Here is a 54,128-nt window from a genome sequence, read left to right on the forward strand (position 1 = left end):
ACCCTCGGCTACCTCGTAGGCCGAGCGTGGCAACAACAGCCGGCGCACGCCGCTGGACGAGAGCATGGTCTGGATATGTCCGCTGGTCAGCGGCCAGGGGGGACGGAAATCCTTTCCGCGCGGCAACTCGCTCATGCGTGGGCGTCGTCCAGCGCGGCGGCGATGCGCTCGCGCGACAGCTCGGCCATGCGCCGGCGCGCGTCGGGCATCGCCGGCACGGGTTGCAGAAAATGCACCTCGGCGTCCAGCGGCGCCTCGCCCAGCATGCGCAGCAGATTGCCCATGAAGTTCTCGTGCTCGCGGAAGCCCGCGTCGATCACCCGCTTGCCGTTGCGGGCGAAGCGCAGCGCCACCGGCTGCACCGGCACCGGCGCATCCAGCGCAGCCTGAAAGATGCGCGCGTGGAACACCTTGAGCACGCCGTTGTGGCCCGTGCCGCCCTCGGGAAACACCGCCACCGAGCGGCCGCCGCGCAGGCGCTCGACCATGGTTTGCATCACCGAGGCGAGCGAATGGTTGCTGCCGCGACGATGGAAGATCGTGCCGCCGCTGGCGGCCAGCCAGCCCACCAGCGGCCAGCGCGCGATCTCGGCCTTGGCCACGAAGCAGGCGGCGCGCTGGCTGTGCAGCAGCTCGATGTCGATCCACGAGGTGTGGTTGGCCACGAACAGCACCGGGTCGCGCAGCGGCTGGCCGATGCGCACCGAGCGCAGGCCGAAGATGCGCATCAGCACGGTCGACCACCAGCGGATCATGCGGTGGGCGAACGGCTCGCGGCCGTCGACCATCACGCGATGCTTGTTCCAGCTCAGGATGAAGGCGCACAGCACGATGCCCAGCACGATGTGCAGCAGCAGCAGCGGCACCCGCCACAGGTAGCGCACGGGTCGCCAGGGATCGCGGGCGGGGGTGGGAGCGGTGTCCATGAGCCGGCAAGTTTAGCGTTTTCGTTCGTGCGGGCGCGCCTTCCTGCCATTCGGCTCGACCGGACCGGCCTTTCCCCCGTTCCATGGGAAGGTGCCCGAGGACGGATAGGAGCGATCTGGCCCTTAGCCCTCCAGCTGGCCCAGCGGCAGCGAAGGCGAGCGCTTCACCGTCCGCAGCACGAAGCTCGAGTTGGCGTCGGCCACGCCGGCGTCGTTGAGCAGCCGGTCCAGCAGGAAGCGCGAGAAATGGGGCAGGTCCGCCACGTAGACGTGCAGCAGGTAGTCCATGTCGCCGGTCAGCGCATGGCAGGCGACCACCTCTTCCCAGCCGGCGACCTTCTCCACGAAGCGTTCGATCGCCCCGGCCTCGTGCCGTGCCAGCTGCACCCGCACGAAGGCCTGCAGGCCCAGCCCGACCGCCTGCGGATCGATCTGCGCGGCGTAGCCGGTGACGATGCCCTCGCCCTCCAGCCGCTGCAGCCGGCGCAGGCAGGCCGAGGGCGACAGGCTGACCCGCTCGGCCAGCTCCGCGTTGGTGATGCGACCCTCGCCCTGCAGTACGGCGAGCAGGCGCAGGTCGATGCGGTCCAGCTTGGGCATGGCACTTTGCTCCACGTTCGGGCGTCCGAGCGCAAGAATACTGCGTGGTATCACGGACACGTCACAACAAACGCAACCTTCGTGCGGCATCGGCGGCGTATTCTTCGGGTTCAGGGTGTCACCCCGCCCCGCGCCACCGGAGCCGCCATGCAGACCGCCGCCACGCCACGCAAAGTCGAACATCAGCAGACCGACCGCGGCTACGTGCCGGTCTACGCCACCGGCGTGGTGGAGCAGCCCTGGTCCGCCTACAGCCGCACCGACCACGAGGTCTGGGACATGCTGTTCAAGCGCCAGCGCGAGCTGCTGCCGGGGCGCGCCTGCCAGGAATTCCTGGACGGTGTGGCCAAGTTCGGCCTGGGCGAGGGCGGCATCCCGAAGTTTTCCGAGATCAACCTGGTGCTGGCCAAGGCCACCGGCTGGGAGCTGGTGGCGGTCGAGGGCCTGCTGCCGGACGAGGTGTTCTTCGACCACCTGGCGCACCGCCGCTTCCCGGTGAGCTGGTGGATCCGCAAGCCCGACCAGCTGGACTACCTGTCCGAGCCGGACCTGTTCCACGACCTGTTCGGCCACGTGCCGTTGCTGCTCAACCCGGTCTTCGCCGACTACATGCAGGCCTACGGCCGCGGCGGCATGAAGGCGCACGCGATCGGCCCCGAGGCATTGATGAACCTCACCCGCCTGTACTGGTACACGGTGGAGTTCGGCCTGATCGATACGCATGAAGGCATGCGCATCTACGGCGCAGGCATCGTCAGCTCCAAGGGCGAGTCGATCTACAGCCTCGACTCGGACGCGCCCAACCGCATCGGTTTCGACCTTGCGCGCGTGATGAACACCCGCTACCGCATCGACACCTACCAGCAGACCTACTTCGTGATCGACAGCTTCGAGCAGCTGTTCGAGGCGACCACCCCGGACTTCACGCCGATCTACGCGAGCCTGCGCGAGAAGCCCCCGCACGCGGCGGCCGACGTGCTGGACGCCTCCGACCGCGTCTTCCACTACGGCAGCCGCGAAGGTTTCGCCGCCAACGCCGATACCTGAGCGGTCCCCTGCCGCCGCGCCGCCATGCGTTGCGGCAGCAGGCCGCCTTGCTTGAGCCAGTCGCACACCACGCCGGTCCACAGTGCGTAGCCCTGCGCGTTCAGGTGCAGCCCGTCCACATCGAACCAGCGCGGGTCGGCTTGCCCGTCCACGCCCAGCATCGGACCGTGGATGTCCAGGAACGCGACTGCGCGTTCGCGCGCGCAGGCGCGGATCAAGGCATTGGCTTGCCTGATCAACGGCAGTTGGGCTCGGCGCGAAAGGTTGGGCTTGATCGAGATATAGGCGAACGGTACCTCGCCCGCCCAATGGCGCGCGCAGGTGACGAACGCGCCGAAGTCGTCGCGCACCTGTTCGGGCGGCTTGCCGGCCGCCAGGTCGTTGCCGCCGGCGTACATCACGATGGCCGCCGGGTGATACGGCGCTACCAGTTGCCGGGCGAAGTACAGGCTGTCGGCGATCTGCGAGCCACCGAAACCGCGGTTGATGGTCGGCACCTGCGGGAAGTCGGCGGCCAGGGTGCGCCACAGCCGGATCGAGGAACTGCCCACGAACAGCACGGCGCCCGGGGGCGGCGGCTGGAGCCGGTCGATCGCCCCGAACGCCGCGATCTCGCTTTGCCATTCGATGAAATCGGCCGCCTCGCCGCCGGAGGGAGAAGGCGATCCTTCAAGCATGGCCCCAAGCTAGGCGAACGGCGGTCAAAGCCGCGTGGGCAGGCTGGGGCGTAGGCGCCGCCTAGGGCCGCTTAAGTTCGCTTACCTGGAGCACCTGCGCGATGCGGGTCCCGTCCCAGCGGTAGATGAAGTGCTGCGCCTGCATGCAGGGCGCCACCACGTCCGGATAGAACGCCGCCACGCACTCGCCGCCGGCATGGCGCGCACTGTCGTAGACGATGCCGTTGGATCCGGCCTCGTGCAGCGTCCGGGCCAGCGCGATGCTGGCCGCGTAGCTGTCCGCGGCGTGCGCCGCGGGCCAGCCGCCACGGATGTCGTGCAGCTTGCAGTCGATGCTGGTGCGATAGCAGCGCATCTCGATGTCGCAGGCCGGCTCAGCCGTCGCCGCCAGGAAACGCTCGCGGTGGTAGACGGTTTCCTCCACCGCCGTGACCGTGCCGTGCGCCGCGTAGAACACGCCCCAGCGGCCGTCGGAGAACCGGCTGCCCTCGGGGTTCAGATGAGTGAAGGCGGCCATCACCGGCGTGCTGCCCGGCCCGCTGATGCGCCGCTGCGGCGGCACCAGTTTCAACGCGCCGGCCTCCTCGCGCAGGCGCGGATTGGTCAGCGCCTCGACCGCGAACAGCGCGTCGAGATCGCGTGGATCGGCGATGCGGTCGAACACGCCCACCGGCGGAAAGCGGCTGGGCACGATGCGGTAGGCGTGGGTCCAGCGGATGCGTCGGAGCGGCGGCAGGTCGAGGGGCATCGGTGTGTCCGGTGGGCATCCCCACGCGGGCGCGGGAGGAGCCGAGCATGCAGCGGGCCGGTGTCGCCGGCTGCGACGCACGGCTCAGCCGCGTTGCGCGTCCAGGTACTGGCGCACCACGTAGAGGTCGCCGACGTTGCCCGAAAGCATGCGCTCCAGCGCCGAATGGCCACCGAACAAGGGCGACTGGTTGGGCTTGCGCAGCCAGGCGTCGGCCTGGGCCGGATCGGGAAACAGGATCTGCAGCGATTTCCAGATGCCCAGCAGGTAGCTGATCCGCTCGACCACGTCGCGGCCGGGGTTGCCGTCCTGGTCGCGCTTCCACTTGAAGAAAGTCGATTCGGCCGGGTCGCCGAGCAGGCGGCGCTGCTCGGCGATGCGCAGTTGCCAGTACTCGGCGATCCGGAAGAAGGAGCGCAGCGCCGGACCGCCAAGCTCGCTTGCGGGGGCCTGTTCGTGGCGCGGGTGGGCCAGCATGCGGACTCTCCTTATGGAGTTCGCGATCAGTTTACTGCATTTGTGAAGCCATGCGCAAAAACATGGCGGGACTCGCCGAACGAGCTCAGGGGCGCGCCACGATGTCCAGCCAGGTCCGCACCAGTCGCACCCACACGGCGTAGCCCTGCCGGTTCATGTGCAGGCCGTCCTGGACGAACCAGCGCCGTTGCGGTTGCCCGTCCGGCCCCAGCATGGGCGTGAAGGCGTCCAGATAGTCCACGCCGTGCTGCTGCCTTGCGTAGTCGCGCACCAGCGCGTTCGCCTGGCGGATCTGCGGCAGCAGCTGCCTGCGCGCCATGCTCGGCTTGATCGCGATGAAGGCGATCGGCACCCCCGGATCGAGCGCCCGCGCGCGCCCTACGAAAGCCGCGAAGGCGTCGCGCACCTGCGCGGGCGTGCAACCCTCGGCCAGGTCGTTGTCGCCGGCGTAGAACACGATGGCGCGCGGGTGGTAGGGCGCCACCAGGCGTCCGGCGTAATAGGTGGCGTCGGGAATGCGCGACCCGCCGAAGCCGCGGTCGAGTACCGCGCGCCCGGGAAAATCCTGCGCCAGCGTGCTCCACAGGCGGATCGAGGAACTGCCGACGAACAGCACCGGGTGCGGCGGCGGCGCGTGCGCGCGATCGGCGGCGGCGAAGGCGGCGATGTCCGCGCGCCATTGCTCCGGCTGCCCGGCGCACGCCTGCGCCCGTCCGGGCAGCAGCGCGAAGGCCAGCGACAGCCAGGCGGCCCCCGCCCACAGCGGGCTGAGGTGGATGCGCAGCTTACGGAGCATGCTTGCAGTCACAGCCATAGTCGGGCTCCGGGCCGCCTTCGGCGATGAAACGGTCGATGCGCTTCTGCAATACCGGCAGCGGCACCGAGCCCAGTTGCAGCACGGTGTCGTGAAAACGGCGCAGGTCGAACTTGCCGCCCAGCGCCTTCTCGGCGCGCGCGCGCAGCTCGCGGAGCTTCAGATAACCCAGTTCGTAGGACAGCGCCTGCCCCGGCCAGCTGATGTAGCGGTCGACCTCGTTGGCGATCTCGCGCTCCGACAGCGCGGTGTTGTCGGTCAGATAGTCGATGGCCTGGCTGCGGCTCCAGCCCAGGTGGTGGATGCCGGTATCGACCACCAGCCGGCAGGCGCGCCACATCTGGTAGGTGAGGTAGCCGAAGCGCTGGTAGGGCGTCCGGTAGATGCCCATCTCGTTGCCGAGGTATTCGGAGTACAGGCCCCAGCCTTCGCCGAAAGCGGAGATGTAGCCCTGGCGGCGGAACTCCGGCTGGCCTTGCTGCTCGGCGGCCAGTTCGAGCTGCAGCGCATGGCCAGGATAGGACTCGTGCAGGGTCAGCGCCGGCATGTTGAACAGCGGGCGCGAAGGCAGGTCGTAGGTGTTGACCAGGTACGCATCCGCGCCGCCGCGGCCGGAGGTGTAGTAAGGCGCGATGTCCGCCGGCACCGGCACGATAGCGAAGCGCGCGCGCGGCAGATGGCCGAAATAGCGGCCCAGCTGGCCGTCCACCTGCTTGGCCACCCAGGCGGTGCGCATCAGCAGTTCCTCGGGCGTCTTGGCGTAGAACTGCGGGTCGGTGCGCAGGAAGCGCAGGAACGCGGGAAAGTCGCCCTTGAAGCCGCTTTCCTTCATCGCCTCGAGCATCTGCGCGTGGATCTGCGCCACCTGTTCCAGGCCGATCCCGTGGATGGCGTCGGGGTCCAGGTCCAGCGTGGTGTACTCGCGGATCTGCTGGCGGTAGAACGCCTTGCCGTCGGGCAGCGCCTCGGCCGCGAGCGTGGTGCGTGCGTGCGGCACGTAGTCCTGGCGGAAGAAAGTCAGCAGCTTGGCGTAGGCCGGGATCACCTGATCGCGGATGCGCCGCAGCGCCTCGCCCTGCAGGGCCTGCGCCTGGTCCGGCGGGATCGCTGCGTCCATGTGCTTGAACGGCTCGTAGAAGCTGCTGGCGGTCGGGTCCTTGAGCTCGGCCACCGCGGCGATCGACACGTCGCGCCCGTCCAGCACCGCGCGCGGCACCGAGAAGCCGCGCTCCAGGCCCAACCGCATGTTGGCGATCTGCTGGTCGAAGTAGGCCGGGACCTGGCCCAGCCGGTCGAGGTAACGGCGATAGTCGGCCGGCGTGCGCAGATGGTCGCCGTCGAGCTCGTAGCCCAGATCGCTCCAGAACGCCGAATCGCTGTTGAAAGGCATCTGCCAGGTCTTGAAGCGCTGGTCGGCCAGCAGGTTGGCGATCTGCGCGCGGTAGACCGCGTAGTTCACCTGCTCGGCGGGCGACAGCGCATGGAAGTCCAGCGCATCGAGCTGCGCCAGCACTTCCTGCCAGCGCTGCAGCCGCTGCTGCTGGCTGGCCGCATCGACGTTGTCCAAGCGGCCGTTGTTCGGCTGCGGCTCGCCCGAGGCGCTGATGTCGCCCTGCCCGGTGCGCCAGGCCCATTCGTGCGTATAGATCGCACGGAAGCGGTCGTCGGCGTCGGTGGCATGCGCAAGCGGGGCCAGCGTCAGGCCCGCGGCCAGCAGTGCGCCCAGCAGGTGTTTCATCGTGGACTCCTTGCGCGGGGAAGATGCCGATCATCGCAAAGAAGGGGCGCGGATGCCGACGATGGACACCTCTTGCATCGGCTCCCGGTGGGCATCTGGCGGCCAGGCGTTGCCACCGCCTTCCGAGCCTAGACGCCGCCGTAATACCCGCGCATGGCATCGAGGTAGGCGTCCAGGTTGCGCCCCTCGCCCGCGGCGAAGCATTCGCCGGTCTCATCGAGCTGGTCGATGCGGTCGGGGCGGAAGTTGCGGAAGGCGCTGCGCAGGCGGCACCAGGTGCCGAGCGTCCACTTGCCGCCCCAGAAGGCCAGGCACAACGGCTCGACCTCGCGCGTGCTGGCCTGCCCGCCTTCGTCGCGGTAGACCAGCCGCAGGACCTGTTGCGCCTCGATGGCCGCGTGCAGGCGGTCGATCCGCGCGGCGAAGGCGAGCGCCATCTCGTCGCGGTAGACCGGCGCGTAGATACGCGTGCGCGCGGCGCGCTCGCGCAGTTCCGCCGGCAGCACCGCCTCGATCTTCATCAGCGCCGCCTGCGCGCCATCGGCCAGTCGCCCGCCGGCGAAGGCGCGCACGAAACGCGTGCCGACCACCAGCGATTCGAGTTCCTCGGCGGTGAACATCAGCGGCGGAATGTCCGCGCCCTTGCGCAGCACGTAGCCGACGCCGGCCTCGCCCTCGATCGGCACGCCGGAGAGCTGCAGGTCGGCCACGTCGCGGTAGACCGTGCGCAGCGACACGCCCAGCGTCTCCGCCAGCGAGCGCGCCTGCAGCGCGGTGCGGCGCCCGCGCAAGGCGTGGATGATGAGGAACAGGCGATCGGCGCGGCGCATCCACGCATGATCGCCGAGGCGCGATGCGCGAACCAGTGCAGCACCGCGCGGCCCCGCTCAAGGACGGCTGGCGAGGAACTGCGCATCCTTCGCCTCGGCGCGCTGCATCGCCGGGCGCGCGCGCACGCGGTCGATGTACTGGCGCACCGGCGGCAGCTCGGGCACCAGCTTGAACATCGTGGTCCAGTGCAGCGCGGTGCCCCACAGCACGTCGGCGGCGCTGAAGCGTTCGCCGAGCAGCCAGGGCCCCGGCGTGAGCTGGGCGACGATCGCGTCCAGCACCTCCTGCCAGCTGCCGTAGGGCGACATCATGTGCGGCGGCGGGTCGCGCTGCATCGAGCGGTCCAGCAGCGCCGGCTCGAAGCACGAGCCGTAGAACACCATCCAGCGCAGGTACGGCCCGCGCAGCGGGTCGCCGATGGCAGGCGCCAGCCCCTTCTGCGGGTACAGGTCGGCCAGATACATCATCACGGCCGGCTGCTCGGTGACCATCGCCTCGCCGTGGCGGATCGCCGGCACCTTGCCCAGCGGGTTGAGCGCCAGGTAGGCCGGGTCGCGCTGGGTGCCGGCCTTCAGGTCGAGCAGGTGCAGGTCGTAGTCGACGCCCAGCTCCTCCAGCAGCGCCAGCGTGCCGCGCGAGCGCGACTGCGCGGCGTGGAAGAAGGTCACCTTCGGTACGTTCATGGCATGGCCTCCTAGAGATAGCTGGTGATGGCCGGCGAGTTCATCCAGTGGTCGTGGCGCCCGTCGAAGTAGCGCACCGGCGCGTCGGCCAATTCCTGCGGGGTGGCGTCGTCCAGGCAGGCCAGATTGACGCTGACGAAGTCGCCGCCCAGCTGCTCCAGGTGCCCGGTACCGAACGGCTGGATGCCGCAGTGGCGGCAGAAGCGGTAGTGCATGCTGTGGGTGCCGAACTGGTAGTCGGCCAGCGCCGCCTCGCCTTCCAGCAAGCGGAACGCCTCCGGCCTGACGAGCGCGCCCCAGCGGCGCGTCTTGCCGCAGATCGAGCAGTTGCAGCAGCCGGTGCCGGCCGCCAGGTCGATGTCGGCGGCGAAGCGCACCGCGCCGCAGTGGCAACTGCCGTGGTAGGTCCTGGTCATGCCGGCTCCTTGCGCATGGCGTCGGAAGGGGTGCCGCGCAGCAGCGAGCGCGGCGTGGGCGCCAGACGCAGGATCTCCGGCCTCGCGTCAAGGCGATGGATCCAGGCGGCGACCGCCGGCTCCGCCGCCGCCGCGCCCTGGAACCGCACCTGCGCCGCGGCGTCGGCGAAGGCGGCGAACCAGACGAACACGCACTCGCCCTCGCGCACCGGCAGGCGCGGGTAGGTGTTGCGCGCCGGCTCGGTGATCCATTGCGCCAGCACCGTTGCGCCGAGCCGTTCCAGCGCCGGCCGCACCTCGACGTCGAAGCGGCGCGCGAGCACGGCGGCATCGCCCGGCGGCAGCGGGCAGATCGTGGCGGCAAGCAGGCCGGCGGGGGCGCGTTCGCCCGCCGGCGGCCGGCTCAGCCCGTCGAGCGCAAAGCCGTGGACCGGGCGCAGCAGCAGGACGTCGTCGGAATCGACCATGGTGGCGTTGGCCGCCTCGCGGTGCGCGCGCCAGACCGGGCCGTCATAGAACGCGGCCAGCGCGGCGGCGCGCGATTCCATGTCCTGGAAGCTGCGCAGCCAGACGAAGCGGTTCGCATCGTCCAGATCGCGGAACTGGCCGGGCAGACCGATGCCGAGCGCTTCCTGCGATTCGACGAACTCGCGCTCGAACAGCTCCACCAGACGCTCGCGCTGGCCGGGGCGCAGCGTGTACTGGCGCAGTTCCAGCAGGCCGTGTGCGTTCATGGGCGCCGCCCGAACAGAGCGGCGGCCAGCGCCAGCAGGCTCATGCGCCAGCGTGGCCGCGCCTGCGAGACCGGCGGCAGTGCATGCGGCCCTTCGACCAGCCGGTTGCGCCCGGCCAGCGGACGGTAGGCGTAGGCGACCTGATGGAGGAGCGGATGCATGGTCGCCCTCCTCACGCCGCGGCCGCTTCGCCGACGCACCACGGCGGCAGCTGGGCGTGCTTGAACAGGCGGTACCAATGTTCGCGGTCGGCCGGGCCGTAGAGCTCCAGGGTGCGGATCACCTCGCGCGCGAAGTCCACGCTGCCCAGGTGGCTGGCGGTGATCGTGCCGCCGTCGCTGACCGCCAGCACCGAGGCGTCGTACTGCGTGCTGCCGCCGTAGCCGGGCACCTGGCCGTCGATGTGGCCGGCCCAGTTGCCGGTGTGGCGGCAATGCTCGAGCAGGCCGGCGCGGGCGAGCGCGAGCACGCCCGAGTCGATGCCGGCGGCGACCGCGCCGGCGCCATGCAGCTGGCGGATCGCCGCCACCGCCGCCGCGCCCTCGCCACGCTGCCACAGGTGACCGCCGGGCACGATCACCAGGGCCGCGCGGCCGAAGTCCAGCTCGGCCAGGCTCAGCTGCGGCTGCACCGCCAGGCCGCCCATCGAGACCACCGGCGCGCGGGTGAACCCCACCGTCGCCACCTGCCAGTCGCCCGGCCGGCGCACCTCGCACAGCGCCAGTGCCGCCTGCCAATCCGCAAAGCCGTCGAACACCAGGAAATAGACCGTGTCACGCATCGCCGCTGCCTCCGTTGCAAGGCGTACAGGATGGAACGGGGCTGCTGCCAACGTGATGTCAGCAGTGGGGCAAGGGGAAGACTGCAGAACGAACGGCCTCCCCTACCCACCTCGGCGGGGCCGGGGAGAAAGGACGCAGAAGCACGCCGGGTCGCCATTCACGCGCGCCCCGTAGAATGCGCGTTCCTTCCTGCCACGGACCCGACATGAAGCCTGTCTCGCTGATCCAGTTCCTGATCGAGGAACGCCGTGCCGGCCGCATCAATGCCGAGCTTTCGCTGCTGATCGAGGTGGTCGCGCGCGCCTGCAAGCGCATCGCGGTAGCCACCAGCAAGGGCGCGCTGGGCGGCGTGCTGGGCAACGCCGGCAGTGACAACGTGCAGGGCGAGGCGCAGAAGAAGCTGGACGTGATCTCCAACGAGATCCTGCTGGAAGCCAACGCCTGGGGCGGCCATCTGGCCGCCTGCGCCTCGGAGGAGATGGAGGATCCGCAGCCGATCCCCGACATGTATCCCAAGGGCAACCACCTGCTGCTGTTCGATCCGCTGGACGGGTCCTCCAACATCGACGTCAACATCTCGGTCGGCACCATCTTCTCGGTGCTGCGCTGCCCCGAGCACGTCACCGAACCGAAGGTCGAGGACTTCCTGCAACCGGGCACGCAGCAGCTGGCCGCCGGCTACGTGGTGTACGGGCCGGCCACGCTGCTGGTGCTGACCTTCGGCCACGGCACGCACGAGTTCACGCTGGACCGCGAGGTCGGCAGCTTCATGCTAAGCCGGCGCGACATCCGCATTCCGGCCGAGACCGCCGAGTTCGCCATCAACATGTCCAACCAGCGCCACTGGGAGGCGCCGATGCAGCGCTACGTGGGCGAACTGCTGGCCGGCAAGGAAGGCCCCAGGGCCAAGGACTTCAACATGCGCTGGGTCGCCTCGATGGTGGCCGACGTGCACCGCATCGTGACCCGCGGCGGCGTGTTCTTCTACCCGCTGGACGCCAAGATCAAGGCCAAGGGCGGCAAGCTGCGGCTGATGTACGAGGCCAACCCGATGGCCTTCATCGTCGAGCAGGCCGGCGGCGCGGCCACCACCGGCCGCGAGCGCATCCTGGAGATCCAGCCGGCCGGCCTGCACCAGCGCGTGCCGGTGTTCCTGGGCTCCAGGGCCGAGGTCGAGGTGGCTACGCGCTACCACCGCGAGGCCGACGTCGCCCACGCCTGATCACACGTGGACTGATCACGCATGGCCTGACCGCGCGCGGCCGTTGCCTCGGCCCCGGCCGGGCCCTGCCCCGCCGCTGCCCTCGTCCTGACCCACGCTTGCGTCTGCCCCCGAAAGAAACGCTCCGGCCATGCGCGCCCGCTCCCTGCTCCTGCTGCTCACCCTCGCCCTGGCCGGCTGCGCCCCCTGGCGCAAGCCGCCGCCGGCCCCGGCGCCACCGCCGCCGCGCAAGCTGGTGATCGGCCTGGCGTTGGGCGGCGGGGCGGCCAAGGGTTTCGCGCACATCGGCGTGATAAAGATGCTGGAGGCCAGCGACATCCATCCGGACGTGGTTTCCGGCACCAGCGCCGGCAGCGTGGTCGGCGCGCTCTACGCCAGCGGCATGGACGCCTTCGCGATGCAGCAGGCGGCCATCGCGCTGGACCAAGCCTCGCTGCGCGACGTGCGCCTGTTCGGCGGCGGGCTGGTGCAGGGGCGGAAGCTGCAGGACTACATCGACGCCCAGGTCCGCCAGCGGCCGATCGAACGGCTCAGGCTGCCCTTCGCCGCCGTGGCCACCGACCTGGCCAGCGGCCAGCGCACCGTGTTCACCCGTGGCGACACCGGCCAGGCGGTGCGCGCCTCGTGCAGCGTGCCCGGGGTGTTCGAACCGGCGCTGATCGGCGGCCGGCGCTACGTCGACGGCGGCGTGGTCAGCCCGGTGCCGGTCGACGCCGCGCGCCAGCTGGGCGCGGACTTCGTGATCGCGGTGGACATCTCCGCCCGCTCCGATGGCTCGCTGCCGACCGACATGCTGGGCATCGTCGGCCGCTCGGTGGTGATCATGGGCCAGCACCTGGGCGCGCAGGAGCTGGCGCGGGCCGACGTGGTGGTGCAGCCGCAGGTCAACGCGATCGGCGCTGCCGATTTCGAACAGCGCGACCGCGCCATCATGGAGGGCGAGCGGGCGACGCTAGCGGCGATCCCACTGATTCGCGCGCGCCTGGCCGCCGCGCAACGGATGCCCGCCGCGGTCGCCACGCACTAGCCGACGCCTGGGACGCTCGGCCCGCACGACAGCCTGTGACCGGCTGCACTTGGGCGGACGCGCCGGCGCTGCTAGCGTGGCTGTCCCCTTGCACGAGGCTCTTCCATGCACTCCTGTCCCCGTCTGTTGCCGCTGCTCGCCCTGGCCCTCGCCCCACTCGCGCTGGCCCCGCAGGCCATGGCCGCGCCTTCCCGGGTCGACCCGCGCATCAGCCAGTTGCTCGACCAGCTGGGCAAGGTGCGGGCCATCGACCAGGTGCAGCTTTCGCCCGACGGCCAGCGGCTGGCCTGGGTAGTGCGCGGCCAGGGCAAGCCCGCCATCGAAATCGCGCGCGCCGACGGCAGCGATGCGCATCCGCTGGCGATGGGGAACAAACCCGGCAGCTGCCGGCAGGAAGAGATCGCCTGGTCGCCGGATTCGCGCCGGCTGGCCTTTCTTTCCGACTGCGGCGGTACGCCCGGCCACCTGGACGTCTACACGGCCGATATCGGCACCGGCGGCGCTCCGCGCCGGCTGGCCGACCTCGACGGCTACGCCCACGCGCTGAGCTGGTCGGCCGACGGCCGTACGCTGGCCTTCCTCTACGTGGAAGGCGCCACCCGCCGCGCCAGCGCGGTCGCCGCCGCCAAGCCGGCCGCCGGCGAAGTGGGCGTGGAAGGCCTGGAGATCCAGCGCGTCGCCACCGTCCCGGCCACCGGCGGCGCGCCCACCCTGGCGACGCCCGCCGGCCAGTACGTCTACGAGTTCAGCTGGTCGCCCGACGCGCGCCGCTTTGCCTACGTCGCGGCGCCGGCTCCCGGCGACAACAACTGGTGGATCGCCAGGCTCTACGCGCAGGACGCCCGCGCCGGGGCCGCGCCCCGCGTACTGGTGGACCCGGGCAAGGTCGCCGGCCCGCTGCACGGACTGCAGATCGCGCTGCCGCGCTGGTCGCCGGACGGCAGCCGGCTGGCCTTCATCGGCGGCCTGATGAGCGACCAGGGCTCGACCGGCGGCGATCTGTACGCGGTGCCGGCCGCGGGCGGCGCCCCGGTGGACCTGACACCCGGCATCCACGTCACGCCGGCCTGGTTCGACTGGACCTCGCCGCGCACGCTGCTGGTGAGCCAGGTCAGCAACGGCCAGAGCCAGCTGGCCGACTACGCGGTCGACGCCGTGCGCGCCACGCAGCAGCGCGTGCACTTCACCCTGCCGGCGAGCATCGGCGACGGCGGCGCCTCGATGGCGGTGTCGCTTTCGGCCGACCACCGGCAGGTCGCCTTCGCGCAGAGCTCCTACACGGCGGCGCCCGAAGTGCATGCAGGGGTGCTCGCCCAGGGCGCGCCGGCGGCGGTCACCAGGGTCAACGCGGCGCTACGCCCGAGCTGGGGCAAGGCCGAATCGGTCGAGTGGGACCACGACGGCCGCCACGTGCAGGGCTGGCTGCTGTATCCGGCCGGCTACGATCCGGCCAAGCGCTACCCGATGATCGTCAGCGTGCACGGCGGTCCGGCCGCGGCGGTGATCCCGCGCTGGCCGGGCGTGGGCTACGGCAGCGTGCCGTTCTCCACGCTGGGCTACTTCGTCTTCATGCCCAACCCGCGCGGCAGCTTTGGCCAGGGTGAGGCCTACGTGCAGGCCAACCGCAAGGACTTCGGCCACGGCGACCTGTCGGACATCCTCGCCGGCGTCGACGCGATCGAGAAGAAGCTGCCGGTCGACGACCAGCGCCTGGGATTGACCGGCTGGAGCTACGGCGGCTTCATGAGCATGTTCGTGCCCACCCAGACCCAGCGCTTCCATGCGGTGGTGGCCGGCGCCGGCATCGCCAACTGGCAGAGCTATTACGGCGAAAACCTGATCGACCAGTGGATGATCCCGTACTTCGGCGCCTCGGTTTACGACGACCCGGCGGTGTACGCCAAGAGCTCGGCGATCGACTTCATCAAGCGGGTGAAGACGCCCACGCTGGTGGTGGTCGGCGACCGCGACGCCGAATGCCCGGCGCCGCAGTCGTTCGAGTTCTGGCACGCCCTGCGCGCCCAGGGCGTGCCGACCTCGCTGGTGGTCTATCCGAACGAGGGCCACCACTTCGTCGACCCGGCGCACCAGCGCGACGTGCTGCAGCGCGCGCTCGAGTGGTTCGGCAAGTATCTGCCGGCCGGCTGACGCGGTTCGCTAGCGCGGCGGCGGATCCCGCCGCTGCGTGTGCTTGACCGCGCCCAGGATGCCCAGTCCGAACACCACGATCACGCCGGCGCCGATCCACTGCAGCGGCACGTGCACCAGCCAGGCCACGTAGGCCAGGCCGCCGATCAGCACGATGACGCCGATCAGGTAGAGCGAGAACGAGGACATGGCGGCCTCCGTGCAAACGTCGCGGAGGCAAAGCAAACCGGCTGCGTGATCAGCGGCGCGTGAACGGCCGGGAAAGCGCGCCTTCCCGGCCTGGACCGACAGTCATGCTTGACGTAGGCCATGTGTATTGATGTACTGATACACATGGACGCATCGCTGCTCGTCATCCAACCCGCCTCGGCCGAGCCGATCTACCGGCAGATCGTCGGGCAGCTGCGCCGGCTGATCGCCAGCGGCCAGCTGGCGGTGGGCGAATTGCTGCCCTCGGTGCGCGAAGTGGCCGGCTTCCACGCGGTCAACCCGATGACCGTGTCGCGCGCCTACAGCCTGGCCGAGACCGAGGGCCTGCTCGAGCGCCTGCGCGGCAAGGGCATGGTGGTGGCGGCCGGCCAGCGCGCCGCGCACAGCCAGAGCCAGCGCCTGGCCCTGCTGGAGCCGCAGCTGCTGGCGCTGGCGCGCCACGCGCAGGAGCTGGAACTGCCCGCCGAGCCGGTCCTGCGCCGGCTCGGCAAGCTGCTGGGGGAACGCTGATGAACCTGGCGCAGATCGCCGCCTTCGTGCTGGTGGCCTGGCTGCTGCTGGGCGAGCCGCTGTTCGGACACCGCTCGCACCGGCGCCTGCTGGCCGCGCTCGATGCCGGCCGGCCCAAGGCCCGGCTGCGCTTCTACCGCCAATGGACCTGGCAGGCCTGGCTGCTCGCCGGCATCACCACGGCGGTGGTGCTGGCCCAAGGCTGGTCGCTGGAGCAGGTCGGCCTGCGCCTGCCGGCAGCGCCCGCCGGCGTGAGCCGGGATTTCATCGACGGCCTGGTCGGCGCGCTGGTCGCAGGCATGGCGCTCGGCGTGGGCTTCGCGCGCCGCCGGCGCAACGCAACGGCGCAGCCATCCACTCCGCGTGTGGCCGGCGGCGACAAGGTGCTGCGCATGCTGCCGCGCACCGGCACCGAACGCTGGGGTTTCGCCGCGCTGGCGGTGACCGCCGGGCTGACCGAGGAATGGATCTGGCGCGGCTTCGGCGCCGCCGCCCTGCACGCGGCCTGGCCGCATGCTCCGCTCGCGGCCAGCGTGCTGGTGCTGGCGTTCGCCTTCGGCTGGGCGCACGTGTACCAAGGTCTCTCGGGCGTGCTGGCCACCGGCGTGCTCGGCGCGCTGCTGGCCTGGCTCTATCTCGGCACCGGCAGCCTGCTGCTGCCGATGCTGCTGCACGTGCTCATCGACCTGCGCGCGCTGCTGGTGCCGGTGGAGGCCGGCACGGTGGCGGACGCGCTTCACGCAACGGACGCAAAGACGTCCATCCAGGATCGGGGAAATCCATGAACGCCCAGCTTCGCGACTTCCATGCGGACACCTCACCGCTGGCCGTGCACGGCCTGGCCCACGGCTACGAGGGCAGCAACGTGCTCACCGGCGTGGACCTGGCGTTGGCGCCGGGCAGCGTGCTCGGGCTGATCGGGCGCAACGGCGCGGGCAAGTCGACGCTGATCCGCGCCATGCTCGGCCTGCTCCGGCCGCTGGCGGGCGAGGCGCGCGTTTTCGGCGAGCCTGCCCATGCGCTCCCCGACGCGGCCAAGGCGCGGCTGGCCTACGTGCCGCAGCAGCCCGAGGCGCTGGCCTGGCTCAGCGCCGCGCAGATGCTGGATTACGTCGGGCGCTTCTACCCGCGCTGGGACGAGGCCTTTGCCCGCAACACGCTGGCGCGCTGGAGCATCCCCGCCAACAAGCTGCTGGCCAAGCTCTCGCCGGGCGAGCGCCAGCGGGTGGACCTGATCCGCGCGCTCGCCTCGCAGCCGGACCTGCTGTTGCTGGACGAGCCGGCCGCCGCGCTGGATCCGGTCGCCCGCCGCGAACTGCTGCGCGAGGTCGCCCTGCGCGCGGGCGAGGCCGGCACCACGGTGTTGTTCTCCACGCACATCGTGTCGGACCTGGAGCGGGTCGCCTCGGAGGTGGCCTTCCTGCACCGGGGTCGCCTGCTGATCCACTGCGGCGTGGACGAAACCAAGGAGCACTACGCGCGGCTGTGGCTGCCGGCGCGGCTCTCCGCGGCGGCGCCGGCGCAGGCGCTCAGCCGGCGCCGCCACGAGGACGGCAGCGTGAGCCTGGTGGTCGAACGCGACGCCTCCGGGCACTGGCCCGAAGCGGCGCACCTGCCCGGCGCACGCCTCGATGCGCTGGGCCTGGAAGACCTGTTCGTGGAGATCGCCGAGTGAACGCCGCGACGGTCCTGCTCTCGCCCTGGCGCGCCTCGCCGGCGTGGACGCGCTGGGGCAGCGTCATCCTCGGCGCCGGCCTGCTGCTCGTCACGTTGCTGCTGGCCATCTTCATGCGCCCGGACAGCTGGGCGATGGCTGCCGGGAGCGTGGTCGGCTTCGGCGAGTTCTTCCTGGGGATGTTCCTGTTGGCGCCTGCCCTGCTGCTGGCGGTCGATGGGCGGCAATTGCGCGTGCCCGGCCTGCAGCGTGCCGCCCTGGCCGGGGTCGCATGGCTGGGGCTGGGCCTGATCATGGTGCCGGCAGCCCTGCTTCGCCTGGCCGGCGGGCATGGCACGGTGATCGCCGGCCTGCTGGCGCTGGCGCTCTGCGGCGGCCTGCTGATGGGTCTGCTGCCACGCATGCTGAGCGCGTTCGTCGGCCTGTTGCCGATGACCTTCAATGCCCTGCGGCCGCATGTGGACCTGCCTGCGCCGGGCCAGCCCGGCTTCCTGACGCTGGTGGCTGCCGCGGTGGCATCGATGCTGCTGCTCTGCGCGCTGTGCTGGTGGCGCCAGCTGCGCGCGGCCGATCCGTACCGGCAAGGCTGGATGCAGCCGATGGTGCTGCAGTTCCGGCGCGCGGGACGCGCCGGCAGCTGGCACGGCTTCGCCGGCGGCCTGCCGGACAGCGCCCAGCAGATCCGCCAGCAGCCGGACTGGATGCGCCCGATGATCGACCTGGGGCCCAGTGGGCCGGAGCGGCCACGCTACAGCCTGCGCGTGGCGATCGGCGGCATGTTCGTGCCCATGACCTTCGCCGGGCGCGCTCGCCAGCTGGCCGTGGCCGTGCTGCCGAGCGTGCTGGTGATCGGCCTGGTGCTGCTCCAGGCCGGTCAACGGCACGGCGGCTTCAGTTGGGCCATGCTCACTCCATGGGCCGGCATGTTCGCCTGGTTCGGCGGCTTCATCGGCCTGCTGATCGTCCTGCTGGCGGTGATGCAGCTGGGCCAGCGCTGGCAGAAGGACAATGCGGAGCTGCCGCTGCTGGCGCTGCTGCCGGGCCTGGGCGCGCCGGCACGGTTGCGGCGCGACCTGCTGGCGGCCAGCCTGCTGCCCGGCGCGGGCGTGCAGTTGCTGCTGCTGGCCGCGTTGGCGGCGCTGGCGTGGTACGCGCACATGGGCTGGCCGGCCGTGCTGGCGGTGCTGCTCGCGCAGGCGATCGGCATCGGCGTGCTGGTGGCCTTCACCCTGGCGATCATCGGCGGCCGGCCCTTGCCGGGCTGGGGCACCGGAACGCTCAGCGTCGCCTGCTTCGTCGTCACCGCATGCGGGCTGTCGTTCGCGCTGTTGGACAGAAGCGCGCACGGCATCCTGCTGCTCGTCGCGGCATCGGCCTGGGCGGTACTCGCGCTGGTGCTGGCGTGGCTCGGCTGGCGGGGCTGGCGCGGCTTGCAGGATCGCCCGCATCCCTTCCTGTCCAACGCTGGATGAGGCGATCGGCTGGAAGTCGCATCCCCAGGCGATGGAGCGCTGGCTGTGGATCGGCTGGTCGGCCACGCGCCCGCTGCGGCCCGGGCAGCCGATGCGCAGCCATGGCCTGGGCTACGCGGAGTCGGAACGGCTGATCCGTCACCACACCCTGTTGCAGGCGCACCGCTGCGGCTGGATCGGGATGGCAGGCCTGGCAGCGCTGGCGGCGCGGCTACTGTGCGCGTTTGCCGATCCGGCGGTGCCCGCATGGCTGGGACGGGTGCTGCCCGGTTGCGCCACGCTCTGCACCGGCCTGCGCCTCATTCAGGTCCAGCGCGCCGCGCGCCCGCGGATCCTGCGCGACGCCGATGCGTTGCGCGACGGCCGGCGTACTGCCGCGCCCCGTTGACGCACTGTTGCCGCCCGCCGCTCCATGCTGTGGCAAAGCGTTGGAGCCGCGAAGGCGTGAACGAAGCCAGCCGTCTGTCCCGCTACGCCCGGATCGGTGCGTTCCTGCTGCGCTACCGCAAGGCGGGATTGTTCAGCGGGCTGGATCTGGACATCCAAGAGGCGGCCCTGGCCGGCGAGACCGAGGCGGCCAAGCCGGGCCAACCCGAACAGTTCGTCGACGAGTTGGAGGCGCTCGGCCCTACCTTCATCAAGGTCGGCCAGGCCCTGTCGACCCGGCCGGACATGGTGCCGGCACCCTACATCGCGGCGCTGGAGCGCATGCAGGACGACGTGGCGCCAGTGCCGGTGGCGCAGGTGCGCGAGATCATCGAGGCGGAGCTGGGCGCGCGCATCGGCACGCTGTTCGCGAGCTTCGACGACGAGCCGCTGGCCGCCGGTTCGGTGGCGCAGGTGCATGCGGCCACGCTGCGCGGCGGGCGCGAGGTGGTGCTCAAGGTGCAGCGCCCGCACATCGCCCAGACCCTGCGCGAGGATTTGGCGATCCTGGAGAAGCTCGCCGGCGCCGCCGACCGCATGACCGACGTGGGCCGCCGTTACGGCTTCGTCGGCCTGGTCAGCGAGCTTCGCCACAGCCTGGCCAGCGAGATCAACTTCGAACTGGAGGCGGAGAACCTGCGCCGCTTCGCCGAGAATCTGCGTGGCTACGACAGGCTCTACGTGCCGCTGCCGCTGGCCGACCTCACCACCACCCGCGTGCTGACCATGCAGCGCGTGCGCGGCATCAAGGTCACCCACATCCCGCCGCTGCGGCGCATCGAGCATCCGCTGCACGAGCAGGCGCGCGAGCTGCTGCGGGCCTACCTCGACCAGGTGTTCGTGCATGGCCTGGTGCACGCCGACCCGCACCCGGGCAACGTGCTGCTGATGGAGGACCACCGCCTGGCGCTGTTCGACCTGGGGATGGTGGTGCGGCTGGTGCCGCGCACGCGCCACCGGCTGCTCAAGCTGATGCTGGGCGCGATCTCCGGCAACGGCGACCAGGTCGGCGAGATCAGCGAGACCATGGGCACCGCGCTGGAGGACTTCCGCCACAGCCAGTACAAGCGCCAGGTCGAACAGCTGGTGGCCAGCTACGTGGGCCTGCACAACTCCAGCCGGCAATTCTCCGAAGGGCGGCTGGTGCTGGAGCTGGCGCGCGTGGGTGCGTCCTGCGGGCTGCGGCCGCCGGCCGAGCTCTCCATCCTGGGCAAGACCCTGCTCAACCTCGAGGCGGTCACCAGCGCGCTCGACCCGACCATCGACACCCGCCGCGTGGTCGAGCAGCACCTGCAGCAGGTGCTGCGGCGGCAGGCGCTGGGCACGCTCTCGCCGGCCAACCTCGCCAGCGAATGGCTGGACGTACAGGAGCTGGCCCGGCACACGCCGCAGCACGTGGCGTCGATCCTGCGCACGCTGGCGCAGAACCGCCTGCGCGTGCGCGTGGACGGGCTGGAAGAATCGCACATGATGGAAAGCCTGCAGAAGATCGCCAACCGCATCAGCACGGGGGTGATCGTCGCCGCGCTGGTGATCGGCTCGGCGCTGACCGCACGCATGACCAGCGGCCCGACGCTGTTCGGCCTGCCGATCCTGTCGATGCTGTTCATCGTCGCGGCCGTGGCGCTGGGTCTGGGCCTGATCCTCAGCGCGCTGCGGCGCGACGGCAAGGTGGAGCGGGCGGCGAACCGGCCGCCGGATTGATGCGGGCGATCGAGGCCATCGCGGATGGAGCAGCCGCGCCTAGAACAGCACCCCTTGCGGCGACGCCTCGCGCGGCGGCACGAAGCGCGAGGCATCGAGCTTGAGGTCGCGCGCGCGGCCGAAACCGTGTTTGCGGCAGGCCACTTCGAAGCGCCGCCTGAGCAGCTGCGCGAACACGCCCTGCCCGCGCATGCGCGTGCGGAAGTCGCTGTCGTAGTCGCGCCCGCCGTTCATCTGCTGGATCAGGCTCATCACGTGGCTCGCCCGCTGCGGCGCGTGCAATGCCAGCCATTCGCGGAACAGCGTCTTCAGTTCGTAGGGCAGCCGCACCACGGTGTAGCCGGCGCAGCGCGCGCCGGCGGCATGGGCCTGCTCGAGCACCGCTTCCAGGTCGGCGTCGTTGAGCGCGGGGATGATCGGCGCGACCAGCACGCCTACCGGGATACCCGCCTCGCTGAGCGCGTGAATCGCCCGGATGCGCCGGTGCGGCGCGCTGGCGCGCGGTTCAAGCTTGGCGGCCAGCTGGTTGTCCAAGGAGTTCACCGAGACGAACACCTGCACCAGGTGCTCGCGCGCCATCGCCGCGAGCAGGTCGATGTCGCGCTCGATGAGCGCGTTCTTGGTGACGATCGTGCACGGATGGCGGCACTCGGCCAGCAGTTCCAGCGCCGCGCGGGTCAGCCGCCAGCGCTTCTCCACCGGCTGGTAGGGATCGGTGTTGCTGCCGATGTTGATCGGGCTGGGCACGTAGCCGCGCCGGGAGAGCTCTGCGCGCAGCACCTGGGCGAGGTTGCTCTTGGCGCGCAGGCGCGTCTCGAAGTCGAGCCCGGGCGAGAGGTTGAGGTAGCTGTGCGAGGGCCGAGCGTAGCAATAGATGCACCCGTGCTCGCATCCGCGATAGGGGTTGATCGCCTGGTCGAAGCCGATGTCGGGCGAGTCGTTGCGGCTGATCACGCTGCGCGCGCGTTCCTCGGTCACTTCCGTGCGCGGGCGTGGTGCGTCCTGGTCCAGCAGCAGGCTCTGCCAGCCGTCGTCCTCGGCCTGGTGGCGCATGGTCTCGAAGCGCCCCTCCGGATTGGAGGCGGCGCCGCGGCCCTTGCGGGCGTAGGGGACGGTCGGATCGGTCGGCTGCATGCGGCAAGCCTACCCCGCGGGCGTCTCACCGCTTGCGGCTGCGGATCGGCGCTTTTTTCCGCTGGGAGAAGGGCAAGGCTAGTCGCGCCAGTGCAGATGCCACCTCTCGGGCGGGCGGACCGCTCCCGCACCGGAATCATCCGCGGCACCGGCATCCGGTCGACCAAAGACGCAGCCCCTGCCGTGCAGGCGCACGCGCGCGGCTACACTCGAACCGATGCCGGCCAGCCCGGCTCCTTCCACGCAGCCGCAGGAGAGCCCTTCCATGTCCAAGCTCCATCCGGTCGACCCCGCGTTCGCCGCCAAGGCGCGCATCGACAAGGACGCCTATGCACGCATGTACGCCGACTCGGTAGGCGACCCGGAGGGCTTCTGGGGCAAGGTCGCCCAGCGGCTGGACTGGACGCGCGCGCCCACTCGCATCAAGGACGTCTCCTTCGATCCGAAGAACCTGCACATCCGCTGGTACGAGGACGGCCAGCTCAACGTCGCGGCCAACTGCCTGGATCGACACCTGGCCGAGCGCGGCGACAAGACCGCGATCATCTTCGAGGGCGACGATCCCGGCGAATCGCGCCGCATCAGCTACCGCGAACTGCATGCCGAGGTGTGCAAGTTCGCCAACACGCTCAAGCACCTGGGCGTGGCCAAGGGCGACCGCGTGGCGATCTACCTGCCGATGATCCCGGAGGCGGCGGTGGCGATGCTCGCCTGCGCGCGCATCGGCGCGATCCACTCGGTAGTGTTCGGCGGTTTCTCGCCCGATTCGCTGGCCGGACGCATCGGCGATTCGCAGTGCAAGCTGGTGGTCACCGCCGACGAAGGCCGGCGCGGCGGCAAGCACATTCCGCTCAAGGCCAACGTCGACGCCGCGCTGGAGCGGCCCGGCACCAACAGTGTGGAGACCGTGGTAGTCGTGCGCCGCACCGGTGCGGCGGTGCCCATGCAGTCCCCGCGCGACCGCTACTGGCATGTGCTGATGGACGGCCAGAGCGCCGACTGCATGCCTGAGCCGCTGGATGCCGAGCACCCGCTGTTCATCCTGTACACCTCCGGTTCCACCGGCAAGCCCAAGGGCGTGCTGCACACCTCCGGCGGCTACCTCGTCTTCGTCAGCTACACCCACGAGTGCGTGTTCGACCTGCGCGAGGAGGACGTGTACTGGTGCACCGCCGACGTCGGCTGGGTCACCGGCCACAGCTACGTGGTGTACGGGCCGCTCGCCAACGGCGCGACCACGGTGATGTTCGACGGCGTGCCGAACTACCCCGATCACAGCCGCTTCTGGCAAGTGATCGACAAGCACCAGGTCACGCTGTTCTACACCGCGCCCACGGCGATCCGCGCGCTGATGCGGGAGGGCGAGGGCCCGGTGAAGAAGACCTCGCGACGGTCGCTGCGGCTGCTCGGCACGGTCGGCGAGCCGATCAATCCGGAGGCATGGGAGTGGTACTGGCGCGTGGTCGGCGACGAGCGCTGCCCGGTGGTCGACACCTGGTGGCAGACCGAGACCGGCGGCATCCTCATTTCACCTTTGCCCGGCGCGATCGACGCCAAGCCCGGCTCGGCCACACTGCCCTTTTTCGGCATCAAGCCGGTGATCGTCGACGCCACCGGCGAAGTGCAGGAGGGCCCGGCCGAGGGCAACCTGCTCCTGACCGACTCCTGGCCTGGGCAGATGCGCACGGTCTACGGCGACCACCAGCGCTTCATCGAGACCTACTTCAGCGCCTACCCGGGCAACTACTTCACCGGCGACGGCGCGCGCCGCGACGAGGACGGCTACTACTGGATCACCGGCCGCGTGGACGATGTGATCAACGTCTCCGGCCACCGTATCGGTACCGCCGAAGTCGAAAGCGCGCTGGTGGCCCACCCGAAAGTGGCCGAGGCGGCGGTGGTCGGCTGCCCGCACGAGATCAAGGGCCAGGGCATCTACGCCTACGTCACCCTGGTCGCCGGCGAGAACGGCACCGACGAGCTGCGCAAGGAACTCGTCGCCTGGGTGCGCAAGGAGATCGGCCCGATCGCCACACCCGACTACCTGCAATGGGCGCCGGGCCTGCCCAAGACGCGCTCGGGCAAGATCATGCGCCGCATCCTGCGCAAGATCGGCGAGAACCAGCCCGACCAGTTGGGCGACATCTCCACGCTGGCCGACCCTTCGGTGGTAAAGAACCTGGTCGAGGAGCGGCTGATCAAGTGACCGCCCGGACACGACGGCAAGGCTGCATGCCAGCGTGACCGACGGACACGCGTTCGGCCCTACCCCGCGGATCCCTCTTGCCTGCGCGGTGCCGGCTTGTGCCGGACGGCGCCGGCCCGGCACCATGCATCGATGAATCTTGCCGACGGGACGCCACTGGCGAAAGTAGCAGAGCACCTGCGCGATGACGAGGTGCACGTCTGGCGGTTGCCCTTCACGCCGGCGCAGGGACGCGCACCGCTGCTCGCGCTGCTCGGCGCCTACCTCGGCCGCGATGCCGGATCGGTGCGGCTGGTCAGTGGGGAATACGGCCGCCCGGCGCTGGCCGAAGCCTCGGCGCTCGACTTCAACTGGTCGCACAGCGGCTCCCTCGCCCTCGCAGCGCTGGCGCGCGGAACGGCACCGGGCATCGACGTCGAACGGGTGCGGCCGCGGCCGCGCGCGTGGGCGCTGGCCCAGCGCTACTTCACGCCGGCCGAGGTCGCGGCGCTTTCCCGGCTCGCGCCGGATGAACGCGAAGCCGCCTTTCTGCGTCTATGGACCGCCAAGGAAGCGGTGCTCAAGGCCATGGGCCGTGGCCTGGCGTTCGGCCTGCATCGGCTGGATATCGAGTGCGACGTCGGCATGCCCCGGCTGCGCGCCCTCGAGGGGGACGATGCGGCCCGATGGCAGTTGCATGCGCTGCCGGCCGGGGAGGATTGCGTGGCCACGCTTGCCTGGCGGGGCGAGGCGCGCCAGGTGCGTCTGTGGTCGCTGGCCGCGGGCTGAAGGCGGCACCCCCAGCCGGCGCACCGAATTCGCGGCCCGCCGGCCACCACGCAACCTTGGGAGGCGCCATGGCCAGCGGCCGACCGGCTCGCGGTCAATGCGACGGGGCTTGTGGCAACGGCGGCATGCGTGCCGGACGCATCCCGCACGCCGGCTCGTCAGCCTCCTGCTTGCCCGCACGTCGCGTTCGTCGCATTGTTGGTGGCCCACTGTGGCGTTCGTCCAAGGACTGCGGCCCATGACCCTGCTCAGCGTCAACCTCAACAAGATCGCGGTGCTGCGCAACTCGCGCGGCGGCAGCGAACCGGACATCCTGCGCGCGGCGCAGACCTGCATCGAAGCCGGCTGCGGCGGCATCACCGTGCATCCGCGGCCGGACCTGCGCCATGTGCGTCCGGACGACGTGCGCGCGCTGGCAGCGATGCTGCGGGGCCGGGTCGAGTACAACATCGAAGGCAATCCGTTCGCGCCGGCGCGTGGCGCATACCCCGGGCTGGTCGCGCTCGCCCGCGAAACGCGCCCGAGCCAGGTTACCCTGGTGCCCGACAGCGATGGCCAGATCACTTCCGACCACGGTTTCGACCTGGCCGCGGACTGCGAGCGGCTGCGTCCACTGGTGGCCGAGCTGCGCGCGCTCGGCTGCCGCGTGAGCCTGTTCGTCGATGCCGGCACGCAGGATTTCGCGCCGGCGGTGGCGATCGGTGCGGAACGCATCGAGATCTACACCGGCCCCTATGCCGAGGCTTTTGCCGAAGGGGATGCGCGCGCCGCGCTGGCCGCCTGTGCCGACACGGCTAGGCGGGCGCAGCAGGCAGGCCTGGCGGTGAACGCGGGCCACGACCTCAACCAGGCCAACCTGGGCGGCTTCAAGGCGGCCATACCGGGGCTGGCGGAAGTATCGATCGGCCACGCGCTGATCGGCGAGGCGCTCTACGACGGGCTGGCGCCTACGGTGCGGCGTTACCTGCAGATCCTGCGCTGAGCATCGGCCGGAAAGCCGGGCCGCCCCGCCTGGGGCCACGCAGGCTCGTGTGCCCGGTTGCGAAGCCGCTTTCTCCATTCCCCACGAGGTCTTTCGGGTCCACAAAGCAAAACCCCCGCTTGCGCGGGGGTTTGCCGGTAGTGTCAAGCGATCCGCCTGAGGATCACTGTCCCTCGGTAAAGCCGATCTTGGTCAGGCCGTAGCTCTTGGCGTCGGCCAGCACGCGTGCGACCGCCTCGTAAGCCACGCCGTCGTCCGCGTTGATCTGCAGCTCCGGCTGGTTGGTCTGCTGGGCGATCACCGCGATCTGGGCCTTCAGGCCCAGTTCGTCCACCGGGGTATCGTTCCAGTACAGCGCGCCGGTGCGGTCGATCTTCAACCGGATCGGTTCCAGCGGGTTTTCGGGTTGGACGATGTTGGGGTTCGGCTGCGGCAGGTCGACCTTCACCTTGTGGGTGAGCATCGGCGCCGTGATCATGAAGATGATCAAGAGCACCAGCATCACGTCGACCAGCGGCGTGACGTTGATGTCGGCCATCGGGCCGCTGGTGTTTCCGGAACTGAAAGCCATCGTCTTACTCCTTGCCGGTCGTCATGAAACCGACATGGACCATGCCTGCCGCCTTCGCGTCGCCGAGGATCTTGCGGACATACCGGTATTCGGTGTCCTTGTCGGCGCGAAGCTGGATTTCCGGCTGCGGCGTCTTGGACGCCGCCACCGCGAACTGTGCCTTCAACTCCGCCTCGGTCACCTCGGCGTCGTTGAGGTACATGCTGCCGTCTTGCTTCAACGCCACGTCCATCGGCTCGACGTATCCGCTGTCAGGCGTCTTGGGGTTGGCATTGGGCAACGGCACGGTGATCCGGTGCGACATCAGGGGTGCCGTAATCATGAAGATGATCAGCAGCACCAGCATCACGTCGACCAGCGGCGTGACGTTGATCTCCGACATCGGTCCGCCGGAATTGCCTCCGGTACTCATCGCCATGGCTCAAGCCCTCACTTCTGGGTCGGCGCCACGCCTTCGACACGCGAACCGGTGGCGAAGAAGTCGTGCAGGTCGTGCGCGAACTCGTCGAACTGCGCATAGGTCATGCGGTTCGAACGGTTGAAGAAGTTGTACGCGAGCACGGCCGGGATCGCGGTGAACAGACCGAACGCGGTCATGATCAGCGCCTCACCCACCGGGCCGGCGACCGCTTCCATCGAGGCGTTGCCGGAAGCGGAGATCTTGATCAGCGCGTGGTAGATGCCCCACACGGTACCGAGCAGACCGATGAACGGCGCCGAGGAACCGACGGTGGCGAGCAAGGTCATGCCGCCTTCCAGGCGCAGGCTCTCGCGGGCCACGGCCTGGCGCAGGGCGCGGTCGATGAACTCCGAGCGGCTCAGCGATTCGGCCAGGCGACCGCCGCCGACGGCAGCAGCCGTGGCCTGCTGGTGGTGGGCCACCGCGGAGGCGGCGTCCAGCGCGATCTTCGAGAAGGGTTCGCCCTTGGGCTGGGCTTCCAGCTCACGGATCGCTTCCTGGGTCGAGGTGGTGCCCCAGAAACCCTGGATCACCTTCTCGGCGCGGGAACGGACCATCGCGTTGCGGATGGCGTTGGCGATGATGAAGTACCAGGAGGCGAACGACATCACCACGAGGGTGATGAAGACGATCCAGCCCAGCGGGTCGAAGTTGTGGATCAGGTCCCCGAAGCCCATGTGCTTCATGGCTTCGGCGTTGGAGGTGCCGCCCTGGGCCGGTGCAGTTTGTAGGAACATCATGACGCTACCTTTTAGAGATGTCAGGCGTGAACTGGTGGACTGTAATGAGGGTTACAGCTGATTGAGATTCCAGGCAACGGGAACGCGAACGTAGCCTTCGGTCTTCTGACCGTTCTTGATTGCCGGATTGAAACGCCATTTCTGAGCCGCTTCAATCGCCGCACGGTCGAGCTCGCGAAAACCGCTGGAGGTCTCGACCTTGATGTCCTTCGGCGCGCCATCCGTGCCAACCAAGATCAACAACGTCGTCGTGCCCTCATGGCGCTGGCGAATCGCCTGCGGCGGATACCTGGGCTGCATACGGCTGTTGTAGCTGATGTCCTGGCTGGCCGTAATGTCCGCCGGCGGCGCAGGCGGAGCCGGCGGCGCCGGGGGCGGAGCCGGAATCGCATTGGTCGACTGCTCTTCCACAGCCGGCGGCGGAGCCGGCGGCGGCGGGGTCGGCGGCGGCGTCACCTGCTGGATGATCTTCGGCGGCGGCTGCTTCGGCGGTTCCGGCGGCGGCGGCGGCGGTGGCGGCGGCGGCGGCGGCGGCTCGATGAAGTTCACCTGGACGATGCGCTCTTTCTTGGCTTCCGCCTGCTTGGGTGGCGCCGGGGGCGCAATCAGCAGGAGGAACGCGAACGAGTGCAGCGCGATGGCGACAGCCAACGCCCAGGTGCGCCTCCAACTGAACGGCTTGGCGCCGGTTTCTTCGTTACTCGAGGCCATCTGTCACTTTACTGGAGCTAGTCAATCGGAATGACGTGGTCGCAGCGTCGATCGGCAAATCTCGCCCGATAGGGTGACATTTGCCACTGGACATGCGCGGGAAAGGGTTCTCAACGGTACAACAGGCCATGGCGTTTGTATAGCACCCGTGAGGCCGGCAGATGGACATCCATCCGACCTCGCGGGCGAGCGCCAGGCCGGCCTACTTGGTTCCTGCCTGCTTCAGCCAGGCCTTGGCCTTGGCCGAGGTTTCCGGGTCCTGCGCCGCCATCTTCATGGCGGCGACGGCGCCGGGCTTGTTCTTCAAGCCGCGCTCGGCTTCGGCCAGCAGCATGTAGGCCGTGCCCTTGTGCTGCACGCCCTTGTCGATGCCCTGCTTGATCAGCGTCTTGGCCTCGCCGTACTTCTGCTGGGAGAGCAGCAGCTGGCCGGCGCGGATGGCGGCCTCGCCATCCTTGCCCATCGGCATGGCCTTCTTGTAGCTCTCGATGGCCTTGCTTTCGTTGCCGGCGATGTACGCCGCGTCGCCCAACAGCTTGAGGTTGTCGTAGCTGGAGGTGACCACGCCCTTGGAGATGCCGTCCTCGAGCACGCCGAGCGCCTTGGTCGCGTTCGGCTTGGGGTCTTCGCTGTTCTGGCCGGTGATCAGGTAGAGCTTGGCCAGGTTGACGTAGTTCTTTTCGTCCTTGAAGCCGCCAGCGGCGCGCGACTTCTCCATCAGCTCGATGGCCTGCGGATATTTCTGCGCCTGCATCAGTACGGCTACGGCGTTGTTGAGCGCCGTGGTGTCGTTGGGGTTGGCGGCCAGCTGCTGCTGGGCGAGCTGCGCGGCCTGGTCGCTCTGGCCGGACTCGGCGTAACTGGCCATCAGGATCTGGTTCCACGATTCCTGCGGCTTGTCGGTGAGCGACTGCGCCTTCTTGATCGCGGCGATCGCCTGCGGGTACTTCTCCAGGCGGTAATAAGCGTTGCCTTCCAGCGCGTAGGACTCGGCGGTTTCCTTCTTGCCTTCGTTGCGCCACTTCTCGACGGTGTCGATGGACTGCTGGTACTGCTCGGAGGCGAGGTAGAACTGGGCCAGTTCGTACTCGAGCTGGAAATAGGTGTCGTTGGGCAGCACGCCGATGTCCAGCGAGCGCTTCAGCGCGTCGATCGCGCCTTTGACGTCGTTCTCGTTGTACTTGATGTTGGCGATGCCCTGCAGCGCCAGCGACTGGGCGTACTTGCTGCTGCTGCTGTCGGCGATCGGCTGCAGCAGCTGCATGGCCTTGTCCTTGTCGCCGGCGTTGACGGCATCCAGGCCGTCGTTGAGCTTCTTCTGCTCGCTGGAGCTGCTGAGGTCGAGCTTGGGCTCCTTGCGGGTGGCGTTCGGGTAGAGCGCCTCTTTCTTGTCCTTGCCGGACTGGTCGCCATGGCGATCACGGGCGATGGCGGGACTGCTCACAAGGGCGAACGCGAGCGCCGCGCCACCCAACAGCTTGAGAAGGGGAGCATGCTTCATGGCAGTCCTCTGTAAGGTTTTTCGCACAAATCGTGCGGGGGATCGCTGAGCGTAACCCGAGCAGGCAGGCGATAACAAGTCGCACTGCCGCATGGAAGGTTAAGCCAAATCAATAAGTTGCAAACAGATTGCCGCGCCCGGTGAAAATTTTTTGGCAAAGCCGCGTCACGACTGCCAATGCAGGTTCCCGTGATGGGCCCGTAGGCAAGCGATGGGTCGTTCGCGCGTAGCGGCGCCGGATACGCTCGGGCAAGGGGGTGGGTCGCCGCCCATGGGCGGCGACCTGCGCTCAGATATCCAGGTTGGCGACTTTGAGCGCGTTGGCTTCGATGAAGTCGCGCCGCGGCTCGACGGCTTCGCCCATCAGCATCGAGAACATCTGGTCGGCGGCGAAGGCATCCTCGATGCCCACTTGCAGCATGCGGCGGGTCTCCGGGTTGACCGTGGTTTCCCAGAGTTGCTCGGGATTCATTTCGCCCAGACCCTTGAAGCGCTGGATGCTGCGGCCCTTCTTGGCCTCCTCCAGCAGCCAGCTGCGCGCTTCGGCGAAGCCGCCGACACCCCGCGAAGCATTGCCGCGGCGGACCACCGCGCCCTGCTGGACCAGTCCAGCCAACTGCTGGCTCGCCTGCTGGATCGGACGGAACTCGGCGCCCGCGAAGAAGGGCTGCGGCAACAACAGCGTGTGGCTGAGGCCGTGCTGCTCGCGTACCACCTCGATCGCCGCCGGTTGCGTTTCGCCCGCCGGGCGCAGCGCCAGCCGGTAGCGCGGCTTGCCCAGGCCGCTGGCGGCCAGGCGGTGCGCCACGCCATCCAGCCAGGCCTGCATGGCCGCGGCATCGCTCCAAAGCTGCGGCGTCATCGGCGGATGCTCCAGCAGGGCGGTGAGCACGCTGGTATCGAAGCGGTGGCCCAGCCGCTCGATCTGGTCGAGCGCCACCTGGTAATCGCGCAGCAGCTTCTCCAGCGCCTGGCCGGTAACCGGCGGCGCGTGCGGGTCGGTGACCAGCTCGGCGTTGTCCACGGCACTGGAAATCAGATAGGCGTTCAGGGCCGCATCGTCCTTCAGGTACAGCTCCTGCTTGCCCTGCTTGAGCTTGTAGAGCGGCGGCAGGCCGATGTAGACGTGGCCGCGCTCGATCAGCTCGGGCATCTGACGGTAGAAGAAGGTCAACAGCAGCGTACGGATGTGCGAACCGTCCACGTCCGCGTCGGTCATGATGATGATGTGGTGGTAGCGCAGCTTGTCGGGGTTGTAATCCTCCTTGCCGATGCCGGTGCCCAGCGCGGTGATCAGCGTGCCGACCTCCGCCGAGGACAGCATCTTGTCGAAGCGCGCCTTTTCCACGTTGAGGATCTTGCCCTTCAGCGGCAACACGGCCTGCGTCTTGCGGTTGCGACCCTGCTTGGCCGAGCCGCCGGCCGAATCACCCTCGACCAGGAACAGTTCGCACAGCGCCGGGTCCTTCTCCTGGCAATCGGCCAGCTTGCCGGGCAACCCGGCGATGTCCAGCGCACCCTTGCGGCGGGTCATCTCGCGCGCCTTGCGCGCGGCCTCGCGGGCGCGCGCCGCGTCGACCACCTTGGAGGCGATCGCCTTGGCTTCGTTGGGGTGCTCCAACAGGAACTCGCCCAACTTTTCGTTGACCGCCTGCTCCACCGCCGTCTTGACCTCGGAGGAAACCAGCTTGTCCTTGGTCTGGGACGAGAACTTGGGATCGGGCACCTTCACCGACAGCACGGCGATCAGGCCTTCGCGCATGTCGTCGCCGGACAGCGCGACCTTGGCGTTTTTGGCCAGGCCTTCCTTCTCGATGTAGTTCTGCAGCGAGCGGGTCAGCGCCGCACGGAAGCCGGTCAGATGGGTGCCGCCGTCGCGCTGGGGGATGTTGTTGGTGAAGCAGAACATCGTCTCGTTGTACGAGTCGGTCCACTGCATCGCCAGTTCCACCGTGATGCCGTCCTGCTCGGCCGACAGGCTGATCACATTGGGATGCAGCGCAGTCTTGAGCTGCGCCAGGTGCTGCACGAAGGAGCGGATGCCGCCCTCATAGGCGTAGGTGTCGTGGCGCCCCTCGCCGCGCTCGTCGACCAAGTCGATGGTGACGCCGGAGTTGAGGAAGGCCAGCTCACGCAGGCGCTTGGCCAGGATGTCGTAATGGAACTCGATGTTGGTGAAGGTTTCCGGGCTCGGCAGGAAGCGAACGGTGGTGCCACGCCGACTGGAAACCCCCGCTTCCTTCAACGGATACAGCGGCTCGCCCAGCGAGTATTCCTGCTGGTATTCCTTGCCATCGCGACAGATGGTCAGCCACAGGTGGGACGACAGTGCGTTCACCACCGAAACGCCTACGCCGTGCAGGCCACCCGACACCTTGTACGAGTTGGCGTCGAACTTGCCGCCGGCATGCAGTACGGTCATCACCACTTCGGCGGTGGAGCGCCCTTCTTCCGGATGGATGTCGACCGGAATGCCGCGGCCGTTGTCGCTGACGCTGACCGAGCCGTCGTCCAGGATGGTGACCGTCACATGGTCGCAGTAACCGGCCAAGGCCTCATCGATCGCATTGTCGACCACCTCGAACACCATGTGGTGCAGGCCGGTGCCGTCATCCGTGTCGCCGATGTACATGCCCGGGCGCTTGCGCACCGCTTCCAGGCCTTTCAAAACCTTGATGTTGCTCGAATCGTAGGATGCGTTCATGCCCTGCCCATTGCGGCGCCGCCCGCGTTCCGGCAGGAGCCGGCGCGGAAAAGCCATCGCGCGATTATAGCAGAGGGCGGATTTGGCCCTGTTCCACGTGGAACAGCCGGTGGGAGCGTGGTTGCAAGGGGAGCGGGCACTCCGTGCCGGTGATCAAGACCTGGGCGCCCACCGAGGTCAGGCGGTCGACCACCGCCGACTGATGGTCCAGATCGAGCTCGGACGCCAGATCATCCAGGCAGACCACGGGCCAATCGCCCCGGCAAGTCGCGTGCAGTTGCGCCTGTGCCAGGACACAGGCGAGTGCGGTCAGCTTCTCCTGCCCCCGCGACAGATGTTCACGCAGGGGCGCCCGTTCGAACGAGAGCGACCAATCAGCCCGATGAGGACCCGCCGTGGTGTGGGTTCGGGCCAGATCCCTCCCCCGCTGCTCTGCCAGCACACTGGACAGCGAAACATCATCGGCCCAGCCTCGGCGGTAACGGAGGCTCAGCGACCCCAGTTCGGGGAGCAGGTTGCTGGCGCTGTCGGCCAGCACGGGAAGCAACCGGTCAAGGTAGCTGCGGCGGTGATCGTCGATGATCGCGCCTGCCTCGCCCAGCTCCCGTTCCCAGGGTTCATAAAGCTCATGGGGGCCGGCCTCTCCTGTACGCAGTAAGGCATTGCGCTGCTTCAATGCGCGCTGGTATCGCCGCCAAGCGGTCAGAAAGCCGTGTTCCACGTGGAACACGCCCCAATCAAGAAAACGGCGCCGTTCCTCGGCAGCACCCGCGATCAAGGCGTGCGAGCCGGGCTCGAAGCAGACCACCGCGCAAGCCTGCACCAGCTGACCGAGCGGTACGTCGATGCCGTCCAGGCGCGCGTCCCAGCGCGGGCTGGACCGCCCCAGTCCCAACCGGTGGTAACCGCCACTCCCGTCCTGAACTTCGGCGAACACGGATACGGCGGTCTGGCCCCGCTGCATCAGAGCCTCGCGTGCCCCGCTCCGGAACGAGCGCCCGTGCGAGAGCAGATAGGCGGCTTCCAGCACGCTGGTCTTGCCTGCGCCGTTCGGACCCACGAACACATGGATGCCCTCATCCAGCGTCACGGTCACGTCGGTGAGGCAGCGCAGCCCCTGGATCCGCAGGCGCTCGAACTTCATGGGCCACCCCACAACGAACAACGCCGGAGCGTCTGCTGACGGCTCCGGCGTTGCGGGGCGACCCTAGGCCCTGCTTGCCTCACGTCAGAGGCGCAGCGGCATGATGACGTGGCGCGACTGGTCGTTGTCGTCTTCCTGCACTAGGCAGCTCGATTGCGCATCGCGCAGATTCAGGCGCGCGCGTTCGCCCTTCAACGCCGACAACGCGTCGAGTAGGTAACCCACGTTGAAGCCCACCGCCAGGTCGGACACGACCGTATCGGCCTCGACTTCCTCGACCGCCTCTTCCTGCTCAGGATTGTGCGCCACGATGCGCAACTTGCCCGGCGAAAGCTCCAGCTTCACGCCGCGATACTTCTCGTTGGAAAGGATGGCCGCGCGTTGCAACGCGCCGCGCAGCACTTCGCGATCCAGCGTGGCGCGCTTGTCCGCGCCCAACGGGATCACCGCCTCGTAATCGGGAAAGCGGCCGTCGATCAGCTTGGAGGTGAACACCACCTCGCCGCGGCGGACGCGCAGGTGATTGCGGCCGAACTCCAGCTCCACCTGGCCGTCCCCGGTCTCGAACAGACCGACCAGCTCGTTGACGCCCTTGCGCGGGATGATGATCTGGCGGCGCGCGGCGACCTTGCTTTCGAGCTTGGTTTCCTTCAAGGCCAGCCGATGGCCGTCGGTTGCCACGCAGCGCAGCGTGTGTTCCTGCAGATCCAGCAGCATGCCGTTCAAGTAGTAGCGCACGTCCTGGTTGGCCATGGCGAAGGCCGTGCGCTCCATCAGGTCACGCAATACTTCTTCGGGCAAGCTCACGCGCTCGACCAGCTCGATCTCGTCGATGGTCGGAAACTCGCTGGCCGGCAGCGTCGCCAGGGTGAAGCGGCTGCGGCCCGCGGTCATCGCCACACGGTCCCCGTTGAGCTTGAGGTCGATACGCACGCCATCGGGAAGCGCGCGCACGATGTCGAACAGCTTGCGTGCCGGGATGGTGATCTCGCCGTCGCCCGCCTGGTCGACTGGGGCAGCAGCGATCATCTCCACCTCGAGGTCCGTGCCGGTCAGCGACACGCGACCATCGCCCACCCTGACCAGCAGATTGGCGAGCACCGGCAGGGTCTGTCGCCGCTCGACCACGCCCACGACCTGCTGCAGCGGCTTGAGCAAAGCTTCTCGTTGGATGCTGAATTGCATGTGTGGGCTTCCCCTGGCTGTTGCTCTGTTTTTTAAAAGAAAGCTGGTAGTGGTTGTAGATGCGGTGGATAACTTGAATCCACCAAATTAAGCTTCAAAATCAAAAGCTTGCGGCATTCCTGCGATGTGCTTAACCGGGCTCGCTCGCTGTGGGCCGATTGTGGATAAATCCGCGGCTCAAAGCATCCACCTATTATCCACAGCTTGGGCCACCCCTTTTCAAGCGGTTTACCCCGTCAACACGCGGATCAGCTGTTCCCAGTCCTGCCGCATGCGCGCATCGGTTTCGCACAGCTTGCGGATCGTGCGGCAGGCGTGCAGCACCGTGGTGTGGTCGCGCCCGCCGAACGCCTCGCCGATCTCCGGCAGGCTGTGCTCGGTCAGTTCCTTGGACAACGCCATCGCGATCTGGCGTGGCCTTGCCAGCGAACGCACGCGCCGCTTGGACAGCAGGTCCTGCAGCCGCACGTTGAAGTACTCGGCGGTGATCTTCTGGATATTGGGCACCGTCACGGCCTGCGCGTGGGTGGCCAGCAGGTCGCGCAGGGTTTCCTCGGCGAAGTCGGTGGTGATCGGCTTGCCGTAGAAGTTGGCGCGCGCGGCCAGGGTGTTCAACGCCCCTTCCAGGTCGCGCACGTTGGAGCGGATGCGCTTGGCCAGCAGCATCGCCACGTTCTCGCTCACCGCCACGCCCTTGTCGTGCGCCTTGGACAAAAGAATCGCCGCGCGCGTCTCGAAATCCGGCGGCTCGATCGCCACCGACAGACCCCAGCCCAAGCGGGATTTCAGCCGCGGCTCCAGCTTGTCCACTTCCTTGGGGTAGCGGTCGCAGGTCAGGATGATCTGCTGCTTGGACTCGAACAGCGCGTTGAAGGTGTGGAAGAACTCCTCCTGCGTGGTGTCCTTGCCGGCGAAGAACTGGATGTCGTCGATCAGCAGCGCGTCCACCGAGCGGAAGCGCTGCTTGAACTGGTCCATGTTCTTGGTGCGCAACGCCTCGATCATGGCGCCGACGAACTGCTCCGAGCGCAGGTACAACACCTTGCAGCTGGCGTTGCGCTCGCGCATCAGGTTGCCGGCCGCGTGCATCAGATGGGTTTTTCCCAAGCCGGTGCCGCCGTAGAGCAGCAGCGGGTTGTAGGCGCGGCCCGGATTCATCGCCACCTGCATGGCGGCCGCCTTGCCCAGCTGGTTGGACTTGCCCTCGACGAAGGTCTCGAAGGTGTAGTGCGGATCGAGGTTGTGCGCGAAGGACGGCGCTGCGGCGGGCTCCGCTGCGGCGGCCGCCTTGCCCGCGGGCGGCCTTGCGGCGGCGCGGGGCGTACTCGAGCCCACGTCCAGGCGCACCACGCACGGGCGTCCGGCCAGCTGGGCGAGCACGGTCTCGATCCGTGGCAGGTAGCGTTCGCGGACGGTGTCGAGCGTGTACGGATTGGGCGCGAACAACTGCACCCCAGCGTCCTCCTCGCGCGCCTGCAGCGGCATCAGCCAGGTGTGCAGCTCCTCGGCGCTCAGCTCGCTTTCCAGGCGCTCAAGGCAGCGCCGCCACAGATCACTCATGGGATAGTTCTTGACCGACGAAGGGGCGCTTGCGCGCAGGGTGGACCGGCAAGTCTAGCAGCCAACCCCCAGCATATCCCCAGCGATGTCCACAGGCCGCATCAACGGCCGTTTGACAGCTAGCGCACGCAAGCCTCATAATTTCCAACCTTTTTATCGACTTTCTTCTGGAGCTACAGCCATGAAGCGGACCTTCCAGCCGAGCAAGCTCAAGCGCGCCCGCACCCACGGCTTCCGTGCCCGCATGGCGACCGCCGACGGCCGCAAGGTGCTCAACGCCCGTCGCGCCAAGGGTCGCAAGCGCCTGATCCCGTAAGCGGCGCGAGCGTCATGCCCGCCGGCCTGCCGCGCGATGCGCGGATCCGCCGCGCCGGCGACTTCGCCGCCTTGCGTCATGCCAGCGGCCGCCTCGGCGGCCGCTGTTTTTCTGTGCGCTATCGGCCCAACGGACTGGACCACGCCCGGCTGGGCCTGGCCATCTCCAAGCGCGTGTCCAAGCGCGCGGTCGAGCGCAACCGGATCAAGCGTCTGCTGCGCGAGTCGTTCCGGCGTGCCCGCGCGCAACTGCCGCCGGTGGACGTGGTGGTGATGGCGCGCGATGCCGCCGCCGGCCTGCCCGGCCACGAGCTCCTGGCCGAGATCGATGCGCTCTGGCGCAAGCTGCCGCCGTTGAAGCCCACCGAAGGCACCGGCACAATCGCGTGTTGACCTCCCCTTTGCCCTGTCCCTCCGCGGCTAGCGTCCGCGGCGCCACCGGAATTGCTCCGCGATGAACCAGACGCGCACGTTTCTCCTGTTTGCCCTGATGGCCGTGGCCTACCTGCTGTGGATGGCCTGGGAGAAGGATTACGCGCCGGCGCCTGCTGCCACCGCCCCGGTGGCGGCCAGCAGCACGAGCCTGCCGGCGGACAACTCCGTGCCGGGCGCGTCGTCGGCCGCCACACCGGCGATCGCCAGCGGCGCGCCGGCTACCGCGGTGGGCCAGCTGATCACCGTCAGCAACGATGTGCTGCGCCTGACCATCGACACCCGCGGCGGCAGCGTGGTGCGTGCGGAACTGCTGGCCTATCCGGCCGAGCCGGTCACCAAGAAGCATCCCAATCCGCCGCCGGTGCGCCTGCTGGACGACGCGGCGGCCGACTATTTCGTCGCGCAGAGCGGCCTGGTCAGCGCGGGCAGCCCGGCGCCTGACCATCGCGCGCTGTTCCAGTCGGTGCAGACCCATTACGAGCTGGCCAGCGGCCAGCCCGAACTCAAGGCCGAGCTGACCTGGCAGCAGGGTGGCGTCAAGGTCACCAAGAGCTACACCTTGAAGCGCGGCAGTTACGAAGTGGGCTTGAGCCAGCGCATCGACAACGCCGGCACCGCGCCGTGGCAGGGCAATGCCTACGAGCAGCTGCAGCGCGCGCCGCGCCCCGCGCACACCGGCTGGCTTCAGAACATGACCGACCCTTCGGCCGCCAGCTTCTTCGGCGCCGGCTGGTACAGTCCCGAAGACCATTTCAAGTCGCTCGCCTTCGACAAGTTCCAGAAGGACCCGCTGCGGCAGAGCTTCGCCGGCGGCTGGGCGGCGATGCTGCAGCACTATTTCTTCGCGGCCTGGATTCCGCCCGCGACACAGACCTCCAGCTACAGCACCGACGTGGTCAATGCCGGCGGCGCGCATCCCACCTACCTGATCCGCACCGTGGGCCCGACCCTCAGTGTGGCCCCGGGCCAGAGCGCCAGCAGCGAGGCGCGCCTGTACATCGGGCCCAAGCTCACCGGCACCCTCGATACCGTCGCTCCCGGACTGTCGCTGGCGACCAACTACGGCATGTTCACGGTGATCGCGCAGCCGATGCATGCGCTCTTGTCGTGGCTGGAGAAGATCAGCGGCAACTGGGGCGTGGCCATCATCCTGCTGGTGCTGATCATCAAGGGCCTGACCTGGAAGCTCACCGCCGCGCAGTACCGCTCCAGCGCCAAGATGCGCAAGCTGCAGCCGCGCGTGGCGGCGCTCAAGGAGCGCTTCGGCGACGACAAGCAGAAGATGCAGATGGCGATGATGGAGCTGTACAAGAAGGAGAAGGTCAACCCGATGACCGGCTGCTTCCCGGTGCTGATCACCATCCCGATCTTCTACGGCCTGTATGAAGTGCTGCGCGAAAGCGTGGAGCTGCGCCAGGCGCCGTTCGTCGGCTGGATCCACGACCTGTCGGCGCCCGATCCGTTCTTCGTGCTGCCGGCGCTGTACACGCTGGTCATGCTGGGCCAGCAGTACCTGATGCCGGCCACCGGCATGGATCCGGCCCAGGCGAAGATGATGAAGTTCATGCCGCTGGTGTTCGCGGTGCTGTTCGCCTTCTTCCCCGCCGGCCTGTGCCTGTACTACGTGGTCAACGGCATCACCGGCCTGGCCCAGCAGTGGTACATCACCCACCAGGTCGAGCAGGGCGACGCCAAGGCGAAGGCCTGATCGGGCGGTTCGCGGGCGCGCCAGGCGCGCCCGCTATGCTTCGCGCATGGCCGACAACGACACCATCGCCGCGATCGCCAGCGCCCCCGGCGCGGCGGGCGTGGGCGTGGTGCGCGTCTCCGGGCCGCAGGTGCCGGCCATCGCACGGGCCCTGCTCGGCGGACGCCGCCCGAAGCCGCGCTACGCGCACCTGGCGGCGTTCCAGGGCGACGACGGCGCGCTGATCGATCGCGGCCTGCTGCTGCACTTCCCCGCGCCGCATTCCTACACGGGCGAGCACGTGCTCGAGCTGCAGGGCCACGGCAGCGCCGTGCTGCTGGACCTGCTGCTGCGCCGCGTCTGCGCGCTGGGTGCGCGGCTGGCGCGGCCGGGCGAGTTCACCGAGCGGGCCTTCTTGAACGGCAAGCTGGACCTGGTCCAGGCCGAGGCCGTCGCAGACCTGGTCGCCGCCCGCTCCGAAGCCGGCGCCCGCGCCGCACTGCGTTCGCTCGACGGCGCCTTCTCGCAGCCCGTGCACGCCCTGCAGGACGCCCTGGTCGCGCTGCGCGTGCACGTGGAAGCGGCGATCGACTTTCCGGAAGAGGAGATCGACTTTCTCGCCGACCCGGCCATCGCCCGCCAACTGGAAGCCCTGCGCGCGCAGCTGGCCGGGCTGCTGGCCGAGACCCGCCGCGGCGTGCGCCTGACCGACGGCCTGAAGGTGGCCATCGTCGGCCGCCCCAACGTGGGCAAGTCCAGCCTGCTCAATGCGCTGGCGCAGAGCGACCGCGCCATCGTGACCCCGATCGCCGGCACCACCCGCGATGTGCTGCGTGAGACGGTCAGCCTGGACGGCGTGGTGCTGGAACTGGTCGACACCGCCGGCCTGCGCGATACGCAAGACACGGTCGAGCGCGAAGGCGTGCGACGTGCCCGCGGCGAACTGGCCGGCGCCGATCTCGCCCTGCTGGTCACCGATGCGGCCGGCGCCGAGGCCGACCTGGCCTTGCTGGCGGACCTGCCCGATACCGTCGCGCGGCTGGTGCTGGTCAACAAGATCGACCTGGACGCCGTGGCGTCGCATGCTGCCACGCGCGAAGGCGTGTGTTGGCTATGGGCTTCGGCCCGCACCGGCGAGGGCCTCGATGCGCTTCGCACGGAACTGAAGCAGCGCGCGGGCGCGGGCAGCGGCGAAGGCGCCTTCAGCGCCCGCCGGCGCCACGTGCTGGCGTTGCAGAGCGTGCAGGAGCACCTGGATCACGCAGCCGGCGTCCTGGCCGCCAGCCGCGCCGGAGAGCTGGCCGCCGAAGACCTGCGCCACGCCCAGCACGCGCTGGGTGAGATCACCGGCAGCTACACCAGCGACGACCTGCTGGGCGCCATCTTCGGCAGCTTCTGCATCGGCAAGTGAGCGTGCCGCGCGATCGCGGGCGAACAATCAACGGGCAAGCAAGGCGTCGAGCTCAGGCGCCCGCGGCATGCCCTGCTGTGCGCCCAGGCGGGTGACCGCCAGTGCGGCGGCGGCGCAGGCCTTGCGCACGGCCACAGGCAAGCCTTCGTGCAGGAACACGGCCAGCGCCGCGTTGAAGGTGTCGCCGGCACCGGTGCTGTCCACCGCCTTCACCCTGAAGGCCGGTTGGTGGGCCGGTTCGCCCTGCTCCCGGTACCAGGCGCCCTCGTGGCCGCGGGTGAGCACCACGGGGACGGGCGCACGGCGCATCAGCGCATGGAAGTCCTCGGCCGGATCGGCGCCGAGCAGGATCGCCAGTTCGTGCTGGTTGGGGGTCACGTAGCGCGCCTGCTGCAGCGAACCGGCCGGGAGCGGACGGGCCGGTGCCGGGTTGAGGATCACCGGCACGTCCAGGCATCGGCCCAGCCGCAAGGTGGCCTCGACCGTCTCCAGCGGAATCTCCATCTGCACCAGCACGGCATCCGCGCGGGCGAGGACGGGCCGGGCCGCTTCCACCTGCGCGGGCGTGACCTGCGCATTGGCAGCGGGTACCACGATGATCTGATTGTCGCCGCCGGCGACGGTGATCGAGGCGGTGCCGCTGGCCGCCTCGTCCAGGCGCCGCACGTGGTCGAGATTGACGCTTTCGCGAAGCAGGCCCGCGCGCAAAAGCTCGCCGAACGCATCGCCGCCGAGCGCGCCGACCAGCGCCACCTCGGCGCCGAGCCGCGCCGCCGCCACCGCCTGGTTGGCGCCCTTGCCGCCCGGCACGGTGACGAAGCCTTCGCCCAGCAGCGTTTCGCCTGGCTGGGGGAAGCGCGGCGCCTGGGTGACCAGGTCCATGTTGATGCTGCCGACGACGGCGATGCGGCGTGTCATGCGGTTCCCGCGCATTGGATCGGTGCCAAGCATAGCGGCCGGTGCCCAGGTGCCACGCCCGGGTCCGTCACGCCGGAGCTGGCACGATCCGTCTACCCAGGCCAGGAAAAATCCGCGTGCTGCGTTCCAGCGATCCGTCCGATCACGCGCTGCACCGCACGGTGCGATGGGTGGCGCTCGCCAACCTGGCCTACTTCGGCGTGGAATTCGCGGTGGCGCTGGCGATCGGTTCGGTCGCGCTGTTCGCCGACAGCATCGATTTCCTGGAAGACGCCTCGGTCAACCTGCTGATCTTCCTGGCGCTGGGCTGGAGCCTGCGTGCACGGGCAAGGGTCGGCATGGCACTGGCCGGCATCCTGCTGCTGCCGGCGCTGGCGCTGCTGTGGGCGCTCTGGCAGAAGCTGCAGGCGCCGGTGCCGCCAGCCGCGGTGCCGCTGTCGCTCACCGGGTCGGGCGCGCTGGCGGTCAACCTGGCCTGCGCGCTGGCACTGGCGCGGTACCGGCACCATGCCGGCAGCCTCACCCGCGCGGCGTTCCTGTCGGCGCGCAACGATGCATTCGCCAACGTAGCGATCATCGTCGCCGGCGGGCTTACCGCCTGGATGCGGTCGGTGTGGCCGGACGTGGCGGTCGGACTGGCTATCGCGGCGATGAACGCGGACGCGGCGCGCGAGGTCTGGACAGCCGCGCGCGGGGAACACCACGAATCAAGGGACGGGCGCGCGTCAAGGGGCGGGCCCTAGGAACGGGTGGCCCGCGGCGGTCAGTGCGCCCGGCCGATGCCCGAATCGCCCTGCTCCAGCGGCGGCGGCGCGCCGGCGACGGCCAGCAGCGCCTGCGCGTAGCCGTCTTCCATGCTGATGGTGGAAACCTCGTCCCAGGCGAAGAAGGAGGCCTCGCGCAGCCATTCGGCGTCGGGGCTGATTTCCTGCAGGGTGAAGCCGTCCTCTTCCACGTCGACCAGCCGGCCGATGTAGCAGACCTCGGCTTCGTCCTCGCTGTCCACGTGCACGCCGATCACCGGCGCGAGCTTGCCGGCGGCCTGGACCACCTCGCGGATCGAGTCGAGCGGAAAGCCGCGCGGCGTGCGCGGCAGCAGCTGCTTGTGCTTGAGCGCCTTCTCCATGAAGACGTGGTGCTTGTCCGGCGTCTCCAGCTCGGACACGTCGCGGTGGCGCATCACGTACATGCCGTCGTAGGTGATGCCGTCGCCGACCACCCACAACAGAAAGAACTCGCGGCCCACGCCGCCCACGTAGCCGCAGAAGCTGCCGTGCTCGAGCTCGGCGCGCCACAGCCGGATCAGCGACTGCTGCTGCTGCGCTTCGCGCAGCTGCGCGCGCTGGCCGGTGGTTTTGAGTTCAATGACCTTGCCCATGACAGGAATTTTACCAGAGGGGTCCGGATGGCTTGTTCAGAGGATGTAACGGCTCAAGTCCTGGTCCTTCACGAGAGAATCCAGGCTCTTGTCCACCTGATCGGAGTCGATCAGGTATTTTTCGCCGGACTTGTCCGCGGCCTCGAACGAGATCCTTTCCAGCAGCCGCTCCATCACCGTGTGCAGGCGGCGGGCGCCGATGTTCTCGGTGCGCTCGTTCACCTGGCAGGCGACCTCGGCCAGCCGGTCGATGCCCGAATCGGTGAACTCGATGGTCACCCCTTCGGTGCCCAACAGCGCCACGTACTGCTTGGTCAGCGCGTTGTGCGGCTCGCGCAGGATGCGCTTGAAGTCGTCCACCGACAGCGCGGAGAGCTCCACGCGGATCGGCAATCGTCCCTGCAGCTCGGGGATCAGATCCGACGGCTTGGACAGCGAAAATGCGCCGGAAGCGATGAACAGCATGTGGTCGGTCTTGATCGGGCCGTACTTGGTCGACACGGTGGAGCCTTCCACCAGCGGCAGCAGGTCGCGCTGCACGCCCTCGCGCGACACGCCGGCGCCGCCCCATTCGGAGCGCTGCGCCACCTTGTCGATCTCGTCGATGAAGACGATGCCGTTCTGCTCGGCGGCCTCGACCGCCTGCGCGCGGACTTCCTCTTCGTTGAGCAGCTTGCCGGCCTCCTCCTCGATCAGCAACGGACGGGCCGCCTTGATCGTGAGCTTGCGCTGCTGCGTGCGCGCCCCGCCGATGTTCTGGAACATCTGGCGCAGCTGCGCGCCCATCTCCTCCATGCCCGGCGGCGACATGATCTCAACGCCCACGTTCATGGCGAAGTCCAGCTCGATCTCGCGATCATCGAGCGCGCCCTCGCGCAGCTGCTTGCGCAGCTTCTGGCGGGTGTCGGTGTCGGGCGCGGCGACGGTCAGGTCGTGCGACCAGTCGGTGGCGGTCTGCCGGCGCGGCAGCAGCGCATCCAGGATGCGGTCCTCGGCGCGGTCTTCGGCCTGGCTGCGCACGCGCTTGACCGCCTGGTCGCGGGTGAGCTTGTAGGCCACGTCCGCCAGGTCGCGGATGATCGACTCGACGTCCTTGCCGACGTAGCCAACCTCGGTGAACTTGGTCGCCTCCACCTTGACGAAGGGCGCGTTGGCCAGCGTGGCCAGGCGCCGTGCGATCTCGGTCTTGCCCACGCCGGTGGGGCCGATCATCAGGATGTTCTTGGGCGTGACCTCGTTGCGCATCTCCGGATCGAGCTGCATGCGCCGCCAGCGGTTGCGCAGCGCGATGGCGACGGCGCGCTTGGCGTCGTTCTGGCCGACGATGTAGCGGTCCAGTTCGTTGACGATTTCGCGGGGAGTGAGTTCGCTCATGGGGTAACCGGATAGGGAACGGGGAATGGGGAACGGGGAACGTCGACAGCAAGGCAAGCGGGGTGCATCACGTTCCCCGTTCCCCGTTCCCCGTTCCCGCTTCGAGTTCCTCGATCGTGGTGCTGTGGTTGGTGTAGATGCAGATGTCGCCGGCGATCTTCAGCGCCTTCTCGACGATCTGGCGCGCGTCCATCTCGGTGTTTTCCAGCAGCGAAAGCGCGGCCGCCTGGGCGTAGGGGCCGCCGGAGCCGATCGCGATCAGGCCGTGCTCGGGTTCCAGCACGTCGCCGTTGCCGGAGATCAGCAGCGAGGCGTCCTTGTCGGCCACCGCCAGCATCGCCTCGAGCTTGCCGAAGCGCCGGTCGGTGCGCCATTCCTTGGCCATCTCCACGGCGGCGCGGGTGAGGTTGTTGCCGTGCTTGTCGAGCTTCTGCTCGAACAGTTCGAACAGCGTGAAGGCATCGGCGGTGGCGCCCGCGAAACCGGCCAGCACGTCACCCTTGCCGAGCCGGCGGATCTTGCGCGCGTTGGACTTCATCACGGTGTTGCCCAGGGTGACCTGGCCGTCGCCGCCCAGCACGACGCGTCCGCCGCGGCGGACCGAAAGGATGGTGGTGGCGTGGAAGGATTCCATGGACGGCTCCGCAGGGCTTGAGCGGGCATACATGGGGCCGCTGCGGTGGCCTTCAACGTCGTCGTCGGCTCGGCCGATGGGCACGACCGGCGGAACACCAAGGCCCGCCATCCATTCGGCTTACCGCCGGAGAGGACGTCGATCGTGCTCAGCCCCTGCGGCGTGCGCGGGGATGCGCGGCGTCGTAGACCTTGGCCAGATGCTGGAAATCCAGATGCGTGTAGATCTGCGTGGTGGCGATGTCGGCATGGCCGAGCAGTTCCTGCACGGCGCGCAGGTCGCCGGAGGATTCGAGCATGTGGCTGGCGAAAGTGTGCCGCAACAGGTGCGGGTGCACGCGCTTGGGCAAGCCCTGCGCCAGCGCCAGTGCCTTCAGCCGGGCCTGCACCGTGCGCGGGCTGATCGGCGCGCCGGCGCGGCCGCGGAATACCGGCGTGGCCGACGCCGCACCCTCGGCCCGGGCCAGCGCGCGCAGCGCGGTCACCGCGTGGCTGCCTACCGGCACGATGCGCGTCTTGGCGCCCTTGCCGAGCACGCGCACTTCGCCCTCGTCCAGCTGCAGGTCGCCCCAGCGCAGGCCGCACAACTCGGACAGGCGCAGGCCGGAGGAATAGAACAGTTCCAGCATCGCGCGGTCGCGCAGGGCGAGTGCGCCTTCGCCGGCGTGCCCGACCAGTGCGCCCGCTTCGTCCACGTCCAGCACCTGCGGCAGCTTGCGATGCACCTTGGGGCCGCGCACGCCGGCGGCCGGATCGTGCGCCAGCACGCCTTCGCGGCTGAGCTGGCGGAACAGGCTGCGGCAGGATGACAGCAGCCGCTGCAGGCTCTTGGGCGAAAGCCCGGCGCGGTGCTCGGCGGCGACGAAGGCGCGCAGGCGCGCAGGCGTCAGCGCGGCGAAGTCGCCGACGGCCTGTGCATCCATCCAGGCGAGCAGCTTGTCCAAGTCGCGGCGATAGGCGGCGACCGTGTGCGCGGAGGCCTGGCGCTCGCCGGCGAGGCGGCCGAGCCAGGCCTCGACCTGCGCGCGCGGCGCGGCCGCACGGCCGGTGGCGTTCAGGCCAGCTCCTGCGAGCGGGTCAGCGCGGCGTTCATGGTGGCGCCCAGCATCTTGAGGAACAGCGTGCCCATGCCGGGCTGGAAGTGGTTCGGATCGGCGCTGCCCAGCGCGAGCAGGCCCAGTTCGCCCAGCGGCATCACGGCGGCCGACTGCACCTCCGGTGCGTGGTCGCCGAACAGACGGTACAGCCGCTCGGCCGAGAGTCGCCCGACCAGCGGCTCGTGGTTGCCCAGAAAGCCGGCGAACTCGCCCAGCGCGGCGCGGCCGCCCGGCTCGACCAGCAGCCATTCGGCCTTCGGCAGGCCGTGGGCATGGCCGAACAGCAGCAGCCGGACCTGCTCGATGCGGAAGTCGCTGGCCAGCCGGCTGATCACGCTGCGCGCGGCGAGCGCGGGCGTGGCCGCGCGCAGCATCGTCACGTGCAGTTCGTGCACGCGTTGCATCAGCCGCTCGTTGTCCGCGGCGATGGCGATCAGCTCGGCCAGACGGCGCTCCAGCTCGGCGTTCTTCTCGCGCAGCTGCTGCAACTGGTACATCGCCAGCGAGGCGACCGGCCCTTCGCTGCGCGGCAGCGTGAGCTGCGCGGCGAGGTCCGGGTAGTCGGCCAGGAAATGCGGATGGCGCTTCAGGTAGGCGGCCACCGCGGTGGCGCCGGGGATCTCGTCGAGCAGGGTATCGGGCATGGAGCGACCTAGGAAACGTCAGGCGGCGGATCGGCCTGGCCGGAGTGTGCGACGCGCGCGGCTGCGCATCAATGCGTTGGAGCCATCATGCCTGGGCCAGCCATTCGCCTTCGAAGGCGAACGCGGCCGGGCCGGTCATCCACAGCGTGTGGCCGGCGCCCGGCCAGTCGATCTGCAGCCGGCCGCCGGGCAGGTCCACCTGCACGCGTTCGTCCACCAGGCCACGCGCGCGCAGCACCGCCACCGCAGCGCAGGCGCCGGTGCCGCAGGCCTGCGTCCAGCCGGCGCCGCGCTCGTGCACGCGCAGGCGCACGTGGTCGCGGCCGAGGAGCTGCACGAAGCCCGCATTGGCGCCCTGCGGGAAGCGCGGATGGGCGGTCAGCTGCGGGCCGATGCGTTCCAGCGCCGGATCGGCGAGGTCAGGCACCACCACGACGGCATGCGGGTTGCCCATCGACACGGCGCCGACCTCGACCATGCCTTCGGCCAGCGCGAGGGCGTAGCTCTCGGCACGTGCCTCGGCGAGCAGCGGGATGCGCGGCGGATCGAACAGCGGCTCGCCCATGTCCACGGTGACCCGCCCGGCGTCGAGCACGCGCACCGTCACCGGCCCGGACGGGCTTTCGATGCGCACCGACTCCCCCGGTGCGAGCGCGCCGGCGCGATGCAGCCACGCCGCCACGCAACGCACGCCGTTGCCGCACTGGCCCGAGGGGCTGCCGTCGGCGTTCCAGATGCCGTAGTAGAAGGCGCAGGAGGAATCGCGCGGCGCCTCCACGCTCAGCAACTGGTCGCAGCCGACGCCGGTGTGGCGGTCGGCCAGCGCGCGGATCGCCTCCGACGAAAGCGCGAGCGGCGCCTGCCGCGCATCGATCAGCACGAAATCGTTGCCGATGCCGTGCATCTTGGAGAAGCGCACGGCGGTCAGCCCGGCTGCGACGCGCTCGTGGCCGGCGCGGGCGCGGAGGAGGCGGGCGCTACCGTATCGCCCGGCTGCGCGGGCGAGGGCAGCACCAGCGGTCCCTTGTTGCCGCAACCGGCGAGCAGGCCGGCGGCCAGCAGCAGGACGGTGCAGAGGATGGATCGGCGCATCGGCTTTCCTCGAAACGGCGGCGGCTATGATGCGCGCATCATAACGGTGCGGACCGACGCTTCGATGGACTGGGCCATGCTGCTGCAACTGCCGAGCACCCTGCTGGGTATCCTGGCCGTGCTCGCGCTCCTGTTCGCGCTGGTGCAGCTGGTGGCGCTGCGCCAGCACCTGCAGGCGCGCCGGCCATTCGCGGCGCTGCTGCGCACGCTGTTCCTGCTGGTCGGGCTCGCCTTCGTTCTGGTGCTGGCCGGCGCCGGCTGGAGCCTGCGCGGCTACCGGCTGCTGGGCGAGGAAGCCCCGGTGGCGACGCTGGATGCGCGCATCCTGTCGCCGCAGCGCTGGACGGTCACGCTGGGCTGGCCCGACGGACAGACCCGCGTGGTGGGCGTGGCCGGCGACGCCTGGCGCGTCGAAGCGCTGGTGCTCAAGTGGAAGCTGCCCGCCCTGCTCTCGGGCTTGCCGCCGCTGTACCGGCTCGATCGCCTGTCCGGCCGTTACGACGACCCGGCCGAGGAGGCCAGCGCGCCGCGCACGGTGGTCGACCTGCGCCAGGCCGGGGCGTTCGACCTGGCTGTGCTGGCGCGCCGGCATCCGGACTGGCTGCCGATGATCGACACCGTCTATGGCAGCGGCGCCTACCTTCCGCTGGTCGACGGCGGCCACTACACGGTGAGCCTGATGCGCACCGGCGCGCTGGTCGCGCGCCCCGACGAGGACACCGCCGAGCGCATCGCCCATCCGCTTTAGCGCTGGGCGGCTTGCATACAGCCGACGCCAGGCATCCAATCGGCCGACCTGCCTGCCGGAGTCCAGCCATGCGCCTGCCGTGTCTGCTGCTCAGCCTGATGCCCGCCGCGGCCCTGGCCGCGTCGCCTGCGCACGGCCTCGATGCGATCGCCGTGTATGCCGGTTCCTGGCAAATCCAGATGCACCATCTGGACACGCCCTACAGCAAGGCCGGCATCGAGCACACCCGCCTGCACAACCAGTGCTGGCGCGGCCAGGCTTTCTATGCCTGCGAGCAGGTCGTCGACGGCAAGCCGGCGGCGCTGGTGGTGTTCCTCAGGGGCAAGGGCAGCGGCCACTACGTCACCCATGCGATTCCCGCCGATGGCGGGCACGCCAACGACGGTACGCTCGAGATCCAGGGCGACCGCTGGACCTTCCCCTGGCAGTTCGACGACCACGGCAAGACCATCCACGCACGCGTGGTCAACGTCTTCGACGGACACGACGCGATCGACTTCCGGCAGGAATATTCGGCCGATGGCGTGCACTGGACCGCGATGGCCACCGGCCACGAGACCCGCGTGCGCTGAGCGCCTACCGGGTCGCCAGCGGCTTCTCGTAGCGCCAGGCGTCGGCGCCGTCTTCGTAGTAGCCGGCATAGCGGCCGATGCGTAGGTAGCCGGCGCGTTCGTACAGGCCGATCGCGGCGGCGTTGTCCACCCGCACCTCCAGCCGCAGCGCACGACTGCCGCGTCGACGCGCGGCCTGTTCGGCAGCGGCCAGCAGGCCCGTGCCGATGCCGCGCCCGCGTGCGGCCGGTGCGGTGGCGATCGAGTAGAGCCGCGCCAGCGTGCTGCCTTCGCGGAAGAACACCAGCGCGCTGCCGAGCAGGCCCTCGTCCGCCGCGTCGGCGACCAGTACGGCCGCGTGCGGGCTGACCAGATGGCGGCGATATTGCGCACGGCTCATGCGGTCGCCGCTGAAGGCGCGCAGCTCCAGTGCGACCAGCGCATCGAGATCGGCCGGTGCGGCGGTGCGCACGGGCGTGGACGACGGGTTGGGGGCCAAGCGGTGCTCCGGTGGGCGCGCATCCCGTAGGGTGGGCCCGAGCCCGCCGCCGCGCAATGGTGGGATCGAACGAGGCGGTCGCTGAACCGCCTCTTAGGCCAGCCCCGGCGCGCCGTTGCGCGCCGCGCCGCCTATGCCAAACTGCGCGCTTTGCGTTCCCTGCCGCCTCGCTCCGCGCCGCGACGGCATTCCTCCTGCGTGTAGCGAGGTGCCATGACCCGCCTGGTGATCGTCGTCGAGAAAGCCTCCGACTGGAGCGCCTACTACCCTTCCGTGGACGTCATGAGCGCGATGGACTACCTGCGCGAACCGGTCGGCCGCGACGACGAACGCACCCACGTGATCAACCTGTGCCGCAGCTACAAGTACCTGGGCACCGGCTACTACGTCTCGCTGCTGGCCGAGGCGCGCGGGCACAAGGTGCTGCCCTCGGTGCGCACCATCAACGACCTGGGCCGGCGCTCGCTGTACGGACTGGACATCGAGGACCTCAACAGCAAGCTGACCCACTTCCTGCCGGCGGGCGGGCGCGACACCACGGACTTCGGCATCCTGGTCTACTTCGGCGAGACCGCCTACCCCGCGCTGCAGGACCTGGCGCGGCAATTGTTCGAAATGTTCCCCTGCCCGCTCCTGCGCATCGAGTTCGAGCGCGAGCGGGTGTGGCAGGTCGCCTCGATCAAGCCGGTCGGCCTGCACACCTTGGACGACGCGCAGGAGGACGCCTTCGCCGCGGAGCTGGACCGCTTCTCGCGCAAGCTCTGGCGCAAGCCGCGCACGCGCAAGCTCTACCGCTACGACATCGCCATGCTGGTGGACCCGACCGAGGCGATGCCGCCTTCCAACAAGAAGGCGCTCAAGAGCTTCGTCGCCGCGGGCAGGGAGCTGGGCATCGAGGTCGATCCGATCGGCAAGAACGACTACCCGCGCCTGGCCGAATACGACGGCCTGTTCATCCGCGAGACCACTGCCAGCGACAACCACACCTACCGCTTCGCCCACCGCGCCGAGAAGGAAGGCATGGTGGTGATCGACGATCCGGCCTCGATCCTGCGCTGCACGAACAAGATCTTCTTGAACGACCTTATGGTCTCGCGCAAGCTGGCCGTGCCGCGCACCGAGATCCTCTACCGCGACAACGCCAAGGGCCTGAAGGAGACGGCCGAGAAGCTCGGCTTTCCGCTGGTGCTGAAGATCCCCGATGGTTCGTTCTCGCGCGGCGTGGTCAAGGTGGAGAACGCCGCCGCGCTGGAAAAGGCCGCCGGCGAGCTGTTCTCGCACAGTTCGCTGCTGCTGGCGCAGGAATTCGTCTACACCGAGTTCGACTGGCGCATCGGCGTGCTCAACCGAGAGCCGTTGTACGCCTGCAAGTACTACATGTCGCGCGGCCACTGGCAGATCTACAACCACGGCGCCAAGGGCACCGCCAAGTCCGGCGGCTTCGAGACGGTGGGGGTGGGCGACGCGCCGGCCGAGGTGGTCAAGCTCGCGCTCAAGGCGACCCAGGCGGTGGGCGAGGGCCTGTACGGCGTGGACCTGAAGCAGGTCGGCAACAAGCCGGTGGTGATCGAGGTGAACGACAATCCCTCGATCGACGCGGGCATCGAGGATGCCTATCTCGGCGCGGACCTCTATCGCCGCGTCATGCAGGAGTTCCTGCGCCGCATGGAGCACAAGCGGCTGGGCATCGGGCGCTAGCCGCGCCGGCTGCGGTCAGCCGTTGGCGGCGTCGCTGGCCGCCGGTTGCGCCGCCGAGCGCAGCAGGTGCGCCGGCACCGCTTCGGGCGGCAGCGGCCGCACGAACAGGTAGCCCTGGCCGATCTCGCAACCGGCTTCCTGCAGCCACTCGGCCTGCGCGTGCGTCTCGATGCCCTCGGCGATGGTGGACAGGCGCAGCTTGCGCGCCAGCGCGATGATCGCTTCGGTGATGTCGCGGTCGGCCGGGTTGCGGCTGGCGCCCTGGACGAAGCTCTGGTCGATCTTGATCGATTGCGTCGGCAGCTGGCGCAGGTGGCTCAGGCTGGAGAAGCCGGTGCCGAAATCGTCGATCGCCATGCGGAAGCCCAGCGCCTCGAGCTGGCGCAGCTGGCGCAGCGTGTGCTCGGCGTTCTTCATCGCCGCCGACTCGGTGATCTCGAATTCGATCAGGCTGTGGTGCAGGCCGAATTCACGCAGCGTGCCGAGCAGCCCGGCCACGAAATGGCCGTCCTGGATCTCCTGCAGCGACACGTTGATCGCCACCGGCACCAGCGGCAGGCCGCGTGCACGCCATTGCGCGAGCTGGCGCGCCACCTGGCGCAGCACGACCTGGCCGAGCTGGCCGATCAGACCGCTGCTTTCGGCCAGCGGCACGAAGACCTTGGGCGGCAGCAGGCCGCGCGCGGGGTGCGGCCAGCGCGCCAGCGCCTCCAGGCCGACCACGCGCCGGCTGGCCAGGTCCACCTTCGGCTGGTAGTGGACGATGACCTCCTCGTGCTGCAGCGCCTCGCGTAGCTCGGCCGAGAGCAGCAGCCGGTCGCGCGCCAGCTCGCTCATGCGCGGCTGGTAGAAGCAGTAGCCGGCCTTGCCCTGCTCCTTGGCGGTGTACATCGCCAGGTCGGCGTGGCGCAGCAGGCTCGCGGCATCCCCGCCGTCGCGGGGGAACACCGCCACGCCGATGCTGGGCGTGGCGCTCACGCTGTGTCCCGAGACCGCCACCGGCCGGCTGACCAGGCTGAGGATCTTGCGGCAGATCGATGCCAGGTTGGCCTCGCTGCGGAAGCGCTCCAGCACCACCACGAACTCGTCGCCGCCGAAGCGCGCCACCGTGTCGCGGCTGCGCACGCTGGCGCGCAGGGCGTCCGCCACCGAGCGCAGGAACTCGTCGCCGACGTCGTGGCCGAGCGTGTCGTTGATCGATTTGAATCCGTCCAGGTCGACGAACATCACCGCCACCTCGAACTGCTCTTCCTTGGCCAGCGGCAGCAGGCGGTCGAGCAGGTCGAGTACGTTGGCGCGGTTGGGCAGCGCGGTCAGCTCGTCGTGGTAGGCCAGCCAGGAGAGCGCATCGCGCGCCTGGCCCAGTTCGCGCGCGATCGCCTCGGTGTGCCGCTGCAGCTGCCGGTGCGCCAGGCTCACGCCCAGCGTCAACAGCAACAGCAGGCCCGACACCAGGCTGACCGCCAGGCCCAGGCCCAGCCCGTGCAGGCCGACGCCTGCCTGCAGGCTCACCGCACCGGGTACGAAGCGCATCCCGGCCATGCCCAGGTAGTGCACGCCGGCGGCGGTGCCGCCCAGCAGCACGGCGGCCAGCAGGCGCAGCCACCAGCGGTGGCGGCGGTCGCTGCGCCAGATCACGCTGTGCAGCCAGATCGACGCGGTCGAGCCGGCCAGTCCGAGCCCCAGCGACGCGGCGATCCAGGGCGCCTGCCAGGCGACCGGCGGCTGCATGTGCAGCGCGCGCACGCCCAGGTAGTGCATCGAGCTCATGCCCAGCCCGAGGATCACGCCGGCCGCCACGGCGCCGGCATGGGTGGCGCGACGCGCCAGCAGCCACAAGGTGGCGCCGGTGGCCAGCATCACCGGCAGACTCGACAGCGCCGTGCCCTGACCGTCGTAGCCCAGCGGTATCGGCACCCGCAAGGCGAGCATGCCGATGAAATGCATCGCCCACACGCCCGATCCCATCGCCAGCGCACCGAAGCTGGTCCACAGCACCGCGACGGGGCCGCGCGAGCGGGCGATGCGCCCGACCACGCTGAAGGCGACATAGGCGTCCAGCGCCGCCAGCGCGACCGACAGCACCACCAGCCACGGGTTGTAGCTCACCGCCATCATGCTTCGGTTGTCGCCCCTGTCCCCGGACGCGAGTGCGTCGCGTAAGATCGCGCCTTGTAGCACAACGCGCGTGTCGGGGCGCGCGGCGACACGCGCCGGCGCGGCGTCAGCCGAGGGGTGTGGCCACGGCCAGCCGGCGCAGCCGCAGGCCGGCCAGCACGCATGGTGGTGCGAGCAGCAGCCAGTACAGCGGCGTCCAGCCGAGCGTGTCGGTGTGCGCCGGCAGTGGCGTGAGGGCGAGCAGGAAGGCACCGAGCAGCCACCACAGGATCGCGCCTGCGGCCAGCCGCAGGGCAAAGAGAGGGGAACGGCTGGCAGGCATGGCACGGGCTCCGGAAGTGACCGGCGCACAGGCTGCGCCGCGGCCATCTCAGCGGTTGCGACGCCGCTACCGTGCCGGCCTAGAATGCGCGCCTCGCAACGTCCACAGGACTGCCCATGGCCCACGGCACCGCCCTTCCTGCGCGCTACGCGGTCTTCGGCCATCCGGTCAGCCATTCACTCTCGCCGGCCATCCACCGGCTGTTCGGCGAGCAGTGCGGCATCGCGCTGGAGTACACCGCCATTGATGCCGCGGCGGAGTCGTTCGCCGACGCGGTGCACCGGTTCCTCGCCGGCGCGCACGGCGCCAACGTCACCTTGCCGCACAAGGCCGCCGCCTTCGCGCTGGCCGACGAGCGCAGCGCGGCGGCCAGTCGCGCCGGCAGCGCCAACGTGCTCACCCGCCTGCCCAATGGGCGGCTGGCCGCACACAACACCGATGGCGCCGGCCTGGTCCGCGACCTGGTCGAACGCCAGCGGTGCGCGTTGGCCGGCGCCCGGGTGCTGCTGCTGGGCGCCGGCGGCGCCGCCCGCGGCGTGGCCTGGGACCTGCTCGACGCGGGCGTGCAGGAGCTGACCATCGCCAACCGCACCGCCGACACCGCCGCCGCGCTCGCCGGTTCGCTCGGCGTGACGCGGGGGCGGGCACGCTACTGGCAGGACCTCGCCGAACTGG

General features: G+C 69.5%; 58 protein-coding genes (2 of these 58 only partly in view). 22 read left to right on the forward strand and 36 right to left on the reverse strand.

Annotated features, from left to right (window positions below; translation table 11 throughout):
- The 3 genes from VGU03_RS13165 to VGU03_RS13175 form a co-directional block, all read right to left on the reverse strand.
- On the reverse strand, positions 1–135 hold the 5' portion of the coding sequence (locus VGU03_RS13165; RefSeq protein WP_327481238.1) for a YheT family hydrolase. It extends 870 nt beyond the left edge of the window; 135 of the gene's 1,005 nt are visible here — the first part of the coding sequence; it begins with the start codon at positions 133–135; its stop codon lies beyond the left edge, outside the window.
- A complete protein-coding gene (locus VGU03_RS13170) occupies positions 132–926 on the reverse strand; it encodes a lysophospholipid acyltransferase family protein (protein WP_327481240.1) in 795 nt (264 codons plus the stop codon). The genes VGU03_RS13165 and VGU03_RS13170 overlap by 4 nt, the downstream gene beginning before the upstream one ends.
- Before the next feature lie 123 nt (positions 927–1,049).
- Complete coding sequence (locus tag VGU03_RS13175; RefSeq protein ID WP_327481242.1) at positions 1,050–1,526, reverse strand: Lrp/AsnC family transcriptional regulator; 477 nt, start codon at positions 1,524–1,526, stop codon at positions 1,050–1,052.
- A gap of 147 nt (positions 1,527–1,673) precedes the next feature.
- On the opposite strand from VGU03_RS13175, the gene phhA reads away from it, so the two are divergent.
- Positions 1,674–2,573, forward strand: coding sequence for a phenylalanine 4-monooxygenase (gene phhA / locus VGU03_RS13180; protein WP_327481244.1), 900 nt, complete (start codon positions 1,674–1,676; stop codon positions 2,571–2,573).
- Here phhA and VGU03_RS13185 read toward each other — a convergent pair.
- The 11 genes from VGU03_RS13185 to VGU03_RS13235 form a co-directional block, all read right to left on the reverse strand.
- Positions 2,531–3,250, reverse strand: a complete 720-nt coding sequence (locus tag VGU03_RS13185; protein ID WP_327481246.1) for a GDSL-type esterase/lipase family protein — start codon at positions 3,248–3,250, stop codon at positions 2,531–2,533. The genes phhA and VGU03_RS13185 overlap by 43 nt on opposite strands.
- A gap of 61 nt (positions 3,251–3,311) precedes the next feature.
- Positions 3,312–3,998, reverse strand: coding sequence for an RES family NAD+ phosphorylase (locus tag VGU03_RS13190; protein WP_327481248.1), 687 nt, complete (start codon positions 3,996–3,998; stop codon positions 3,312–3,314).
- A gap of 84 nt (positions 3,999–4,082) precedes the next feature.
- Entirely contained in the window at positions 4,083–4,475 is a 393-nt protein-coding gene (locus VGU03_RS13195; RefSeq protein WP_327481250.1) for an MbcA/ParS/Xre antitoxin family protein, read from the reverse strand.
- An 85-nt stretch (positions 4,476–4,560) separates the two neighbouring features.
- A complete protein-coding gene (locus VGU03_RS13200) occupies positions 4,561–5,271 on the reverse strand; it encodes an SGNH/GDSL hydrolase family protein (RefSeq protein WP_327481251.1) in 711 nt (236 codons plus the stop codon).
- Positions 5,261–7,027 (reverse strand): DUF885 domain-containing protein, encoded by a 1,767-nt coding sequence (locus VGU03_RS13205; RefSeq protein ID WP_327481253.1) that lies wholly within the window; start codon positions 7,025–7,027, stop codon positions 5,261–5,263. Before VGU03_RS13205 ends, VGU03_RS13200 begins: the two co-directional genes overlap by 11 nt.
- A gap of 128 nt (positions 7,028–7,155) precedes the next feature.
- Positions 7,156–7,857 (reverse strand): YafY family protein, encoded by a 702-nt coding sequence (locus VGU03_RS13210; RefSeq protein ID WP_327481255.1) that lies wholly within the window; start codon positions 7,855–7,857, stop codon positions 7,156–7,158.
- Between the two features lie 57 nt (positions 7,858–7,914).
- Positions 7,915–8,541: a glutathione S-transferase family protein gene (locus VGU03_RS13215; RefSeq protein WP_327481257.1), complete on the reverse strand. Its 627-nt coding sequence runs from the start codon at positions 8,539–8,541 to the stop codon at positions 7,915–7,917.
- Between the two features lie 11 nt (positions 8,542–8,552).
- Entirely contained in the window at positions 8,553–8,957 is a 405-nt protein-coding gene (locus VGU03_RS13220; RefSeq protein WP_327481259.1) for a GFA family protein, read from the reverse strand.
- Positions 8,954–9,691 carry an NIPSNAP family protein gene (locus VGU03_RS13225; RefSeq protein WP_327481261.1) on the reverse strand — a complete coding sequence of 246 codons (738 nt, stop codon included), beginning with the start codon at positions 9,689–9,691 and terminating at the stop codon, positions 8,954–8,956. Before VGU03_RS13225 ends, VGU03_RS13220 begins: the two co-directional genes overlap by 4 nt.
- Positions 9,688–9,852 (reverse strand): hypothetical protein, encoded by a 165-nt coding sequence (locus VGU03_RS13230; RefSeq protein ID WP_327481263.1) that lies wholly within the window; start codon positions 9,850–9,852, stop codon positions 9,688–9,690. The genes VGU03_RS13225 and VGU03_RS13230 overlap by 4 nt, the downstream gene beginning before the upstream one ends.
- 11 nt (positions 9,853–9,863) lie before the next feature.
- A complete protein-coding gene (locus VGU03_RS13235; RefSeq protein ID WP_327481265.1) occupies positions 9,864–10,472 on the reverse strand; it encodes a DJ-1/PfpI family protein in 609 nt (202 codons plus the stop codon).
- 206 nt (positions 10,473–10,678) lie between these two features.
- Here VGU03_RS13235 and VGU03_RS13240 point away from each other — a divergent pair, with 206 nt between their 5' ends.
- The 3 genes from VGU03_RS13240 (at position 10,679) to VGU03_RS13250 (ending at position 14,870) form a co-directional block, all read left to right on the forward strand.
- Positions 10,679–11,695, forward strand: a complete 1,017-nt coding sequence (locus tag VGU03_RS13240) for a class 1 fructose-bisphosphatase (RefSeq protein ID WP_327481267.1) — start codon at positions 10,679–10,681, stop codon at positions 11,693–11,695.
- 130 nt (positions 11,696–11,825) lie between these two features.
- Positions 11,826–12,722, forward strand: coding sequence for a patatin-like phospholipase family protein (locus VGU03_RS13245; protein ID WP_327481269.1), 897 nt, complete (start codon positions 11,826–11,828; stop codon positions 12,720–12,722).
- Positions 12,723–12,827: 105 nt separating this feature from the next.
- Positions 12,828–14,870: a S9 family peptidase gene (locus tag VGU03_RS13250; RefSeq protein ID WP_327481271.1), complete on the forward strand. Its 2,043-nt coding sequence runs from the start codon at positions 12,828–12,830 to the stop codon at positions 14,868–14,870.
- Positions 14,871–14,879: 9 nt separating this feature from the next.
- Here VGU03_RS13250 and VGU03_RS13255 read toward each other — a convergent pair whose 3' ends face one another.
- Positions 14,880–15,059 (reverse strand): hypothetical protein, encoded by a 180-nt coding sequence (locus VGU03_RS13255; RefSeq protein ID WP_327473656.1) that lies wholly within the window; start codon positions 15,057–15,059, stop codon positions 14,880–14,882.
- Positions 15,060–15,203: 144 nt separating this feature from the next.
- Here VGU03_RS13255 and VGU03_RS13260 point away from each other — a divergent pair, with 144 nt between their 5' ends.
- The 6 genes from VGU03_RS13260 to VGU03_RS13285 are packed head-to-tail and all read left to right on the forward strand — an operon-like array spanning position 15,204 to position 20,867.
- A complete protein-coding gene (locus tag VGU03_RS13260) occupies positions 15,204–15,590 on the forward strand; it encodes a GntR family transcriptional regulator (protein WP_327481273.1) in 387 nt (128 codons plus the stop codon).
- Positions 15,590–16,375, forward strand: coding sequence for a CPBP family intramembrane glutamic endopeptidase (locus tag VGU03_RS13265; protein ID WP_327481275.1), 786 nt, complete (start codon positions 15,590–15,592; stop codon positions 16,373–16,375). Before VGU03_RS13260 ends, VGU03_RS13265 begins: the two co-directional genes overlap by 1 nt.
- Positions 16,372–17,265 (forward strand): ABC transporter ATP-binding protein, encoded by an 894-nt coding sequence (locus VGU03_RS13270; RefSeq protein WP_327481277.1) that lies wholly within the window; start codon positions 16,372–16,374, stop codon positions 17,263–17,265. The genes VGU03_RS13265 and VGU03_RS13270 overlap by 4 nt, the downstream gene beginning before the upstream one ends.
- Positions 17,262–18,737: a hypothetical protein gene (locus VGU03_RS13275; RefSeq protein ID WP_327481279.1), complete on the forward strand. Its 1,476-nt coding sequence runs from the start codon at positions 17,262–17,264 to the stop codon at positions 18,735–18,737. The genes VGU03_RS13270 and VGU03_RS13275 overlap by 4 nt, the downstream gene beginning before the upstream one ends.
- 31 nt (positions 18,738–18,768) lie before the next feature.
- Positions 18,769–19,125: a hypothetical protein gene (locus VGU03_RS13280; RefSeq protein WP_327481281.1), complete on the forward strand. Its 357-nt coding sequence runs from the start codon at positions 18,769–18,771 to the stop codon at positions 19,123–19,125.
- Positions 19,126–19,181: 56 nt separating this feature from the next.
- The gene (locus tag VGU03_RS13285) at positions 19,182–20,867 is read left to right on the forward strand and encodes an ABC1 kinase family protein (protein WP_327481283.1); all 1,686 of its coding nucleotides are present in this window, start codon (positions 19,182–19,184) and stop codon (positions 20,865–20,867) included.
- A 39-nt stretch (positions 20,868–20,906) separates the two neighbouring features.
- On the opposite strand, the gene VGU03_RS13290 is transcribed toward VGU03_RS13285, so the two are convergent.
- Positions 20,907–22,001 carry a PA0069 family radical SAM protein gene (locus tag VGU03_RS13290; protein WP_327481285.1) on the reverse strand — a complete coding sequence of 365 codons (1,095 nt, stop codon included), beginning with the start codon at positions 21,999–22,001 and terminating at the stop codon, positions 20,907–20,909.
- Positions 22,002–22,266: 265 nt separating this feature from the next.
- Here VGU03_RS13290 and acs point away from each other — a divergent pair, with 265 nt between their 5' ends.
- From acs to VGU03_RS13305, 3 genes are all read left to right on the forward strand, one after another.
- Positions 22,267–24,207 carry an acetate--CoA ligase gene (gene acs, locus VGU03_RS13295; protein ID WP_327481287.1) on the forward strand — a complete coding sequence of 647 codons (1,941 nt, stop codon included), beginning with the start codon at positions 22,267–22,269 and terminating at the stop codon, positions 24,205–24,207.
- Between the two features lie 132 nt (positions 24,208–24,339).
- On the forward strand, positions 24,340–24,975 hold the full coding sequence (locus VGU03_RS13300; protein ID WP_327481289.1) for a 4'-phosphopantetheinyl transferase family protein: 636 nt from the start codon (positions 24,340–24,342) through the stop codon (positions 24,973–24,975).
- Between the two features lie 238 nt (positions 24,976–25,213).
- Positions 25,214–25,957 (forward strand): pyridoxine 5'-phosphate synthase, encoded by a 744-nt coding sequence (locus tag VGU03_RS13305; RefSeq protein ID WP_327473650.1) that lies wholly within the window; start codon positions 25,214–25,216, stop codon positions 25,955–25,957.
- A 163-nt stretch (positions 25,958–26,120) separates the two neighbouring features.
- Here the strand turns inward: VGU03_RS13305 and VGU03_RS13310 are convergent, their stop codons facing one another.
- From VGU03_RS13310 to dnaA, 9 genes are all read right to left on the reverse strand, one after another.
- Positions 26,121–26,528 (reverse strand): biopolymer transporter ExbD, encoded by a 408-nt coding sequence (locus tag VGU03_RS13310; protein WP_327473649.1) that lies wholly within the window; start codon positions 26,526–26,528, stop codon positions 26,121–26,123.
- 4 nt (positions 26,529–26,532) lie between these two features.
- Positions 26,533–26,946: a biopolymer transporter ExbD gene (locus VGU03_RS13315; protein ID WP_327473648.1), complete on the reverse strand. Its 414-nt coding sequence runs from the start codon at positions 26,944–26,946 to the stop codon at positions 26,533–26,535.
- Positions 26,947–26,957: 11 nt separating this feature from the next.
- Entirely contained in the window at positions 26,958–27,725 is a 768-nt protein-coding gene (locus tag VGU03_RS13320; protein WP_327482108.1) for a MotA/TolQ/ExbB proton channel family protein, read from the reverse strand.
- A gap of 54 nt (positions 27,726–27,779) precedes the next feature.
- Entirely contained in the window at positions 27,780–28,439 is a 660-nt protein-coding gene (locus VGU03_RS13325) for an energy transducer TonB (RefSeq protein ID WP_327481291.1), read from the reverse strand.
- Between the two features lie 202 nt (positions 28,440–28,641).
- Positions 28,642–29,940: a tetratricopeptide repeat protein gene (locus tag VGU03_RS13330; protein ID WP_327481293.1), complete on the reverse strand. Its 1,299-nt coding sequence runs from the start codon at positions 29,938–29,940 to the stop codon at positions 28,642–28,644.
- A gap of 289 nt (positions 29,941–30,229) precedes the next feature.
- A complete protein-coding gene (gene gyrB / locus VGU03_RS13335) occupies positions 30,230–32,644 on the reverse strand; it encodes a DNA topoisomerase (ATP-hydrolyzing) subunit B (RefSeq protein WP_327481295.1) in 2,415 nt (804 codons plus the stop codon).
- A gap of 64 nt (positions 32,645–32,708) precedes the next feature.
- Positions 32,709–33,788, reverse strand: a complete 1,080-nt coding sequence (gene recF, locus VGU03_RS13340) for a DNA replication/repair protein RecF (RefSeq protein WP_327481297.1) — start codon at positions 33,786–33,788, stop codon at positions 32,709–32,711.
- Between the two features lie 84 nt (positions 33,789–33,872).
- Positions 33,873–34,973 (reverse strand): DNA polymerase III subunit beta, encoded by a 1,101-nt coding sequence (gene dnaN / locus VGU03_RS13345; RefSeq protein WP_327481300.1) that lies wholly within the window; start codon positions 34,971–34,973, stop codon positions 33,873–33,875.
- A 228-nt stretch (positions 34,974–35,201) separates the two neighbouring features.
- Complete coding sequence (dnaA, locus tag VGU03_RS13350; RefSeq protein ID WP_327481302.1) at positions 35,202–36,533, reverse strand: chromosomal replication initiator protein DnaA; 1,332 nt, start codon at positions 36,531–36,533, stop codon at positions 35,202–35,204.
- A gap of 181 nt (positions 36,534–36,714) precedes the next feature.
- Between dnaA and rpmH the strand changes: the two genes are divergently transcribed.
- The 4 genes from rpmH to mnmE all read left to right on the forward strand — a co-directional run bounded on the left by rpmH (position 36,715) and on the right by mnmE (position 40,381).
- Positions 36,715–36,849, forward strand: a complete 135-nt coding sequence (gene rpmH, locus VGU03_RS13355) for a 50S ribosomal protein L34 (protein ID WP_007510029.1) — start codon at positions 36,715–36,717, stop codon at positions 36,847–36,849.
- Between the two features lie 14 nt (positions 36,850–36,863).
- A complete protein-coding gene (gene rnpA, locus VGU03_RS13360) occupies positions 36,864–37,241 on the forward strand; it encodes a ribonuclease P protein component (protein WP_327481304.1) in 378 nt (125 codons plus the stop codon).
- A 61-nt stretch (positions 37,242–37,302) separates the two neighbouring features.
- Positions 37,303–38,991, forward strand: a complete 1,689-nt coding sequence (gene yidC, locus VGU03_RS13365) for a membrane protein insertase YidC (RefSeq protein ID WP_327481306.1) — start codon at positions 37,303–37,305, stop codon at positions 38,989–38,991.
- Between the two features lie 46 nt (positions 38,992–39,037).
- On the forward strand, positions 39,038–40,381 hold the full coding sequence (gene mnmE, locus VGU03_RS13370) for a tRNA uridine-5-carboxymethylaminomethyl(34) synthesis GTPase MnmE (protein ID WP_327481308.1): 1,344 nt from the start codon (positions 39,038–39,040) through the stop codon (positions 40,379–40,381).
- A 27-nt stretch (positions 40,382–40,408) separates the two neighbouring features.
- Here the strand turns inward: mnmE and rbsK are convergent, their stop codons facing one another.
- Positions 40,409–41,299: a ribokinase gene (gene rbsK / locus VGU03_RS13375; RefSeq protein ID WP_327481309.1), complete on the reverse strand. Its 891-nt coding sequence runs from the start codon at positions 41,297–41,299 to the stop codon at positions 40,409–40,411.
- 116 nt (positions 41,300–41,415) lie between these two features.
- Between rbsK and VGU03_RS13380 the strand changes: the two genes are divergently transcribed.
- Positions 41,416–42,042 carry a cation transporter gene (locus VGU03_RS13380; protein WP_327481310.1) on the forward strand — a complete coding sequence of 209 codons (627 nt, stop codon included), beginning with the start codon at positions 41,416–41,418 and terminating at the stop codon, positions 42,040–42,042.
- Positions 42,043–42,062: 20 nt separating this feature from the next.
- Here the strand turns inward: VGU03_RS13380 and VGU03_RS13385 are convergent, their stop codons facing one another.
- The 7 genes from VGU03_RS13385 to lptM all read right to left on the reverse strand — a co-directional run bounded on the left by VGU03_RS13385 (position 42,063) and on the right by lptM (position 47,517).
- Complete coding sequence (locus tag VGU03_RS13385) at positions 42,063–42,677, reverse strand: hypothetical protein (RefSeq protein WP_327481312.1); 615 nt, start codon at positions 42,675–42,677, stop codon at positions 42,063–42,065.
- 36 nt (positions 42,678–42,713) lie between these two features.
- Positions 42,714–44,051, reverse strand: a complete 1,338-nt coding sequence (gene hslU, locus VGU03_RS13390) for an ATP-dependent protease ATPase subunit HslU (RefSeq protein ID WP_327481314.1) — start codon at positions 44,049–44,051, stop codon at positions 42,714–42,716.
- Positions 44,052–44,118: 67 nt separating this feature from the next.
- Entirely contained in the window at positions 44,119–44,685 is a 567-nt protein-coding gene (gene hslV, locus VGU03_RS13395) for an ATP-dependent protease subunit HslV (RefSeq protein ID WP_327481316.1), read from the reverse strand.
- Between the two features lie 148 nt (positions 44,686–44,833).
- The gene (xerC, locus tag VGU03_RS13400; protein ID WP_327482110.1) at positions 44,834–45,742 is read right to left on the reverse strand and encodes a tyrosine recombinase XerC; all 909 of its coding nucleotides are present in this window, start codon (positions 45,740–45,742) and stop codon (positions 44,834–44,836) included.
- On the reverse strand, positions 45,739–46,425 hold the full coding sequence (locus VGU03_RS13405) for a DUF484 family protein (protein WP_327481318.1): 687 nt from the start codon (positions 46,423–46,425) through the stop codon (positions 45,739–45,741). Before VGU03_RS13405 ends, xerC begins: the two co-directional genes overlap by 4 nt.
- A gap of 85 nt (positions 46,426–46,510) precedes the next feature.
- Complete coding sequence (dapF, locus tag VGU03_RS13410) at positions 46,511–47,329, reverse strand: diaminopimelate epimerase (RefSeq protein ID WP_327482112.1); 819 nt, start codon at positions 47,327–47,329, stop codon at positions 46,511–46,513.
- A gap of 20 nt (positions 47,330–47,349) precedes the next feature.
- The gene (lptM, locus tag VGU03_RS13415; protein ID WP_327481320.1) at positions 47,350–47,517 is read right to left on the reverse strand and encodes an LPS translocon maturation chaperone LptM; all 168 of its coding nucleotides are present in this window, start codon (positions 47,515–47,517) and stop codon (positions 47,350–47,352) included.
- Positions 47,518–47,581: 64 nt separating this feature from the next.
- On the opposite strand from lptM, the gene VGU03_RS13420 reads away from it, so the two are divergent.
- A complete protein-coding gene (locus tag VGU03_RS13420; protein ID WP_327481322.1) occupies positions 47,582–48,265 on the forward strand; it encodes a hypothetical protein in 684 nt (227 codons plus the stop codon).
- A 68-nt stretch (positions 48,266–48,333) separates the two neighbouring features.
- Positions 48,334–48,837, forward strand: coding sequence for a hypothetical protein (locus VGU03_RS13425; protein WP_327481324.1), 504 nt, complete (start codon positions 48,334–48,336; stop codon positions 48,835–48,837).
- Between the two features lie 4 nt (positions 48,838–48,841).
- Here the strand turns inward: VGU03_RS13425 and VGU03_RS13430 are convergent, their stop codons facing one another.
- The gene (locus VGU03_RS13430; RefSeq protein ID WP_327481326.1) at positions 48,842–49,315 is read right to left on the reverse strand and encodes a GNAT family N-acetyltransferase; all 474 of its coding nucleotides are present in this window, start codon (positions 49,313–49,315) and stop codon (positions 48,842–48,844) included.
- A 213-nt stretch (positions 49,316–49,528) separates the two neighbouring features.
- Between VGU03_RS13430 and VGU03_RS13435 the strand changes: the two genes are divergently transcribed.
- A complete protein-coding gene (locus VGU03_RS13435; RefSeq protein WP_327481328.1) occupies positions 49,529–51,013 on the forward strand; it encodes a RimK family protein in 1,485 nt (494 codons plus the stop codon).
- Between the two features lie 15 nt (positions 51,014–51,028).
- Here the strand turns inward: VGU03_RS13435 and VGU03_RS13440 are convergent, their stop codons facing one another.
- On the reverse strand, positions 51,029–53,122 hold the full coding sequence (locus VGU03_RS13440; protein WP_327481330.1) for a putative bifunctional diguanylate cyclase/phosphodiesterase: 2,094 nt from the start codon (positions 53,120–53,122) through the stop codon (positions 51,029–51,031).
- 115 nt (positions 53,123–53,237) lie between these two features.
- Positions 53,238–53,453, reverse strand: a complete 216-nt coding sequence (locus tag VGU03_RS13445) for a hypothetical protein (protein ID WP_327481332.1) — start codon at positions 53,451–53,453, stop codon at positions 53,238–53,240.
- Positions 53,454–53,569: 116 nt separating this feature from the next.
- Between VGU03_RS13445 and aroE the strand changes: the two genes are divergently transcribed.
- Positions 53,570–54,128 carry the 5' portion of a shikimate dehydrogenase gene (gene aroE / locus VGU03_RS13450; RefSeq protein ID WP_327481334.1) on the forward strand. The gene runs 278 nt beyond the window's last position, so 559 of the gene's 837 nt are visible here — the first part of the coding sequence; it begins with the start codon at positions 53,570–53,572; the stop codon falls past the right edge of the window.

Origin of the sequence: Frateuria sp. (assembly GCF_035944355.1) — a bacterium.
GTDB lineage: Bacteria > Pseudomonadota > Gammaproteobacteria > Xanthomonadales > Rhodanobacteraceae > Frateuria_A.

Excerpts from the sequence above, each read along its gene's own strand:
- lptM (WP_327481320.1), bottom strand. The coding sequence starts at position 47,517 with ATGCGCCGATCCATCCTCTGCACCGTCCTGCTGCTGGCCGCCGGCCTG.
- VGU03_RS13420 (WP_327481322.1), top strand. The coding sequence starts at position 47,582 with ATGGACTGGGCCATGCTGCTGCAACTGCCGAGCACCCTGCTGGGTATC.
- yidC (WP_327481306.1), top strand. The coding sequence starts at position 37,303 with ATGAACCAGACGCGCACGTTTCTCCTGTTTGCCCTGATGGCCGTGGCC.
- VGU03_RS13170 (WP_327481240.1), bottom strand. The coding sequence starts at position 926 with ATGGACACCGCTCCCACCCCCGCCCGCGATCCCTGGCGACCCGTGCGC.
- VGU03_RS13190 (WP_327481248.1), bottom strand. The coding sequence starts at position 3,998 with ATGCCCCTCGACCTGCCGCCGCTCCGACGCATCCGCTGGACCCACGCC.
- VGU03_RS13215 (WP_327481257.1), bottom strand. The coding sequence starts at position 8,541 with ATGAACGTACCGAAGGTGACCTTCTTCCACGCCGCGCAGTCGCGCTCG.
- VGU03_RS13325 (WP_327481291.1), bottom strand. The coding sequence starts at position 28,439 with ATGGCCTCGAGTAACGAAGAAACCGGCGCCAAGCCGTTCAGTTGGAGG.
- VGU03_RS13220 (WP_327481259.1), bottom strand. The coding sequence starts at position 8,957 with ATGACCAGGACCTACCACGGCAGTTGCCACTGCGGCGCGGTGCGCTTC.
- VGU03_RS13310 (WP_327473649.1), bottom strand. The coding sequence starts at position 26,528 with ATGGCTTTCAGTTCCGGAAACACCAGCGGCCCGATGGCCGACATCAAC.
- hslV (WP_327481316.1), bottom strand. The coding sequence starts at position 44,685 with ATGGAATCCTTCCACGCCACCACCATCCTTTCGGTCCGCCGCGGCGGA.
- VGU03_RS13305 (WP_327473650.1), top strand. The coding sequence starts at position 25,214 with ATGACCCTGCTCAGCGTCAACCTCAACAAGATCGCGGTGCTGCGCAAC.
- dnaN (WP_327481300.1), bottom strand. The coding sequence starts at position 34,973 with ATGCAATTCAGCATCCAACGAGAAGCTTTGCTCAAGCCGCTGCAGCAG.
- VGU03_RS13250 (WP_327481271.1), top strand. The coding sequence starts at position 12,828 with ATGCACTCCTGTCCCCGTCTGTTGCCGCTGCTCGCCCTGGCCCTCGCC.
- acs (WP_327481287.1), top strand. The coding sequence starts at position 22,267 with ATGTCCAAGCTCCATCCGGTCGACCCCGCGTTCGCCGCCAAGGCGCGC.
- VGU03_RS13280 (WP_327481281.1), top strand. The coding sequence starts at position 18,769 with ATGGAGCGCTGGCTGTGGATCGGCTGGTCGGCCACGCGCCCGCTGCGG.
- VGU03_RS13205 (WP_327481253.1), bottom strand. The coding sequence starts at position 7,027 with ATGAAACACCTGCTGGGCGCACTGCTGGCCGCGGGCCTGACGCTGGCC.
- VGU03_RS13235 (WP_327481265.1), bottom strand. The coding sequence starts at position 10,472 with ATGCGTGACACGGTCTATTTCCTGGTGTTCGACGGCTTTGCGGATTGG.
- VGU03_RS13270 (WP_327481277.1), top strand. The coding sequence starts at position 16,372 with ATGAACGCCCAGCTTCGCGACTTCCATGCGGACACCTCACCGCTGGCC.
- mnmE (WP_327481308.1), top strand. The coding sequence starts at position 39,038 with ATGGCCGACAACGACACCATCGCCGCGATCGCCAGCGCCCCCGGCGCG.
- VGU03_RS13225 (WP_327481261.1), bottom strand. The coding sequence starts at position 9,691 with ATGAACGCACACGGCCTGCTGGAACTGCGCCAGTACACGCTGCGCCCC.
- VGU03_RS13385 (WP_327481312.1), bottom strand. The coding sequence starts at position 42,677 with ATGGGCAAGGTCATTGAACTCAAAACCACCGGCCAGCGCGCGCAGCTG.
- rnpA (WP_327481304.1), top strand. The coding sequence starts at position 36,864 with ATGCCCGCCGGCCTGCCGCGCGATGCGCGGATCCGCCGCGCCGGCGAC.
- VGU03_RS13290 (WP_327481285.1), bottom strand. The coding sequence starts at position 22,001 with ATGCAGCCGACCGATCCGACCGTCCCCTACGCCCGCAAGGGCCGCGGC.
- VGU03_RS13315 (WP_327473648.1), bottom strand. The coding sequence starts at position 26,946 with ATGGCGATGAGTACCGGAGGCAATTCCGGCGGACCGATGTCGGAGATC.
- gyrB (WP_327481295.1), bottom strand. The coding sequence starts at position 32,644 with ATGAACGCATCCTACGATTCGAGCAACATCAAGGTTTTGAAAGGCCTG.
- VGU03_RS13320 (WP_327482108.1), bottom strand. The coding sequence starts at position 27,725 with ATGTTCCTACAAACTGCACCGGCCCAGGGCGGCACCTCCAACGCCGAA.
- rbsK (WP_327481309.1), bottom strand. The coding sequence starts at position 41,299 with ATGACACGCCGCATCGCCGTCGTCGGCAGCATCAACATGGACCTGGTC.
- VGU03_RS13300 (WP_327481289.1), top strand. The coding sequence starts at position 24,340 with ATGAATCTTGCCGACGGGACGCCACTGGCGAAAGTAGCAGAGCACCTG.
- VGU03_RS13425 (WP_327481324.1), top strand. The coding sequence starts at position 48,334 with ATGCGCCTGCCGTGTCTGCTGCTCAGCCTGATGCCCGCCGCGGCCCTG.
- recF (WP_327481297.1), bottom strand. The coding sequence starts at position 33,788 with ATGAAGTTCGAGCGCCTGCGGATCCAGGGGCTGCGCTGCCTCACCGAC.
- VGU03_RS13245 (WP_327481269.1), top strand. The coding sequence starts at position 11,826 with ATGCGCGCCCGCTCCCTGCTCCTGCTGCTCACCCTCGCCCTGGCCGGC.
- VGU03_RS13230 (WP_327481263.1), bottom strand. The coding sequence starts at position 9,852 with ATGCATCCGCTCCTCCATCAGGTCGCCTACGCCTACCGTCCGCTGGCC.
- VGU03_RS13435 (WP_327481328.1), top strand. The coding sequence starts at position 49,529 with ATGACCCGCCTGGTGATCGTCGTCGAGAAAGCCTCCGACTGGAGCGCC.
- dnaA (WP_327481302.1), bottom strand. The coding sequence starts at position 36,533 with ATGAGTGATCTGTGGCGGCGCTGCCTTGAGCGCCTGGAAAGCGAGCTG.
- VGU03_RS13445 (WP_327481332.1), bottom strand. The coding sequence starts at position 53,453 with ATGCCTGCCAGCCGTTCCCCTCTCTTTGCCCTGCGGCTGGCCGCAGGC.
- VGU03_RS13405 (WP_327481318.1), bottom strand. The coding sequence starts at position 46,425 with ATGCCCGATACCCTGCTCGACGAGATCCCCGGCGCCACCGCGGTGGCC.
- VGU03_RS13210 (WP_327481255.1), bottom strand. The coding sequence starts at position 7,857 with ATGCGCCGCGCCGATCGCCTGTTCCTCATCATCCACGCCTTGCGCGGG.
- VGU03_RS13200 (WP_327481251.1), bottom strand. The coding sequence starts at position 5,271 with ATGCTCCGTAAGCTGCGCATCCACCTCAGCCCGCTGTGGGCGGGGGCC.
- VGU03_RS13330 (WP_327481293.1), bottom strand. The coding sequence starts at position 29,940 with ATGAAGCATGCTCCCCTTCTCAAGCTGTTGGGTGGCGCGGCGCTCGCG.
- VGU03_RS13195 (WP_327481250.1), bottom strand. The coding sequence starts at position 4,475 with ATGCTGGCCCACCCGCGCCACGAACAGGCCCCCGCAAGCGAGCTTGGC.
- VGU03_RS13255 (WP_327473656.1), bottom strand. The coding sequence starts at position 15,059 with ATGTCCTCGTTCTCGCTCTACCTGATCGGCGTCATCGTGCTGATCGGC.
- VGU03_RS13240 (WP_327481267.1), top strand. The coding sequence starts at position 10,679 with ATGAAGCCTGTCTCGCTGATCCAGTTCCTGATCGAGGAACGCCGTGCC.
- VGU03_RS13175 (WP_327481242.1), bottom strand. The coding sequence starts at position 1,526 with ATGCCCAAGCTGGACCGCATCGACCTGCGCCTGCTCGCCGTACTGCAG.
- rpmH (WP_007510029.1), top strand. The coding sequence starts at position 36,715 with ATGAAGCGGACCTTCCAGCCGAGCAAGCTCAAGCGCGCCCGCACCCAC.
- hslU (WP_327481314.1), bottom strand. The coding sequence starts at position 44,051 with ATGAGCGAACTCACTCCCCGCGAAATCGTCAACGAACTGGACCGCTAC.
- VGU03_RS13185 (WP_327481246.1), bottom strand. The coding sequence starts at position 3,250 with ATGCTTGAAGGATCGCCTTCTCCCTCCGGCGGCGAGGCGGCCGATTTC.
- VGU03_RS13260 (WP_327481273.1), top strand. The coding sequence starts at position 15,204 with ATGGACGCATCGCTGCTCGTCATCCAACCCGCCTCGGCCGAGCCGATC.
- phhA (WP_327481244.1), top strand. The coding sequence starts at position 1,674 with ATGCAGACCGCCGCCACGCCACGCAAAGTCGAACATCAGCAGACCGAC.
- dapF (WP_327482112.1), bottom strand. The coding sequence starts at position 47,329 with ATGCACGGCATCGGCAACGATTTCGTGCTGATCGATGCGCGGCAGGCG.
- VGU03_RS13265 (WP_327481275.1), top strand. The coding sequence starts at position 15,590 with ATGAACCTGGCGCAGATCGCCGCCTTCGTGCTGGTGGCCTGGCTGCTG.